At 71.3% G+C, this 56,717-nt stretch carries 65 protein-coding genes; 45 read left to right on the top strand and 20 right to left on the bottom strand.

Translation table 11 applies throughout. The annotated features are described in order from the left end of the window. The first annotated feature begins 85 nt into the window (after positions 1-85). Positions 86-1,276 carry a hypothetical protein gene (locus tag ABZ128_RS03690; protein ID WP_356845838.1) on the top strand — a complete coding sequence of 397 codons (1,191 nt, stop codon included), beginning with the start codon at positions 86-88 and terminating at the stop codon, positions 1,274-1,276. Between the two features lie 166 nt (positions 1,277-1,442). On the opposite strand, the gene ABZ128_RS03685 is transcribed toward ABZ128_RS03690, so the two are convergent. The 18 genes from ABZ128_RS03685 to ABZ128_RS03600 form a co-directional block, all read right to left on the bottom strand. Continuing rightward, positions 1,443-2,495 (bottom strand): SpaA isopeptide-forming pilin-related protein, encoded by a 1,053-nt coding sequence (locus tag ABZ128_RS03685; RefSeq protein ID WP_356845837.1) that lies wholly within the window; start codon positions 2,493-2,495, stop codon positions 1,443-1,445. A 76-nt stretch (positions 2,496-2,571) separates the two neighbouring features. After that, a complete protein-coding gene (locus ABZ128_RS03680; protein WP_356845836.1) occupies positions 2,572-4,260 on the bottom strand; it encodes a SpaA isopeptide-forming pilin-related protein in 1,689 nt (562 codons plus the stop codon). 105 nt (positions 4,261-4,365) lie between these two features. After that, positions 4,366-4,839 (bottom strand): hypothetical protein, encoded by a 474-nt coding sequence (locus ABZ128_RS03675; RefSeq protein ID WP_356845835.1) that lies wholly within the window; start codon positions 4,837-4,839, stop codon positions 4,366-4,368. Between the two features lie 19 nt (positions 4,840-4,858). After that, positions 4,859-5,707 (bottom strand): DUF317 domain-containing protein, encoded by an 849-nt coding sequence (locus ABZ128_RS03670; protein WP_356845834.1) that lies wholly within the window; start codon positions 5,705-5,707, stop codon positions 4,859-4,861. 28 nt (positions 5,708-5,735) lie between these two features. Further along, positions 5,736-6,944: a hypothetical protein gene (locus ABZ128_RS03665; protein WP_356845833.1), complete on the bottom strand. Its 1,209-nt coding sequence runs from the start codon at positions 6,942-6,944 to the stop codon at positions 5,736-5,738. 37 nt (positions 6,945-6,981) lie between these two features. Continuing rightward, on the bottom strand, positions 6,982-8,241 hold the full coding sequence (locus ABZ128_RS03660) for an MFS transporter (RefSeq protein ID WP_356845832.1): 1,260 nt from the start codon (positions 8,239-8,241) through the stop codon (positions 6,982-6,984). Between the two features lie 82 nt (positions 8,242-8,323). Further along, positions 8,324-9,619, bottom strand: a complete 1,296-nt coding sequence (locus ABZ128_RS03655) for an MFS transporter (RefSeq protein ID WP_356845831.1) — start codon at positions 9,617-9,619, stop codon at positions 8,324-8,326. Positions 9,620-9,716: 97 nt separating this feature from the next. Next, entirely contained in the window at positions 9,717-10,574 is an 858-nt protein-coding gene (locus ABZ128_RS03650) for a helix-turn-helix domain-containing protein (RefSeq protein WP_356845830.1), read from the bottom strand. A 48-nt stretch (positions 10,575-10,622) separates the two neighbouring features. Continuing rightward, positions 10,623-11,048: a hypothetical protein gene (locus ABZ128_RS03645; protein WP_356845829.1), complete on the bottom strand. Its 426-nt coding sequence runs from the start codon at positions 11,046-11,048 to the stop codon at positions 10,623-10,625. Then, positions 11,049-11,492, bottom strand: coding sequence for a hypothetical protein (locus tag ABZ128_RS03640; RefSeq protein ID WP_356845828.1), 444 nt, complete (start codon positions 11,490-11,492; stop codon positions 11,049-11,051). It abuts the gene before it with no gap. Continuing rightward, positions 11,489-11,941: a hypothetical protein gene (locus tag ABZ128_RS03635; protein ID WP_356845827.1), complete on the bottom strand. Its 453-nt coding sequence runs from the start codon at positions 11,939-11,941 to the stop codon at positions 11,489-11,491. Before ABZ128_RS03635 ends, ABZ128_RS03640 begins: the two co-directional genes overlap by 4 nt. Before the next feature lie 38 nt (positions 11,942-11,979). Next, a complete protein-coding gene (locus ABZ128_RS03630; protein ID WP_356845826.1) occupies positions 11,980-12,168 on the bottom strand; it encodes an SH3 domain-containing protein in 189 nt (62 codons plus the stop codon). Positions 12,169-12,447: 279 nt separating this feature from the next. Continuing rightward, positions 12,448-13,155, bottom strand: coding sequence for a hypothetical protein (locus tag ABZ128_RS03625; protein ID WP_356845825.1), 708 nt, complete (start codon positions 13,153-13,155; stop codon positions 12,448-12,450). Between the two features lie 49 nt (positions 13,156-13,204). Continuing rightward, on the bottom strand, positions 13,205-13,879 hold the full coding sequence (locus ABZ128_RS03620) for a hypothetical protein (protein WP_356845824.1): 675 nt from the start codon (positions 13,877-13,879) through the stop codon (positions 13,205-13,207). Further along, positions 13,876-14,508: a DUF3631 domain-containing protein gene (locus ABZ128_RS03615; protein WP_356845823.1), complete on the bottom strand. Its 633-nt coding sequence runs from the start codon at positions 14,506-14,508 to the stop codon at positions 13,876-13,878. Before ABZ128_RS03615 ends, ABZ128_RS03620 begins: the two co-directional genes overlap by 4 nt. Then, entirely contained in the window at positions 14,505-15,005 is a 501-nt protein-coding gene (locus tag ABZ128_RS03610) for a hypothetical protein (protein WP_356845822.1), read from the bottom strand. The genes ABZ128_RS03615 and ABZ128_RS03610 overlap by 4 nt, the downstream gene beginning before the upstream one ends. After that, on the bottom strand, positions 15,002-15,631 hold the full coding sequence (locus tag ABZ128_RS03605; RefSeq protein ID WP_356845976.1) for a DUF4913 domain-containing protein: 630 nt from the start codon (positions 15,629-15,631) through the stop codon (positions 15,002-15,004). Before ABZ128_RS03605 ends, ABZ128_RS03610 begins: the two co-directional genes overlap by 4 nt. 168 nt (positions 15,632-15,799) lie before the next feature. Next, positions 15,800-16,555, bottom strand: coding sequence for a site-specific DNA-methyltransferase (locus ABZ128_RS03600; RefSeq protein WP_356845821.1), 756 nt, complete (start codon positions 16,553-16,555; stop codon positions 15,800-15,802). A gap of 833 nt (positions 16,556-17,388) precedes the next feature. On the opposite strand from ABZ128_RS03600, the gene ABZ128_RS03595 reads away from it, so the two are divergent. From ABZ128_RS03595 to ABZ128_RS03415, 37 genes are all read left to right on the top strand, one after another. After that, positions 17,389-18,501, top strand: coding sequence for a C40 family peptidase (locus ABZ128_RS03595; RefSeq protein WP_356845820.1), 1,113 nt, complete (start codon positions 17,389-17,391; stop codon positions 18,499-18,501). A gap of 145 nt (positions 18,502-18,646) precedes the next feature. Then, positions 18,647-18,976 (top strand): DUF6112 family protein, encoded by a 330-nt coding sequence (locus ABZ128_RS03590; RefSeq protein WP_356845975.1) that lies wholly within the window; start codon positions 18,647-18,649, stop codon positions 18,974-18,976. Then, on the top strand, positions 18,976-19,656 hold the full coding sequence (locus ABZ128_RS03585; RefSeq protein ID WP_356845819.1) for a hypothetical protein: 681 nt from the start codon (positions 18,976-18,978) through the stop codon (positions 19,654-19,656). The genes ABZ128_RS03590 and ABZ128_RS03585 overlap by 1 nt, the downstream gene beginning before the upstream one ends. Positions 19,657-19,686: 30 nt before the next feature. Further along, a complete protein-coding gene (locus ABZ128_RS03580) occupies positions 19,687-21,009 on the top strand; it encodes an ATP-binding protein (RefSeq protein ID WP_356845818.1) in 1,323 nt (440 codons plus the stop codon). 80 nt (positions 21,010-21,089) lie between these two features. Then, positions 21,090-22,550: an SCO6880 family protein gene (locus ABZ128_RS03575; RefSeq protein ID WP_356845817.1), complete on the top strand. Its 1,461-nt coding sequence runs from the start codon at positions 21,090-21,092 to the stop codon at positions 22,548-22,550. Between the two features lie 44 nt (positions 22,551-22,594). Then, complete coding sequence (locus ABZ128_RS03570; RefSeq protein ID WP_356845816.1) at positions 22,595-23,056, top strand: DUF6238 family protein; 462 nt, start codon at positions 22,595-22,597, stop codon at positions 23,054-23,056. Between the two features lie 31 nt (positions 23,057-23,087). Next, positions 23,088-24,578 carry an ATP-binding protein gene (locus tag ABZ128_RS03565; protein ID WP_356845815.1) on the top strand — a complete coding sequence of 497 codons (1,491 nt, stop codon included), beginning with the start codon at positions 23,088-23,090 and terminating at the stop codon, positions 24,576-24,578. Between the two features lie 32 nt (positions 24,579-24,610). After that, positions 24,611-24,781, top strand: coding sequence for a hypothetical protein (locus ABZ128_RS03560; RefSeq protein WP_356845814.1), 171 nt, complete (start codon positions 24,611-24,613; stop codon positions 24,779-24,781). Positions 24,782-25,143: 362 nt separating this feature from the next. Continuing rightward, positions 25,144-25,383 (top strand): hypothetical protein, encoded by a 240-nt coding sequence (locus tag ABZ128_RS03555; RefSeq protein ID WP_356845813.1) that lies wholly within the window; start codon positions 25,144-25,146, stop codon positions 25,381-25,383. 11 nt (positions 25,384-25,394) lie between these two features. Then, the gene (locus ABZ128_RS03550) at positions 25,395-26,159 is read left to right on the top strand and encodes a glycosyltransferase (RefSeq protein ID WP_356845812.1); all 765 of its coding nucleotides are present in this window, start codon (positions 25,395-25,397) and stop codon (positions 26,157-26,159) included. 2 nt (positions 26,160-26,161) lie between these two features. Continuing rightward, a complete protein-coding gene (locus ABZ128_RS03545) occupies positions 26,162-27,298 on the top strand; it encodes a hypothetical protein (protein ID WP_356845811.1) in 1,137 nt (378 codons plus the stop codon). Positions 27,299-27,326: 28 nt separating this feature from the next. After that, the gene (locus ABZ128_RS03540) at positions 27,327-27,764 is read left to right on the top strand and encodes a hypothetical protein (RefSeq protein ID WP_356845810.1); all 438 of its coding nucleotides are present in this window, start codon (positions 27,327-27,329) and stop codon (positions 27,762-27,764) included. Positions 27,765-27,801: 37 nt separating this feature from the next. Then, entirely contained in the window at positions 27,802-28,902 is a 1,101-nt protein-coding gene (locus ABZ128_RS03535; RefSeq protein WP_356845809.1) for a hypothetical protein, read from the top strand. A 152-nt stretch (positions 28,903-29,054) separates the two neighbouring features. Continuing rightward, a complete protein-coding gene (locus ABZ128_RS03530) occupies positions 29,055-29,552 on the top strand; it encodes a hypothetical protein (protein ID WP_356845808.1) in 498 nt (165 codons plus the stop codon). A 105-nt stretch (positions 29,553-29,657) separates the two neighbouring features. Beyond that, positions 29,658-30,074 (top strand): hypothetical protein, encoded by a 417-nt coding sequence (locus ABZ128_RS03525; protein ID WP_356845807.1) that lies wholly within the window; start codon positions 29,658-29,660, stop codon positions 30,072-30,074. 102 nt (positions 30,075-30,176) lie between these two features. Further along, complete coding sequence (locus tag ABZ128_RS03520; RefSeq protein ID WP_356845806.1) at positions 30,177-31,046, top strand: relaxase/mobilization nuclease; 870 nt, start codon at positions 30,177-30,179, stop codon at positions 31,044-31,046. Further along, positions 31,043-31,693, top strand: a complete 651-nt coding sequence (locus ABZ128_RS03515; RefSeq protein WP_356845805.1) for a hypothetical protein — start codon at positions 31,043-31,045, stop codon at positions 31,691-31,693. The genes ABZ128_RS03520 and ABZ128_RS03515 overlap by 4 nt, the downstream gene beginning before the upstream one ends. Before the next feature lie 25 nt (positions 31,694-31,718). After that, positions 31,719-32,492, top strand: coding sequence for a hypothetical protein (locus tag ABZ128_RS03510; protein WP_356845804.1), 774 nt, complete (start codon positions 31,719-31,721; stop codon positions 32,490-32,492). After that, the gene (locus ABZ128_RS03505) at positions 32,489-32,704 is read left to right on the top strand and encodes a hypothetical protein (RefSeq protein ID WP_356845803.1); all 216 of its coding nucleotides are present in this window, start codon (positions 32,489-32,491) and stop codon (positions 32,702-32,704) included. Before ABZ128_RS03510 ends, ABZ128_RS03505 begins: the two co-directional genes overlap by 4 nt. A 43-nt stretch (positions 32,705-32,747) precedes the next feature. Next, entirely contained in the window at positions 32,748-33,131 is a 384-nt protein-coding gene (locus ABZ128_RS03500) for a hypothetical protein (RefSeq protein WP_356845802.1), read from the top strand. Beyond that, complete coding sequence (locus tag ABZ128_RS03495) at positions 33,128-33,919, top strand: DUF317 domain-containing protein (RefSeq protein WP_356845801.1); 792 nt, start codon at positions 33,128-33,130, stop codon at positions 33,917-33,919. Before ABZ128_RS03500 ends, ABZ128_RS03495 begins: the two co-directional genes overlap by 4 nt. A 172-nt stretch (positions 33,920-34,091) precedes the next feature. Continuing rightward, entirely contained in the window at positions 34,092-34,457 is a 366-nt protein-coding gene (locus ABZ128_RS03490; protein WP_356845800.1) for a hypothetical protein, read from the top strand. Continuing rightward, positions 34,448-35,272: a DUF317 domain-containing protein gene (locus tag ABZ128_RS03485; RefSeq protein WP_356845799.1), complete on the top strand. Its 825-nt coding sequence runs from the start codon at positions 34,448-34,450 to the stop codon at positions 35,270-35,272. Before ABZ128_RS03490 ends, ABZ128_RS03485 begins: the two co-directional genes overlap by 10 nt. Before the next feature lie 70 nt (positions 35,273-35,342). Continuing rightward, on the top strand, positions 35,343-35,885 hold the full coding sequence (locus tag ABZ128_RS03480) for a hypothetical protein (RefSeq protein ID WP_356845798.1): 543 nt from the start codon (positions 35,343-35,345) through the stop codon (positions 35,883-35,885). A 37-nt stretch (positions 35,886-35,922) separates the two neighbouring features. Next, positions 35,923-37,164: an ATP-grasp domain-containing protein gene (locus ABZ128_RS03475; RefSeq protein WP_356845797.1), complete on the top strand. Its 1,242-nt coding sequence runs from the start codon at positions 35,923-35,925 to the stop codon at positions 37,162-37,164. A 74-nt stretch (positions 37,165-37,238) separates the two neighbouring features. Beyond that, a complete protein-coding gene (locus ABZ128_RS03470; protein WP_356845796.1) occupies positions 37,239-37,940 on the top strand; it encodes a DUF317 domain-containing protein in 702 nt (233 codons plus the stop codon). Positions 37,941-37,988: 48 nt separating this feature from the next. After that, positions 37,989-39,782, top strand: a complete 1,794-nt coding sequence (locus ABZ128_RS03465) for a TraM recognition domain-containing protein (RefSeq protein ID WP_356845795.1) — start codon at positions 37,989-37,991, stop codon at positions 39,780-39,782. After that, a complete protein-coding gene (locus ABZ128_RS03460) occupies positions 39,779-40,354 on the top strand; it encodes an XF1762 family protein (protein ID WP_356845794.1) in 576 nt (191 codons plus the stop codon). The genes ABZ128_RS03465 and ABZ128_RS03460 overlap by 4 nt, the downstream gene beginning before the upstream one ends. After that, on the top strand, positions 40,300-41,178 hold the full coding sequence (locus tag ABZ128_RS03455) for a hypothetical protein (RefSeq protein ID WP_356845793.1): 879 nt from the start codon (positions 40,300-40,302) through the stop codon (positions 41,176-41,178). Before ABZ128_RS03460 ends, ABZ128_RS03455 begins: the two co-directional genes overlap by 55 nt. A gap of 33 nt (positions 41,179-41,211) precedes the next feature. Next, a complete protein-coding gene (locus ABZ128_RS03450; RefSeq protein ID WP_356845792.1) occupies positions 41,212-41,790 on the top strand; it encodes a hypothetical protein in 579 nt (192 codons plus the stop codon). 4 nt (positions 41,791-41,794) lie between these two features. Next, complete coding sequence (locus ABZ128_RS03445; protein WP_356845791.1) at positions 41,795-42,520, top strand: DUF317 domain-containing protein; 726 nt, start codon at positions 41,795-41,797, stop codon at positions 42,518-42,520. A gap of 36 nt (positions 42,521-42,556) precedes the next feature. Further along, positions 42,557-43,132, top strand: coding sequence for a hypothetical protein (locus ABZ128_RS03440; RefSeq protein ID WP_356845790.1), 576 nt, complete (start codon positions 42,557-42,559; stop codon positions 43,130-43,132). A gap of 348 nt (positions 43,133-43,480) precedes the next feature. Further along, positions 43,481-44,350 carry a hypothetical protein gene (locus ABZ128_RS03435; RefSeq protein WP_356845974.1) on the top strand — a complete coding sequence of 290 codons (870 nt, stop codon included), beginning with the start codon at positions 43,481-43,483 and terminating at the stop codon, positions 44,348-44,350. Further along, entirely contained in the window at positions 44,347-45,567 is a 1,221-nt protein-coding gene (locus ABZ128_RS03430; protein ID WP_356845789.1) for a DNA cytosine methyltransferase, read from the top strand. Before ABZ128_RS03435 ends, ABZ128_RS03430 begins: the two co-directional genes overlap by 4 nt. Further along, positions 45,564-46,703: a DnaB-like helicase N-terminal domain-containing protein gene (locus ABZ128_RS03425; protein WP_356845788.1), complete on the top strand. Its 1,140-nt coding sequence runs from the start codon at positions 45,564-45,566 to the stop codon at positions 46,701-46,703. Before ABZ128_RS03430 ends, ABZ128_RS03425 begins: the two co-directional genes overlap by 4 nt. Positions 46,704-46,759: 56 nt before the next feature. Then, entirely contained in the window at positions 46,760-48,043 is a 1,284-nt protein-coding gene (locus tag ABZ128_RS03420; protein ID WP_356845787.1) for a DUF317 domain-containing protein, read from the top strand. Between the two features lie 119 nt (positions 48,044-48,162). Next, the gene (locus tag ABZ128_RS03415) at positions 48,163-48,624 is read left to right on the top strand and encodes a hypothetical protein (RefSeq protein ID WP_356845786.1); all 462 of its coding nucleotides are present in this window, start codon (positions 48,163-48,165) and stop codon (positions 48,622-48,624) included. A 50-nt stretch (positions 48,625-48,674) separates the two neighbouring features. Here the strand turns inward: ABZ128_RS03415 and ABZ128_RS03410 are convergent, their stop codons facing one another. After that, on the bottom strand, positions 48,675-49,832 hold the full coding sequence (locus ABZ128_RS03410; RefSeq protein WP_356845785.1) for an aromatic acid exporter family protein: 1,158 nt from the start codon (positions 49,830-49,832) through the stop codon (positions 48,675-48,677). A gap of 187 nt (positions 49,833-50,019) precedes the next feature. Here ABZ128_RS03410 and ABZ128_RS03405 point away from each other — a divergent pair, with 187 nt between their 5' ends. The 7 genes from ABZ128_RS03405 (at position 50,020) to ABZ128_RS03375 (ending at position 53,920) form a co-directional block, all read left to right on the top strand. Further along, positions 50,020-50,172: a hypothetical protein gene (locus ABZ128_RS03405; protein ID WP_356845784.1), complete on the top strand. Its 153-nt coding sequence runs from the start codon at positions 50,020-50,022 to the stop codon at positions 50,170-50,172. Positions 50,173-50,468: 296 nt separating this feature from the next. Beyond that, positions 50,469-50,945 carry a large conductance mechanosensitive channel protein MscL gene (gene mscL / locus ABZ128_RS03400; RefSeq protein WP_356845973.1) on the top strand — a complete coding sequence of 159 codons (477 nt, stop codon included), beginning with the start codon at positions 50,469-50,471 and terminating at the stop codon, positions 50,943-50,945. Positions 50,946-51,128: 183 nt separating this feature from the next. Beyond that, positions 51,129-51,887, top strand: coding sequence for a hypothetical protein (locus ABZ128_RS03395; RefSeq protein ID WP_356845783.1), 759 nt, complete (start codon positions 51,129-51,131; stop codon positions 51,885-51,887). Between the two features lie 2 nt (positions 51,888-51,889). Continuing rightward, positions 51,890-52,324, top strand: coding sequence for a phage holin family protein (locus ABZ128_RS03390; RefSeq protein ID WP_356845782.1), 435 nt, complete (start codon positions 51,890-51,892; stop codon positions 52,322-52,324). Beyond that, positions 52,300-52,977, top strand: coding sequence for a DUF3618 domain-containing protein (locus ABZ128_RS03385; RefSeq protein WP_356845781.1), 678 nt, complete (start codon positions 52,300-52,302; stop codon positions 52,975-52,977). The genes ABZ128_RS03390 and ABZ128_RS03385 overlap by 25 nt, the downstream gene beginning before the upstream one ends. 153 nt (positions 52,978-53,130) lie before the next feature. Beyond that, positions 53,131-53,409, top strand: coding sequence for a hypothetical protein (locus tag ABZ128_RS03380; protein WP_356845780.1), 279 nt, complete (start codon positions 53,131-53,133; stop codon positions 53,407-53,409). A gap of 100 nt (positions 53,410-53,509) precedes the next feature. After that, complete coding sequence (locus ABZ128_RS03375; protein ID WP_356845779.1) at positions 53,510-53,920, top strand: hypothetical protein; 411 nt, start codon at positions 53,510-53,512, stop codon at positions 53,918-53,920. Between the two features lie 667 nt (positions 53,921-54,587). On the opposite strand, the gene ABZ128_RS03370 is transcribed toward ABZ128_RS03375, so the two are convergent. Continuing rightward, positions 54,588-56,546: an amino acid transporter gene (locus ABZ128_RS03370; protein ID WP_356845778.1), complete on the bottom strand. Its 1,959-nt coding sequence runs from the start codon at positions 56,544-56,546 to the stop codon at positions 54,588-54,590. Between the last annotated feature and the right edge of the window lie 171 nt (positions 56,547-56,717).

Raw genomic sequence — 56,717 nt, 5'->3', positions numbered from 1 at the left:
CTGTCTGCCATCGGCGAACTGTCGTCACCGCTGCGAGAGCAACAGCGCCGTCGGGTCTGTCAGATGGCCGTCTTACGCTTCGTCTATGAGTTCGGTACGCGCCCGGGTGTGGCGCTTCACGGTAGAGAAGGGGGCGTCGGGCGCGGAGGCCGTCGACGCTGTCGAGATCGGCCAAGGCCCACTGCCTGTCTCGTTGGCAGCCCTGGTCAACATCAACGCCCTCGCCTGCGACCTCCGCAAGAACGTTGACCAGCGTGTACGCGACCATGAGATCAGCCTGCTGCTGAGCTACATAGGTGGAAGCACCCACGGTTCGCAACCGCTCGGTGTCGACTGCGCAGCTCTCGATTCCAGCTCCGGCCACATCAAGCGCTTCGTCAGCGAGTGCACCGGCCTCGGGGTGATGACCGCAGCCAGCGAGTCCCTCTTCAACTGGGCTCCCGGAACTGACGACCTCAGCAGCTTCGACGTCCTGCCCGCGAAACTCGCCGGGATCTACGCCAAGACAGGTGTGCGACCGGACCTGCTGTACGACCTGGCCGCCGGTCCGCTCGCCGGGGAGGCACGGGGCCGCCGCCGCAACCACAAGAAGATGTTCCCAGCCGGCAAGGGCACGCCGGAGCAGCGAGCCCGCCTGGAAAGGCTCGCCCAGTGGTCCGTCGACCACGACGACCACGCCTACTTCATGAGCTGGGTCTGGCTCGGAGCAGGCGGCGTCTACGTTGACATCTTCCTGCCTGATGGCTCTCCCGCCGCAGACAGCCTCAAAACGGGGTGGATCGACACGCCGGGCAGCGCGCTCCCTTGGAAGTTCCACATACCGAGGCCCGTTCCGCGTCGTCGGCCGGAAGTCGTGAACCCGGAAGACTTGCGTGTGGCCATGGCCCACACGGTCGAGACCGACCATGCGGTAGCAACCAGTCCCCCCGAAGGGCAGGTCCGGCAGGCGCTCAGCCGGGCCGAGCCGTTGGTCGAGGCAGCGATGGACCGGTCCTTCGGCCGCGAGGAGGAGACGCTCGGCACAGTTTCCGATGTCCCCGTCCGCGGCCGGTGGATCCGCAGCGACGCTGTCGGCCAAGCGCGCCACGAAGTACTGCTCGGCATCTTGGGAGAGCGGGTGCCCGTAGACCACCGAGCCCAGCGCAACCGGTGGTCCTCTCAAACATCCGATCGACTCGACCTGTTTCTGGAAGGCCGCTTGCTCACCGTCGTGCATCCGGTGGGGAGCCCTCGCCCCAGCTGGGACCGGATCCGAACGGAACTCCTCGGTGGCTGACCCGAGGTAGGGATAAGCGTCCGCGAGGGCCGCCCCTACCCGGTTATGCCCCTGCGATCCGCCCCTGCCCAGCGGATTCCGCAACAGCATGAGGCGCCGCTTTGCGGTTCAGGACGCAGCAGGCCCCGGGAACCTGTCGGGTTCCCGGGGCCGGTGGGTGGTGAGGTCAGTTGTCGTCGGTGCGCCGGTGCTGTCCGGTACCGGCTTCTGCTTCGGCGTCGCGGTTCTTGCGTCGACGAGCGGCGTAGACGGCGCCGCCTCCTGCTGCTAGGAGAAGCCCGCCGATCGCCAGGAGCCATCCGTTGGTGCTGTCGGCGCCGGTGTGGGCGAGGGAGCCTTCGGGCGTGGCGTCAGGTGCGGTGGAGGTGGCGGTGCCGATGTCCGGGCTGCTGGAGGAGGATGCGGTCGGGGTGGGCTCCCCGGTGCCGGTTGAGGACGAGGCGGTCGGCGTGGGCGGGGCAGTGGGGTCGCCGGTGGGCTTGGCCGTCGGCTTGCCGGTCGGGTCCTCGGTGGGCTTGGCCGTGGCCGTGTTGGTCAGGGCCGCGGTGGTCTCGGCGCCCGGCTTGGCCGTGATCTCCACCGGGGTGGTATCCAGCCGGTAGCCATCCGGAGCCTTGTTCTCGGTGGCGGTGTAGGTGCTGCCGGTCTTCTTGCCGACGGGGAGCGGGGCCTTGGCGATGCCGTCGGCGCCGGTGGTGAGCGTGAAGGCGCCCTTGTCGTCCTTGGCGTCCTTCGGGGCGATGTTGACGATGGCTCCGGCCAGGCCCTTGCCGGTGGCCTTGTCGGTGACCTTGAGGGTGAGGCCGGCGGACTTGTACGGGTCTGTGATGGCAAGGACCTTGGGCTCGCCGGGCGCCACGACGACGTCCTGGTCGGGGACCGTGCCCAGCAGGGGGCTGCCGGACGCGGTCTCCTTGAGGCGTACGACGCCGGGGGCGAGGTCGGAGAAGGCCAGGGTGCCGTCGGCGCCGGTCTTGCCCTCGGCGAGCGTCTTGCCTGCGGAGTCGAGCAGTTGGAAGGCGGCTCCGGGGGCGGGCTGGCCTTCGGGGTCCGTCTTGACGATGCGCAGTCCGGCCTTGTCCACCGGCACGGGGTCGCCCTGGCCCTTGGGGGCTTCGGCGGACGGGGAGGGGGCTGCGGTGGCGGTGGTGGCCGGGCCTGTCAGGACGGCGGTGGCGGTCAGGGCGAGCGCGGTGAAGAGGAGGGGGTGGTGCTTCATGAGGATGCTCCGGGCGGGATCGGGCGGTGCGGGACGGTGTGGCGCGGGCTCCGAAGTCGGGCCCGGCGGCGCGGGGTCAGCTGGGGGCGTCGCCCGTACGGCGGCGGCGGTTGATCAGGTAGAGCCCGCCGCCTGCCGCGATCAGGGCGGTGGCTCCGCCGGCGAGCCAGGTGGTGGCGTCGGCGCCGGTGTGGGCGAGGGATCCGGGCGGCGTCGTGGGCGGGGTGGTGGCCGGGGGTGTCGCGGGGGGGGTGCTCGGGCTCGGCGGTGTAGTCGAGGTGGGCTTGTCGGCGAGGGTGACAGTGACGTCGGCGCCGGGCCGGGCGGTGAACGCCACCGGAGTGGTGTCGAGTTGGTAGCCGTCGGGGGCCTTGGTCTCGCCGGCCCAGTAGCGGGTGCCCGTCCTGAGCGTGACGTCGAGGGGGATTGTCGTGGTGCCGTCGGTCCCGGTGGTGAGGCTGGTGATCACCTTGCCGGGGGTGTGCTTGCCGGTCTTGTCCGTCTCGTCGGCGCGGATGGCGATGACCGCGCCCGGCAGGGTCTTGCCGGTGTTCTTGTCGGTCTTCTTCACCGACAGGTGGGCCTTCTTGAACGGGTCGACGAGGTCGAGGGGGTTGGCCTGGGCGGTGCGTCCGGCGGTGATGGTGATGGTCTGTTCGGGGATCAGGTCGTGGATGGGGCTGCCGGAGGAGGTCTCGCGCAGCCGGTAGGTGCCGGCGGGGAGCTTGTCGAAGACGAGGTTGCCCTGTTCGTCGGTCTTGCCCGCGGCGATCTGCTTGCCGTCGGAGTCCAGGAGCTGGAACGCGGCGCCGACCAGGCGGGTGCCTTCGGGGTCCTTCTTGCGGATCGTCACGCCGCCGGTGGCCTCGCTGACGGTGATGGCGGCGGAGTCGTTGACGCTGTTGGTGCCCCCCGCGAGCAGCATCCGCTGGGCGGCCGGGTTCTTGGGTGTGAGGACCTGCAGTCCGACGGCGGGCAGTCCCTCGGCCGTCGCGGTGACGCTGGCGGTCCCGGGCTTCTCAGCGGTGAACTCCCAGGCGCCCGTGCCGTTGTCGTCGGTGGTGACCTTGCCGGAGGCAGTGCCGGAGCCTGACTCGGTGAGCGTGACGGCGACCTTCGGGACCGGCGTGCCGGCGGTGGTGGTGACCTTGACCGCGACGGTGACCTTCGTACCCGTGGTGGTGGTCTTCACCGACGGCGTGATCTGGAGGGCGTAGGGGCCGGCGAACTTCTTGGCCTCGGCGACGTAGCCCTGGGCGAGGGTGCGGGCGGTCGGGGAGACGACCGGGTAGGCCAGGCGCTGCTTGCCTCGGTCGCCGTCGAGGGCGTAGGTGCCGCCGGCCAGGTAGTCGTACACCACGGCGTCGACCGCGGCGGCCTGGGCGTTATTGCGGGTCTGCCCGTACTTGCCGATCACGTAGGCGGCCTGTGCCAGGTTCTCCTTGGTGACGGGCTTCCCGGTCACCGACGACGTCCAGGACGGGACCGGCTGCGGGTCGCCGTAGCCTCCGGCGTCGGCAGGGCCCTTGCGCTCGGGGTCGGCGCAGTAGGTCTCGGTGTCTCCGTGGACGGCGGGGCCGAGCGGGCCGTAGGCGCCGATGTGGCTGGAGGCCACGTGCCCGTCGGAGTCCGGGATGGTGTAGCCGGGGCCCAGTACCGCGGGGACGTCCGGGGCGGCCACGGCCTGCGCGGGCAGCAGGGTGCCCGCGGCCAGGGCTGCGACGGCAACGGCCAGGTGAGCGGGGCGGGCGAGGCGAAGGCTCATATGTGGGAAGAGGTCCTGTCGGTGAAGAAGGGAATGAGGCTGCCGACGCTGGTGCGTCGGCGGATGCTGCGGGCCGGCGGCGGCAGCCGGGTGGAAGGGGTCCGCCTACCGAGCACGGGACGGGGAGGTCCGTGCCTGCGGCACCGGAGCCGTGAGAGGCGGACTGGTGCGTACCGGCGGGGCGCCGGGGATCCACAGGCGTACGTACTGGTCGATCGCGGCTCGCAGCCGGGTGACGCCGATGCCGGCCCAGGGCGGGTGCTCGCTGTGGTGCCAGTCATTGAACGTGCCGTACCCGCCTTCGCCGGGCCTGCGGCCCAAGCGCCGGTCTCGGACGTCGAAGGCACCGTGGTCGGCGAAGCGCAGCACGGCGGTGTCGATCGGGCCCTTGTCGAGGTGCACGACCTGCAGGCGCAGCCCGTCGTAGCGCCCGGCGTAGATCGTGGGGGCGAAGTCGATGCGCAGCCGCAGCGGGAGGTCCGGCACGGGGGCGGCGTAGTAGGCGTCGCCGACGACGGCGGCCTCGGGGTACGGCAGCGTGAGGTGGTCGGCGAACAGCTGCTCGGTGAACAGGGCCACAGGCTTCCTCGTTGGTCGGTCAGCGCCGTGCGGCGGGGCGTGCGGGCAGGGCGGCCGAGGGGGTGGTGGCCGTGCTCCAGCGCGGAATGCTGCCGATCGGGACGGGCGGGCGGACTCCGAGGCGGGGGCGCAGGTCGCGGGGGGTGGGCACCGGCGGGCGGGGCGGTACGACGGGGGTGAGCTGGGCGCGGGCGGCGAGCTCGGGGTGGAGGCTCTCGCGCCAGCGGGCCGCGGGAGTCGGATCGGTGAAGGCCGCCGCCGTGGCGGCGATGAGGTGGGAGGGCGTACGGGGGCTGAAGGTGATCTCCGCGCGGGTGCCCCAGCCCGGAGGGCCGGCCCACAGCTGCGTCCCGTCTTCCAGGTCGCGGCGCGAGCGGTTGGTGGAGATTCCCGCGTTGCCGTCGGGGGCGGCCAGCTCCACGTTGCCGAGCTCGGCGCCCGTGCGCTTCCAGCCAGCCGCGACCAGCGGTGCCACGCTGTCGGCCCAGTACGGCGACGGGGCCGTGAGGAAGCGGTCCTGGCCGTCGTCCCAGTCCTGGGCGAGCTCGGTGGTCAGGGCAGCGACGAGCTCGGGCGGGGTGTTCTGGTTGACGATCGCGGTCCACTGGGGTCCGGAGACAGCGTCCGGCGCGGCGCTGATGGTCCACAGGTCGTAGTCGTCTCCGGCCCAGCCGATCCGGATGCGGTGGTCCGGGCTGGTCACGACGAGCTGGTGCGGGCCTTCGTCGAGGTGGTGGTGGGGCCAGTGCGCGACGGGTGTGAAGCCGGTATCGCCGTGGCCGGGTGATCCGGCGAGGTATCGGGGTGTGACGTGAACATCGCCGTCGACGGGAGTGCTGGCGGTGGGTCGGGGGGCGGGTGAAGGCAAGGGCGTCTCCTGGCGGAAGAGATGGCGGTCAGCGGGCAGCGAGGGCAGCAGTGGCGGCGAGGCCCCGGCGGGGAGCGATCGCGGAGGGCAATACGACGTCGGGCCTGCGGATGGCGGCCAGGTCGGCGAGGACCTCGCGCTTGGCCTGGGCGCGCAGGGCCGGGGTGAACACGTCCTCCTCGAGCCTGCCGTCCGCGGTGGCGTACGGGCGGAGCCGGGCCAGGATGCGGGCGGCGGCGGCCGGGTGCTCGGCGACGAGACGGTCGAGGGTTTCGTCCAGAGCCTGGCTTCGCAGGTCGTGGTCGGGAGCGGCGCGGCGCCGTTCGGTGACTGTCCCCGCGTACTGGTGGACCAAGCGGGTGTGTTCGGCCCGGCGCTGCCAGATGGCGACTAGGAACCGGCGCGCGTTGAGGATCTTGAAGGCGTCCTGCTCGGGCAGGCCGGAGAAATCCCTGGGCAGGGCACCCAAGGCGGAGGGGCTGGAGGCGCGAGCCACCGGCACGGTCAGGCTGACCAGTTCTTCCAGTGCCGTGTTCCAGCGCCGCTGCAGCAGCGGGTGGCGCAGCGCGGGATCGCGGTTGTTCTGGTCGCGGGCGTCGTCGGCGACTGTGCTGCGGACGGCCACAACTCCCTTGGCCAGCAGGTGCTCGACGCCCGGCGTGATGGGGGCGGTGAGGTGACCGTCGGCCCAGCCCTCCTCGATGGTGTCGAAGATGTCCTTGGCGAGCGGGCGAGCGGGCAGGCCCGCGGCGACGTGGGCCTGGGCGAGGAGTTGAGCGAAGCGGGCGGGGTAGGCGTGGGCGAGCCAGCCTCTGGCGGTGGTGACCGTGTCGGTGGACGGGGTCACCGCGGCGGCTTCGCGCGTACGGTCTTCGGCTCGGCGCAGGTCGGCGGTTTCCCGGTGGACCTGGTGGCGGGCGGTGCGTACCTGCCGCAGTTGTCGGGTGGTACGGGCGGCGCGGGGGTCTCGGCGGTAGGTCATCCGCTCGACGGCGACCTGCAGGTCGCCCTCGGCGAAGGTGAGCGCGTCGCGCAGGTCGTGGAGGCGGTCGGGAGCGTGGAGGAGGTCGTGCTGGGCGGGGCGGAGGTAGCTGGCGGCGTCGGCTATCGCGGCGGTCACCAGGTTGTCGAAGCGGTCCTGCAGGTAGTCGGAGAAGGCCGTGTCGTCGAGGTCGGCGACTTCGCGCAGGCGCAGGCGGCGGTGCTGGTGCTGGGGAGTGTCGGAGGTCGCGGTCATCGTGGTCCTTTTCGAGGGGGTTGGTGGCCCGGCGCGGTCAGACGGGGAGCGGGCGGCGGGTGGCCGGATGGGTGCGGAGTTTCGCGAAGGACACGGCAAGTCCTGCGGCCTGCAGGACGGCGCAGGCGGTGATGGCGTGGCCGAGCAGGTCGGGCGGGATGAGCGCGACCAGGGCTCCGGCAAGGGGGAACGGAGCGAGGAGCAGCAGGATGATCAGGCTGAGGGTGCTGCCGAACACCTCGGCGGGGACGAGGTGGGCGCGCAGGGTGCGCAGCACCACGGTCATGCCCGCCTCGCCGGCCATCAGCAGTGCCACCAGAACCAGGAAGGTGGTGTAGGTGTCGGCGGCGGCCAGTGCCAGGCAGGCCAGGGAGGCGAGTGCGGCAGCGGTGGCGCCGACCAGCCACAGACCGGCCCGGTCGATCGCGAACCGGGCGAGGGCGACCATGGCCAGGGAGGCGATGGCGGCGGCCGACCAGACGAGGCCGACCTGGCTGCTGGTGCCGCCGAGCTGCTGGATGACCAGGACGGGACCTGCGGCCTGCACGAGGCCGATCGCGGTGTTCGACAGCAGCAGCCCGACGCACAGCCAGCCCAGAGCGGGCAGCGAGCGCAGGGTCCGCCAGCCGATCTGGAGTCCCTGGGCGACAGGGACCGGGGCGTCCTGGGGCCAGACGGGGCGCTGGCGGGGGGCCAGGGCCGCGCCGAGCAGGGAGCACGCGGCGATGGTCAGGAGCATGCCGGTGGCACCGGTGTACTGCAGCAGGACACCGGCCAAGGCCGGGCCGGCCAGCGTGGCGCCCTGGTCGATGCCCAACAGGACGGCTTGGACGCGGTGGGCGTGGCCTCCGGCGTCCCGGCTGGCTGCGCCGCCCGCGGTCTCGGCGGCGATGTAGGAGAACTCCGTGAGTACGCCGGTCAACGCGGCGAGCAGCATGACCGTGGTGATGGCGGGGGTGCCACCGACGGCGGGGAGCACGACCGCGGCGGCCAGGACGACGAGCGCGCGCAGGACCGAGGCGATGCGCAGGATGCGGGTGCTGCCGAACCGGTCCACGGCGGCGCCGGCGAGGGCGAACGCGCCGAGGCGGGGAACCCATTCGAGCATGAAGGCGATGCCGGTCAGGGTGGCCGAGTCGGTGACGGCCAGGACCAGCAGCGGGATGCCGTACGTGCTCATCGCGAAGGCGCCGGCATCGGCGGTGCGCGGGACGTAGACGCCTCGTACGGGTCCGAAGGCGGGGACGCGGACGTGTCGGCCGGTGGGTGGCCGCAGGGCGGCGTGCTTGGGAGGCATCGTGTTTCCGGGGAGGGTGGGACGGATACGTTCAGGGGCCGGACCGTCGGGTGGTGACCGTCGGGCTGGGCGGCAACGGCCGTTAGCGGCTGGGGCCGTGAGCGGGCGCAGGGAATGCGTCGTGCGGGAGTGGGGCGTGCTGCCGGGAGCGGCGCGGGCGCCGGTGGCGGCCCATGCGACGGCCGGGGCCGAGCTTGGGGCGGGCGACGATCAGCACGGTCAGCGCGGTGGCGGCACCGGCCGCGGGCAGGGCGGCGAGGATCTGCGGGCTGTGCGAGAGGGCGCCGGCGAGTGCGGTGCCGGCGGCCTGTCCCGTGCCGACCGAGAGGATCAGCCAGGCGTATGCCTCGGTGGTGCGGGAGGCGGGGGCCAGGGCGTCCACCGTGTGGAAGCCGTTGGTGATGATCAAGGTGAGGAACAGGCCCGGTATCCCGGCGAGGGCGACCGCCGCTCGGGGGCCGGGATAAGTCAGCAGGGGCAGCCAGCCGAGAAGGAACAGGGCGCTGCTGGTGATCAGTTGGGTGGTCGTGGTGCCGGGCCAGGTCCTGCGGGCATAGATCAGGCCGCCCAGGAAGCTGCCGGTGGAGAACGCGGCGGGCAGTACCCCGGATAGCGTGGCCATCTGGTGTGTGGCGGCCATGTCCGCGGCCCAGACGTTCATCGCGCCGAGCGCGAACCCGGTCCCCGCCAGTGCGGTGAACAGCAGGACCAGGCCCGTGCTCATGAGGCGTCCGGTGCCCGAGGGCCCGTCTGCGGCTGGGCGCCAGTACCGCGAGGGGCCGGCGCTCAGGACGATGGACGATCCCGCGAGCCCGAGGGCCGCGGTGGCCCGCAGGGCGGTGTCGGGGTTGTGCGCGGTGGCCAGCAACGAGGCGAGCAGGGGGCCCACGATGTAGAGGAGCCCTTGGGAGCCGGTGTCGAGGGCCTGCACGACGCGGCGCCGCCCCGCATCGGGCAAGACCGTCCGCCACAAGGCACGAAGGCCGGCCTCAAGCGGCGGGGTGATCAGCCCCGCGAACCCCACGACCGCGGTCACGGCCGCCGGCTGTCCGTCTGCCCCGATCCACGGGAGTGCCACCAGGCAGGAGGAGTTGAGCAGGACGGCCGGAACGGAGACGCGGGTCTGCCCGTAGCGGTCCATCAGGCGGCCCTTGACCGGCTGCGAGAGCCCGGAGGCCAGCCCGTAGAGCGCGGCGAGGAGTCCGGCGAAGGCCAGCGACCCGCCGCCCGCGGTGATCCACAAGACCAGCGAGACGGGGACCATGCCGTTGGGCAGGCGCCCGATCAGGGTTCCCCCGAGCAGGCGGGCCACGTACCGGCTGCCCAGTACGGACCCGTACGTGGCAGGTGGAGCGGTTGCGGTCGAGCGAGCGGTCAACGGGCGGGGCTTTCCGTCAGGGCTCAGCGCCAGGGCGCCGGGAGCGAAGGGGATGCCGGCGGCGGGCGGCCGGAAGGTGGCAGGGAGCGGGTGGGGTTCATCGGCTCGGTCCGCTGGTGGCTGCGGAGAACAGCTCGCCAGGCCGCCAGGCGGTGACCGGGGCGGGGGCCAGCGGCTGACGCACGGCGACGGCCTGGCTGCTCTTTCGGGCTTGGTGAGCTGCCCACTGCCCGGAGCGGGCGGCAGCCGGAATGCGGGGTGCGCCCCACACGGGGTGGGTCTCGGCGTCCGGGACCGGGCGGGCGGTGGCCCACGCCGACAGGGCCCGGTAGATCGGGGCGAGAGCCTGGCCCGGGGCGGTCAGCTGCAGGGAGGCGACGTCATCGCGGGAGACGGAAACGATGCCGTCGTCGATGAGCCGCCGGATCGGCGAGTAGATCGCGCTGGGACTGTGGTCGGCCATCGCCTCGGCGGAGAGCGCGGCCATGGTCGTGGTCCCGCGGACCTTGAGGGTCCACAGCAGCACGGTGGCGTGCCGGTGGCCGATCACGGCGAGGGTGTCCTCGGCGTTCTGCGCGGCCGGGATCCGCTCCGGTTCGGCCTTCCCAGTCACGCGGTTGAGAACGAGGTTCTTCTCCAGGTGCGCGTCACCCCAGCCCGCCAGAGCGGTCAAGGACGGCATCAGCTCCCGGCCCCGGGCGGTCAGACCGTAGGTGACGTGCAGCCGGGTCTGGGCGGTGCGTTCGACGAGCCCGGCATCGGACAGCGCCCGCAGCCGGGGGTGAAGCTGGCCGTCACCGAGCCACGGCAGGTGCTCCTTGATCTTGGTGTAGCGCAGCGGGCCGGGCTGGGAGGCCAAGGTCATCAGCACCCACACGCTCCAGCGCGGCGCGATCATCTCCAGCGCCTCGGCAACGCGGGGCAGGTCGTTCGAGGGCAGGCGGGCAGCAGCCAAGGCGGGAACTCCAGACGGACGGGGATGGTCGAGAAGTAGAAAAGGGGGTCAGCGCGAGCGGGCGGGCTCGGTGGGCGCGGCCGGAGGCGGGCCCGGTGCGACGGCCAGGGCCTGGGGCGCAGCGGATGCCGGGGAGGTGACGTCGGGGACGCGGACCAGGCTGTTCAGCACGTCGCCGAGGACCTGGGCGTGGGAGTCGCGGACGGTGACGGCGTGGGCCAGGCGGCGGGTGGCGTCGGCGATGTGGCTGACGTCCACGGATTCGATCGCGCGGTCGGGGTGAGTCAGCCGGTGGAGCTGCTCGGCGTGGAAGGTGACGGCGCGGTCGGCGTACTGCAGGGCATCGAAGCTGTTGAGCAGGGCGTGACGCATGCTGCCGGGCACGGCGTCCACGGCGAGGTCGGCAACGGGGCGGCCGTAGAGGGCTCCGATCCGCTCGCCCGCAGCTCGCGAGGCAGCGTACGGATCGGGCACTCAGCCTCCCCGGACCGCCGCTCCGCCTCCAGCCCCGGCAGGGACCGGCGGGAGACTGCTGCTCAGGGCTGCCGGCCGGACCGGGACCGGTGCGGCGGGCAGGCGGACTGCTGGCGGCGGCATCGCGGCGAGCAGCTTGTCCAGTGCGGTCCGGTAGCTGCTGCGCGCTGCCAGCGCGGCCTCCAGCCACTCGGCGTCGAACCGCAGCGCATCGGAACTCAGCAAGTCCAGCTCCGCGTCGGGGGCCATCGCCGCGTGGACGCGGTCACGGACCCGCACGACCTGCGCCTCGGCCAGGGCGAGGAAGACGCGCAGCTCCAGGGCCCGGACCAGGGCCGGCGAGGCTCCGGGACGCACCGCGCGCTCGTGGAGCTCGTCCAGCAGCCCGCCGAACACGCCCTCCAGACGGGCGTCCTGGGTACTGGGCCTGCGTCCGTCGCTCATCGCGCACCGCCCCGGACCCGCGCGGGCTGGGCCGGAACTGGGGTGGGCAGCGTGGTCGTCACCCGGGGCCCGAAGCGCTGCTCGATGCGGGCCATTTCAGCAGGGGCCTGCAGGAGGAACCGGAGCGTGATGGCCCGGCCGTCGCGGGCGGCGACAGCGTGGTTCACCTGGTGGGCCAGCTCCATCACCGGGTCGTCCAGCTGATCCCCGACTGCTGTCTCCAGCGCCGCAACCAGCGCGTCCTCGGCAACCTCTACCGCCTGCTGGGCCTCGGAGAGTAGCCCGTACCAGTGGATCGCCTGGGTAGCACCGGGATGAGCCTGGGGGGCGGCGTGGACGGCCTGGGCGAGCTCGCTCAGGCCGAGGCCGAACTGAGCCTCGATCCGCGCGGCGAACAGGCCGAGCACGTCGCCGTCGAAGACGTCGGGGATGTCGGGGATGTCGGACACGAAACAGGGCTCCTGGAAGAAGGGAAGATACGGGCGGGTCAGTTCGGGCGAAGGCCGTCGTCACGGCGGAGGTCACCGTCGTCGACCCAGCCGGTGATGCCCGAGGCGGTGGTGACGTGCAGCCAGGCGCCGTCGGTGACCGAGGCCGTGAACGGCTCTTCGCGCCGCAGCACACCCACGGCCGTGGAGTCGCCGTCGGCACGGGCATGGACAGCGACAGCAAGCACCGGCTCGGCCCGCCGAGCCGTGCGCGGCGCGACGTGATGGCGTACCGCGGGGGCGGCGGAACGGGATGGGGCGCCGCCTACGACAGTGGCGGCGATAGACGCGGGTGTGTAGCACACAGGGGATGGCTCCAGACCAGGCAGAACAACAGGAAGTGGCCGCCCTCAGTGGGGCGGTGGTGTTGCAAAGGGTCCGGAGAATCCCCGGTTTCCGAAACCGGGGATCGGCGGCTATATTGCGCGCCGCCGGTCCGCCGAAAGCAGCTTGGTCGAAGGCCGTGTTCAGCGTCCTGGAGGCCGTCGGGACACCGGCGGGACGGGTGTCGCCGGGGCGGTTGGGGCCGGGCTGCGGCGTGCGGTCGGAGCCGGCGGCGGTAGCGCCGGGGCCTCCTCGTCCGACCATGCCTCCCACCACTGGACCGCGGCGGCGTACGTCTCGAAGCCGCCTTCTCGCAGGGTGTGGGTGTTGGAGTCCCAGTCGAACTGCTCCAGCAGGATGCGAAATTCCGGCACCGCCTGGTGGTCAAGGGAGCGCAGCATCACGACCGTCTCGACGGGGTCGCGCATGTCGGCGGTGTAGCTGGCCAGCAGGGCGAAGTGGTCACCGTCGCCGCGGACGCGTGCCTCCAGGGCCCGGGTGCGGTCGTCTGCGGGGTCGTGCACACCCTCCGGTGGGTTGAGCGCGTCGGAGGGACAGCCGCGGGCTATCAGGTACGACTGGGCCATCGCGTATAGCGGGAGTTCCTTGGAGTCGACCTCGAAGGTTCGGGCGCTCAGGTCACGGGAGACGTGAACTGCCCGGAGTTGAGGGCTTCCCGGAATGCCCCAGGTGGCTCCCTCCTCCAGGAGCACGAAGTAGCTGTCGGTGTCCGTGCGGTGCTCGCCGAGCACTCTCAAGGAAGAGATCCCGAGGTGGTGGCGGTGCTGCTCGTGCCCGTCGTCAGCGGGCTCGAGGCCGTCGAGTTCGTAGTCGGGTTCGTGAAGGGACACGTGGGGTGCTTTCTGCAGGCGGGGGCGGAGGCACCCCCCGCGCTTGCGGTCAGTGGCGACGGGCTGATGTCGGCCAGGCTCCGGCAGGGCGGGCGGGCATGGGGTGGCCCATGGCGGGTGAGCGGCGGGCGGCGAGCAGCGCGGTCCGGCCGGTATCGGTCAGGGTGACCGGCTGGCCGACGGTCAGGGCCCGGGACGCGTCCCGGGTGACGAGCCCCTGGGCTTCCAGACGCTGGAACGCTTGCACCTCGACGACGCGGCCCTGAGCGGTGCGGACGTAGACCCGGTGGGTGAGGAGGTGTTCGCGCATCGTGCCGCCGCCGGCAAGCGAGAGGAGCGCGGCAAGGTCGCTAGGCGTCAGCTCCTCGTCGGCATGAGCGGGGGCCGGGCTGGCGGCCTTGGCCTCCTCCAAGGCCACAGCGGCATCCTGCTGCAGCCGGTCCCGGGCGGCCGTTGCCTGGGCCAGGTCGTGCACGGTCCGGCGCAGGCGGTCCAGGAGCGCGGGATCGACGGGGTAGCTGCCTGAGGACAGGCGCTGCAGTGCGTTGCGGTGGTAGGCGACCGCGTCCTCGGCGGTCACCAGGTCCCGATGTGCGGCAGCGAGTGCGGCTCGCTCTGGCGGAAGTAGCCCGCGAAGGTGGTCGTCGTACAGGACGTTCAGGTCGCCAACGACGTGCTCGATGGCGGCGTCCAGGGCGGTTGCCGGGGATTCGCGGGCGATCACGACGGTCGGCAGTTGCAGTGGGCCGGAATGGCGGCCAGGAGGGCCGAGCGGCGGTAGGACTTGCGGCGCCGGCCGTCGCCGTGGGTGATGTCGCGGCTGGCCACTTCATACGGGCGCAGCAGGGTGGCCAGGCGGGTCTGGGTGAGTTCCGCGTACGGCCAGCGGCCCTCGGCGATACCGGGCAGGGTGCGCAGCTGAGCGACGAGGTCGGCGGAGGACAGTGCGTCCGGGCTGCCGTGGAAGGCGAAGGCGTCCAGGCACGCGGCCAGGATGCACGGGGCGGCGAAGGTGGAGACAGCGTTCTCGGCGGGGCGGCCCAGGACGGTCGGCGCCTGCTCGGCGCACGGCGGGCAGCAAATGTCGGCGCCCAGGAGGAGCGCGACCTGCTGGCCAGCCTTGGCTCGCTCGACGAGCAGGCTGCTCAGGTCGTCGAGTTCCCGGTCCGAGGCGTCGTCGGTGGTGGGCAGCGGCCGACTGGCCCAGGCGCTCAGTTCCGCGTCCAGCTCCAGCCGGTGTGCGTGAGCATCCAGCAGGGCCTGGTGGCGAGGGTGCGGGGCCGGGCGGGGCTCCAGGACGGTCGCCATCAGAGCCTGGAGCAGGGAGGCGGACTGGGCGGTGAGGTTGGTCATCGCGAAGGACCCTTCGAGGAAGTCGTGGTGATGCGGGCGGGCGCGGGGAGTCCGGGGACCGGAAACGCTGCGGCCGGAGGCGCCGGCGTGAGCGCAGGGCGCGGCCGGACCTGCGGTGAGAGGGAGCGAGCTGCGTGCGCGCGGGGCCCGGCTGCGGGGCGGGGGCGGCCGACGCGGGCTCGGACGGTGTCGTAGATGTCGTGCTTGGCGCGGGGGCGTACGGCGACGACGTGGATGTCCGTGGGGTGGCTGGACCCGGGCGGGGCCGGGCGGTGGGCGTAGACGATGCGCCACTCGACGCGGGAGCCGAGGTAGAGCTTGCGGTACCCGGACAACTCCCCGGTCAGCTTGCCGCCCCGCACCTCGGCGCGGACCACATCTTGGATGAGGGCGAGCCCCAGGTCCCGCATGTCGCCCGGGGCGGCCAGCAAGTCGTTCAGCGCCTCGGGGTGGAAGGACAGCCCGTACGCCGGCGCAGGCTGCGGTGGGTGTGTCACGTGGCGGCCCCGACCGGTGAGGATCCGGCGTCAGCCTGCGGGGCTTCTGTATCGCGGGCGGCGGACTTCGCGGACGGGCCCGGGCCGCGCAGCAGGCGGTGCTCGGGACGCTCCGGGTCGGTCTGGCAGGCGCTCAGGGGGCCGCCGGGGGCGCGGACGTAGGCCAGGCAGTGGGTGAGGTAGTCCCGGTGCCACACGGCCATGCCGCTGAGGCCGGCCTCGGGGTCCTTGTGCTGCTGGTAGGCCAGCCACAGCGCGTGCAGCCACGCAACGACATCCAGGTGCTCCTGCCACTGGTCGCACCACGGTGCGGCGGTGGTGACCTCGGCGCCGTAGACGTCCATGAGATGGTCGTCCACCCAGTCGGTGAGCGCGGCCAGTTCGTCCTCGAACTCCTCGCCCTCCAGCTCGAGGATCGGCTTGGGGTCCGGCGGCGGGGCGGGGGCGGCGTACGAGGGCATGCCAGGGAATCCCGCGAAGGGCATGCTCGCGGCCATCGGGTCGGCCGGCGGGGCGGAGGCCAGTGTGTCGATCAGGCGAGCCTGCTCGGCCGACTGGTCCAGCAGCTTGCGCACCGAAGCCTCGATCGATTCGAGGTCGCCTTCCGGCAGACGGACCGGCTCCATTTCCCCGCCATGACGGGGCTCAGCAGATTCGGACACGAAAGGGGTTCTCCTTGCAGCCGGGGCCGTGGATTCAGTGGCTCCGATGGTCCGGAGAATCCCCGGTTTCGGAAACCGGGGATCTGCCGCTATATTCCGCCCCGCCGCAATCCGGCCGCTGATGCGGTCCGGTCAGGAGGTCAGGTCGAAATCGTCCTGGGAATGCACCTGCTGGAGCGTCTCGGTGAGCCGGTCGGAGGCGACGGCCGCGTACTGGCTGGTCTTCTCGATGCCGATGAAGCTCCGGCCCTCCAGCAGGGCCGCAACCCCGGTGCTGCCCGATCCGGCACAGAAGTCGAGCACGGTGCCGCCCGGCGGGGCGATCTTCACGAGCTGCCGCATCACCTCGACGGGCTTCTGCGTGATGTGCCGGCGTGCCTTGCCCGAGGGCTGCGAGGCGCTGAACATCCCCGGCAGGTAGACCGGGTTCGCGGAGGCGTCGATCTTGCCCTTCGCTCCCCAGACGATGAACTCGCAGTCCTGGCGGAACTTGCCCTTCTGGGGCCTGGCCTGCGGCTTGTGCCAGGCCATCACGCCCAGCCACAGCCACCCGGCGGCCTGGAGCGCGTCCGTGGTCGCCGGCAGCTGGCGCCAGTCGGTGAACAGCAGCGCCGTCCCGCCGGTCTTCGTGGCCCGGTGGGCCTCGGTCATGATCTGCGTCAGCCAGAGCGTGTAGCTCCTCTGATCCATGTTCTCGCCGGTGAAGTCCGGCAGGGCGTGCTGGGCGTCCGCGGAGACGTACTTCTGGCGGGCGGAGCGGCTCGTGCGCTCTTGCGCCGTCCGGCCGCCGCTGTTGTACGGCGGGTCGGTGATGACCGAGTCAGCGCAGCCGTCGGGCAGTGTCGCGAGCACGGTCAGCGCGTCGCCCTGGTGGAGGGAAAACGACAAAAGGGGACCCCAATTCGATGAGGGATGCGGGTGGAAGGGCTCCGGACCGCGCAGAGGCACACGGCGGTACAAGCCGGTGGCGCGCGGGGAGGCCCAAACTGTAGGTCACAATCCCCGGTTGGGAAGCATCGCGGGCCCAGAAGCCCGGAATCTCGCGGATTTCGGCGGCGATTTCGGTGACCGGGGATTCGGGCTTACTGTCGTCTCACTGCCCGGCGGACACCGCCGATGGCGAACCCCTTCCCCCTTTTTCCCTTTCCCGCAGGAGGCCCCTGTGTTCCGTCCGTGACCCCGCATGCGGCCATCGCCGCCGCCCCGTCGCTCCCCGCCCGCCGCAGACCCTGACACGGAGACCGCCCATGTACCGCCCCTGCTGACCTCGCCCGCATCCCCCGCAACTCCGCAGGACCTGGAGGTCCCCCTGATGTTCCGTCCGTAACGCCTCGCTGCTCTGGTGCGCGAGGCAACGCTCACCCGGCACACCCGATCCCCCGGCTTCCCGCCCCGGCACCCGCTCCAGGAGTTCGCTGATGTTCCGCCCGTAAGACGCCCCCACATCCCCCTTCTTCACCGGACCGCCGCTGCGCGCCGATCCCCGCACCTTCCTGGAGGCACGCCCATGTTCCGCCCGTAACTCCCCTCGTCCCGCCGGGTGTGTGAGGCAACACGCACCCGGGCCGGGGCCCTCCGCCCGCCTCCACCGCTCCGGCCGCACGGCCCTTCCCCTCTCACACCGTGCGGCCGGGGCCGACCCCCGAGGACCTCACCATGACCCGTTCCTCCCCATCCCCGAGCGCCATCCCCGCGGCCCGCCGACCGGAGGCCGCCCGGGAGTGAAAGGCATCGCCGCCGTGATCGGCGCGCTCTGCCTCTCCCCCTTCCTGCTGGCCGGCACCGCTGTGCTCGCCGCAGCCGCGAGCGACTCCCCGGGCCAGGGCACCTCCTGCTTCACCAAGTCGGTCGACACCGAGGCCGTACGGCGCCAAGTCGCCTCTGTTCTCGGCGGATCTGGTCCCGAGAAGGTCCACGTCGATGGCCTTGACCTGCCGGACGAGCAGATACCCCACGCCCGCACCATCGTTGCCACCGGCATCACGCTCGAAGTACCCGAGCGCGGCCAGGTCGTGGCCCTGGCCACCGCCATTCAGGAAAGCCGGCTGCGCAACCTCAACTACGGCGACCGCGATTCGCTGGGCTTGTTCCAGCAGCGGCCCAGCGCGGGGTGGGGCACTGCCGCCCAGGTCCGCGATCCCGTCTACGCCAGCACGAAGTTCTACCAGGGCCTGCTGAAGGTCCCCGGCTGGCAGCAGATGACGATCACGCAGGCCGCGCAGGCCGTCCAGCTGAGCGGCTTTCCCGACGCGTACGCCCAGTGGGAGCCTCTCGCCCGCGCTCTGCAGCAGGCCATCGCCCCGACGCTGAAGGGTGCCCGGCCGCCCGCCGACGGCCAGACCCCGGGCCTCCCGGCGACGGACCCGTGCACTCCGGGCGAGGACGGCGGCGGCTCCGGACCGATCCCCGAAGGGGCCGTGCCCAAGGGGTACTCGATCCCCGCCGACGCCGATCCCCGCGCCAAGACGGCCATCACCTGGGCCATGTCCCAGCTCGGCACCCTCTACCAGTGGGGCGGCTCCTGCACAGCGCCCCACGGCCCGGACCCCATGGGCCGGTGCGACTGCAGCTCGCTGACCCAGCAGGCGTACAAGAAGGCCGGGATCACCCTGACCCGGACCACGTACACCCAGGTCAACGAAGGCAACGCGGTCCCGATGAACCAACTTCGCCCCGGCGACCTGCTGTTCAGCCGCGGCACCCCCGCCGTCCCCGAGCACGTCGGCATCTACGCCGGCCACGGCTACGTCATCGAGGCCCCGCGCACCGGAAAGCCGGTCCGCTTCGCCACCGTTGCGGATTTCGCCGCCCACAGCGCACGCCGCCTCCCGTGACACCGGTCCGCCCGGCCGGCCTTTAAGGCACCGGGCGGACCGGACCACCTTCGCGCCGCAGAGCGCCCCTTCTCCCTCCCCCTTTCTTCTTCCTGTTCCCCGGCAGGGCCCGCCCGTGTCCTGCGCATGCAAGGAGCGCACCACCATCTCCCCCGCCACCCTCACCCCACCCCTGTCCGAACGCTTCACCCTGCTCGCCTACGATCCGGGGGTCTCGCCCAAGGGCGGCGGCCTGCCCGGCCTCGAAGTCCTGCGCACCGTCGTCAACTCGATCAACCTCTTCGGCATCGTCGCGGTGGTCGGCGCGCTCGCCGTCAGCCTCGGCGTGTGGGCCTGGGGCCACCACTCCGGCGGCCACCAGGCCGAAGCCAACGGCAAGAAGGGCGCAGTCGTCAGCGCCGGCGCCGCCCTCGGCCTGGGCGCGGCCAACGGAATCGTCGCGTTCTTCAGTGCCCTCGGCCAGCAGGTCCACTGATGAGGAAACGTTCCCTCGATGCTCTCGGTATCGGCTGGCAGCCGCCCCGGCGCGTCGTGATCGCAGCCGGCGTCCTGGCCGCACTCCTCGCGCTGGCCGGCGCCGCTGCCTGGTGGACAGGCCGCGGCCAGAGCGCCGACGCGTCCGCCCCGCGCACCGGGTCCTCCGCATCACCGGCAAGCACCTCCGCCCCCGTGCCGAAAACGCCTCCGGGCGGTTCCAAGGTCGCAGGCCCTCCGCCGATCGCCGACCCGCTGGCCTTTGCTCGGGCGAGCGCGGTGATGCTGTGGACCTTCGACGCCCGCAACACCAGCCGTGACGACCAGCTCGCCGGCATGCACACCTGGATGACCGGCGAAACCGCGTACGCGGACTGGGACTCCGTCCAGGCCCAGATCCCCGATCCGCTCCTGTGGTCCCGGCTGAAGGACAACGCCCAGCACGCCAGCGCCACCACCTCCGAGGCGCACTTCCCCTCGGCGTTCAAGCAGGCCCTGGCCGAAAACCCGCAGGCGATCACCGAGGCGTACATCTACGCCGTCACCGTCCGCGGCAAGACGCAGCTCGCCTGGAACGGCGGCGGAGGCGGCGCCGAGGATCGCCAGATCACCCTCGCCGTCCAGTGCCGCCCCGGCAAGGACTGCCGCCTGGTCGCCGTGGCCCCGCGCGTCGCCCCGTAGCCGTTCCCCTCTCCCCGAAAGGACGCCCGCGTGGGCTTCTGTGACCTGCCCGTCGCCGGCAACCTCTGCAAGGTCGGCGACGTGATCAACTTCGCCTCCGACCCAGTCGGTGCCATCGGGGACTGGATGGCGAAGAGCGCCGGCGACCTCGCTGCCGCCGCGGCCGACCTCGCCGCAAAGGCCATCAACCGGACCACCGACATCGACCTCGGTGCCGGCTGGTTCCGCGACAACTACGAGACGATCCTGCCCATCGGCCTGCTCTTGCTGGTCGCCACGTTCTGCGCTCAGCTCGTACGGGCGGCCATCAAACGCGACGGCCAGGCCCTGACCCAGGCCGTCACCGGCACCGCCTCCGGCGTGCTGTTCGCGTTCTGCGCCATCGCCTTCACCACGGTCGCCCTCGAAGTCGTCGACGCGCTATCCGACGGGCTCTTCAAGGCATCGGGGACAGACATGTCCACGGCCGTCAGGCGCGTCGTCAAGATCTCCCAGATCGGCGCCATCTCGGGCATGGGCTGGCTCGTCGCCGTCGTCGCCGCCTGCGCGAGCGCGATCGGGATGTTCCTTTTCTGGGGCGTGATGATGGTCCGCAAGGTCGGCATCCTCATCCTGGTGACCCTCGCAGTTTTCGCGGGGGCCGGCGGCGGCTGGGAAGTCGCCCGCCGCTGGCGGCGCGGATGGATCGAAGCCACCGCCACACTCGTCGTGTCGAAGCTGCTGATGACGATCATCTTCGTGCTCGGCATCGCGGCCATGAGCAAGACAGAAGCCAAGGACGGCGTCTCCGCCCTCGCGGACATGGCGGCGGGCATGGTGATCATGCTCCTGGTACTGCTGTGCCCGTACATGGTGTTCAAGTTCGCCCATTGGGCGAGCGAAGGCACGGACGGCGAGTCGATTCACCGAGCCGGTGGCGCGGGCGCCCAGATGGCCCGCCAGCACGCCGAGAACGCCGGACGCAAGGCCGCTTCCGCAGCAGCCACCGCAGGCACTGGCGGCGCAGCGGCCGGTGCCGGGGCCGCAGGCGGCGCCCAGGCAGCAGGCGGCGGAGGCTTCCCCGGCGACATCGCTGCCAATCCCACCGGCGGAATGAGCATGGACAAGGGCGACTCCGGCGGCGAGAGCTCCGGCGGCGGCTTCCGTGACCTCATGGAGCAGTCCGGCACCCCGCAGACCCAGAACAGCACGGGTCAGGGCGGCGGCCAGGACGGCGGTGCGCCGAGCTGGGGCGGCGGGGGCGGACAGCAGGGCGAGTGGAGCAGCAGTGCCCCCTCCGATCCGATGCCCCCGGCCCACGGCACCCCGTCCGCCGGCGAGAGCGCACAGTCCGGCTCACCGACCGGCCTGTAACCCACCAGCCCCGCCCGGGGCAGGGCCCGCCCTCTTCACCGCGCGCCCTGCCCCGGCCCGACCCGACCCGGACCCGAACCTTGTCTTCCGAAGTTCTCCCTCTCACCGTCAAGTTCCCCCACCGGTCCCGGCGCGGCATCCTGCTGGGCCTGAGCCTCCCCCAGCTCGCTCTCGTTTCCTCGGCCCTCGCGCTCCTGCTGGTCACCGTGGTGACCTCCGGCCTGATGGGCGCCGTCGTCCTCGCCCCCCTGTGGATCACCACCGCTGTCCTGGTCGGAGTGCGACGGGAGGGCCGGTCCCTGATCGACTGGGCGCCGCTCGTCGCCCGCTACGCCCAGCGTCGCCGGAGCGGGCAGACGGTGTGGCGGTCCCGGCCGGTCTCCCGGCCCCGGGTCGAAGGGCTGCTCCACCTGCCCGGGACGACCGCGTCGCTGCGGGTGGCCACGTCCGCCTCCGGCGCCGCCGCCGTCCACGATCCCCACCGGCAGACCCTGACCGCCGTCGCCAAGGTCAGCTCCCGCGCCTTCGCCCTGCTCGATCCTGCCACCCAGAACAGCAACGTCTCCGCTTGGGGCCGGGCGCTGGCGGGTATCGCCCGGACCGGGCACGTCGCCACCGTCCAGGTCCTGGAACGCACGGTGCCGGACTCCGGAGACAGCCTCACCCGGCACTGGGCCGAGCACGGCAACCCCCAGGCCCCCGTCGCGGGCCAGATCTACTCCGCGCTCGTCGAATCCGCAGGCCCGGCCGCTGCCCCACACGAGAGTTACCTCGCCATCGCCCTGGACCTCAAGGCCGCCAAGCGTCTGGTCAGCCAGGCTGGCGGCGGACTCGACGGTGCCTTCACCGTCATGGCGCAGACCACCGCCTCCGTCGCCCAGGCCGCTCGCACCGCCGGGCTCACCGTCACCGGCTGGCTGGGGCCGCGGGAGATCGCGGCCGTGCTGCGCACCGCCTACGACCCCGCCTCCACCGCCCGCCTCCAACAGTGGTCCTCCACCGGCCGCGCCGAAGCCGACCCGGCCGCCGCGGGCCCCGTCGCCCAGGTCGAGGAGACCGACCGGGTGATCACCGACTCCGCCCGGCACACCACCTACTGGATCGAGAACTGGCCCCGCACCGAGACCCACGCCGGATTCCTGCACAACATCATGTTCAGCACCGGCGTGCGGCGCACCTTCTCCCTCATCTACGCCCCCCAGGGGATCGACTCCGCGCTGCGCGATGTCCAGCGCCGCAAAGCGGCGATCATCGCGGACGCCTCCGAGCGCCGCCGCCGCGGCCAGGTGGAGTCAGAGGCGGACAACGTCGAGTACGCGGACGTCAAGACGCGCGAGAAGCAGCTGATCTCCGGGCACGCAGACGTCGCCCTGACCGGCCTGCTCACCGTCTCCGCCGACACCGACGCCCACCTGGACGCCGCCTGCGCGCAGATCGAAACGGCTGCCGCCGGCGCCCAGGTCGACCTGCGGCGCCTGATCTACCAGCAGACGGACGCCTTCACCGCCGGCGCTCTCCCACTTGCCCGCAACACCCTCTAACCCGTCCGCCCGCCATCCTGGCGTCCATCCCCCGCGAGAAGCCCTTGTCACCTGACGACCGCCGCGACGCCCTCCCCACGAGCGACGCCTACCCGTACCTGCGGGCGGCCACCGCCGGCCTGCGCCACCACACGCGCGCCCTCACCGCACAGACTCCCAACGGCGAGAGCGGCCCACCCGCCGACCGACCCCACCTCGACAGCCTGCACGCCCACCTCACCACCCTGCACCGCCTGCTGGACCAGCTCGCTGAACGCACCCGGCCCGAGCGCCCGGCCTCCGGGCGGCACCTGGCCACCGCCCACGCCCGCCTCTGGCAGGCAGCCGACTCCGTCCACGCGGCGTTCCACCTGTTGCCCGCTCCGGCCCCCGGAGGCAGCGACTGCCACCCCGAGCGGCTCCCGGAAGGGCCGCCCGTGCTGACCATCTGCCAGCGCCACCTGGCTGCCTCCCACGCCGTACGGCGCAAGACCACGGCCGCCGACCTCGCCGCCCCGGCGTCCTGAACACCCCCGCCCCGGAAACGAGCGAGCACCGTTGTCCCACCGCCGCGCCAGCGCGACCCCCCTGTTCACCCCGAAAAACATCGACCGCGCCCAGCGCCGGGCCCTTCGCAAGCAGACAGCCCGCGCCGAAGCCCGAGCCCGCACCGCCGCCGGCACCGCCGCGGACCAGCACCCCACCGAGGCCGCCTATCCCGACGCCGTCTACCCGCCCGCCGGACGCCCCGGCCCCGCCTCCGCCCGCGGCAGCCGCCTCAAGCTGCCCGCCCACCGCATGACCACCGCAGTGGCCAGCGCCGCCTACCCCTTCCTCGCCGAAGGCGGGCTCGGCGCCGACGGCATCTACATCGGCCGCGACCTGCACGCCGAAGGGTCGTTCACCTTCGATCCGTTCAGCCTCTACGGGAAAGTCGAGGGTTTCACCAACCCCAACCTGCTGCTCGCGGGGGTAATCGGGCAGGGCAAGAGCGCCCTGGCCAAGAGCCTGGCCCTGCGATCCGTCGCATTCGGCTACAGGGTGTACGTGCCGTGCGACCCGAAGGGTGAATGGAGCGCGGTGGCCGCCGCCTTGGGCGGCACGTCCATTGCGCTGGGGCCGGGTCTGCCCGGCAGGCTGAACCCGCTGGACGCGGCACCCCGCCCTGTAGCGGTGCCGGAGGCCGAGTGGGGGGGCGAGGTCCGCAAACGCCGTCTGCTGCTCCTCGGCTCCCTGGCCCGCACGGTCCTGGGCCGGGACCTGCTGCCCATGGAGCACACCGTCCTCGACGTCGCGCTCGGCGCCGCTGCCGCCCGAGCGGCAGCCAGTGGCCGGCCCCCGCTGCTGGGCGACATCGCCCACGCCCTGGCCGACGGGCCCCGCCTCGACCTCGCCGGCGGCCTGCTGGCCGGGCGGCTCGGGGAGGCCGCCCGCGACCTCGCCCACGCTATGCGCCGTCTGGTCTTCGGAGACCTGGCCGGGATGTTCGACGCACCCTCCACCAACGCGTTCAACCCGTACAGCCCGATGCTGTCCATCGACCTCTCCCGCCTCGGCGGCAGCGACGACACCGCCCTGGTCCTGGCCATGACGTGCGCCTCGGCGTGGATGGAAGCCGCGCTCACCGACCCGTACGGCGGCCGACGGTGGGTGATCTATGACGAGGCATGGAGGCTGATGAGGCACCCCGCCCTCCTGATGCGCATGCAGGCCCAGTGGAAGCTCTCCCGCGGCCTGGGCATCGCCAACGCCATGGTCATCCACCGGCTGTCAGACCTGCTGACCGCTGGAGACGCCGGCAGCCAAAGCCGTGCACTGGCCGAGGGGTTGCTCGCCGACTGCAGCACCCGCGTGATCTACCGCCAGGAGACCGACCAGCTGCACGCCGCCGCCGGACTCCTCGGACTGACCAGCGTCGAAACCGCAGCCCTGTCCCACCTCAGCCGTGGCCGCGGACTGTGGAAAGTAGCGGGCCGAAGTTTCGTGGTTCAGCACCAGCTGCACCCCGCCGAGCTGCGGCTTTTCGACACCGACGCCCGCATGCACTGAAGGCAGAAACGTTCAAGCGACCCGGGAAGCCCGTGCCCTCAGCACGCGCCGACCTGTCCCTGTTCGCCTCCGCGCTCGCCGCCCGTCTCCCTGGGCAGAGGACGAGCGCCTACCGCCAGCACCGCACCTACCCGGACCAGTTCGCCGCCATCGACCGCCTCTGGGGCCGCAGTCACGTCGACTACATCGTCAGCGCCCGCTGACACCCCTCAAGAAGGAACCCGCCATCAGCACCCGCAGCTTCATCGCCCGCCCCACCGGTACCGGCTACGAGGGCATCTACTGCCATTACGACGGCTACCCCGACCACCAGCTCCCTCTGCTGCTCGCCGCCGCCCGCTACCGCTTTGGCGGTGACCTCGACGCCCTGCGCCGGCACCTCATCGATGGACCCCACGACTGGAAGCAGCTCGGCACCGACCTCCTGGACAGGGCCCCCGACACCGTCCGGGCGCGGCTCGACCCCCACGGCGACCTCGGCCCGAGCGCACCTTTCGACAACGTCTTCAACGTCGACGGCACCCCCGCGGAGCCGATCCCGGTCACCGACGCCAACGCTGACGCCATGGGCCTGGAATGGGGCTACGTCCTGCACGACCACGGCATCGAGGTCATCGCCCTGACCTGGTACGGCAACGGCCCCATCGTCCCCTGGGACACCGACCCCCTCTCCCGGATCTCCGGAACCCCCTCACTGTGGGACTCGTGCCGGCCCGCGCCCATTCAGGCTCCTGCCACCCCACCGAAGATCACCAAGCCGGTCGCCCCGGCACCCGTACCCGCCCGAGCTCGGGCCATCCGCTGAACGCCCCGCCCATGGACCGCACTCCGGAGAAGTCCCTGTCCGCTCCACAGATCACCGTCGTCATCGCCACCCAGCTGCGCCCCGAGCGCTTGCCCTACCTGCGGGAAATGCACGCCAGCCTCACCCGGCAGACCGTGCCCTGGGAGGCCGTCCTCGTCCTCGACGGCGCCGACCCCGCCCTCGTACCCGCCTCGATCACCGCCGACCCGCGGATCCGGACCCTCGCGCTGCCCCGACCGGTCGGCGCCGCCTGCGCCCGTAACCTCGGCCTGAACGAGGTGCGCACCGAGTTCGTGAACTGGGCCGACGACGATGACGTCTTCCCGGACTGGAGCCTGGGCGTACGCCTGGAGACGTTCACCGACGAGCTGGGGTGGGTCGCCGGGTACAGCGAGGACTGGCTGCCGGACGGCTCCACCCGTCTGTGGGAATGCCCGGCCCCTCCCGGCTACCACGCCGCCGGCGACGTGGTGACCTATTGGCCCCGGCCGCAGGACACCATCCCCGTCGGGCCGACGACCATCCTGGCCCGCACCCGCCTGGTCCGCGCGGCCGGCGGCATGGGCGGCCTCGTCCAGGGCGAGGACTACATGGCGGCCGTCGGCGTCACCGCACTGGCCCCCGGCGTGCTGCTGCCATTGCCCGTCTACCGGTACCGCAAGCACGACGGTCAGATGACGCGCGGCGAGCAGTACGAGGAGCTGGAGCTGGCTGCCCGTCGCCATGCCCACGCGTTCGGACACGGCCTGCGCAACGCCCTCACCAGCGGGGCTTGAGCATGGACGACCGCACGACGCCCCGTTCCAGGGGCCTGGCGCAGATCATCCTGGCCGTCAGCCCGGCCGACGGTGTGGTGGCCGTCCCCGTGGGTGAGCAGTACCGGTGGGCCGATACCGCCCTGCGGCTGACGCCCGGATTCGAGCGGCGCCTCGACGGCACGTACGCCCTGCACAACGTAGACACCGCCAAGCCCAACCTGCTTGCCCTCGCAGAGAATGCGCGCCGACACCGCGTGCACCTCTTCGGTGGCCCCCGCCCGTACCTCGGCGACTACGCCACCGCGCTGGCGGGCGGCCTGCCGGGGGTATGGACGGTGAAGGTCGAGGTCTACTCCCACCCGGTGTGGCAGGGAGACCTCGTCCCCCTCCTATGGGACGCGGGCGAACTCATCGACTCCGTGGAGCACGCCCGCATCCCCTACGCCGCCCAGCTCACCAACGGCGCCGGCACCGAACTCCTCCTGGTCGAACGGCCCGGCAGCGCGCACGAATATCTGCTCGGCGCCTTCGCCAGCGCTACCTTCGACGACAACTACGCCGACCCGCACGCCCCCAGCTCGGTCGTGCTGCCGTCCGACGCGGCCCGCGCCGCCAGCCTGGTCACCGGCACGTTCCTGCCCTCCTACGAGCAGGCCGTCCACGAACGGCTGCTGGCCGCCGTCGAAGCAGCGCACGGCAGGCTCGAGGAACTCCTCGCGGCGTGGACGACCGTCCAGCAGTCCGGCCGCTACAGCGACGGCACACTCCTGGACCCGGCCACGCTCGGACACACGGAGCAGCAGTTCCTCGAAGAGAGCTCCGTGGAGTGGCGCCGACTGCTCCCCCACGCCGCCGAGCTCATCTCCCGTATGCGCCCCTTGGCGGGCGCCAAGGACGCCGCCTCCCTGGACAGGCTCCACCAGCTCCTTTACCCGGACGCGGCGCTCTCCACGTGGCCGACGGCGCCGTCCTCGCCTGCCACCCTGCCGCCAGGCACGGCCGAGACCCTCCGCCGGTGGCGAACCGACGCACCGGCCCTGCTACTGCGAGCACGCGCGGCCCGACCCGTCCGGCCGGCGTCCACGGTCCGGCCTGCACTTCCAGCTGGTGGCAAAGCCGCGCCCTCCCTCCCCGGGCCAGCGCCCCGCGGCCGATGACCTTCCCCGAACCACCAGGACACTCCCCATGCAACCGCACTTCCACTTCGGCCTGCACCCCGAGCACGGGGTGGTCGCCCGCGCCACCTCGGCCATCACCCTCCACCTCGCCGAGTGGTACCTCCGGCACGAGCAGTTCGAGCCCGTCCCCGGCCGACCTGACCTGTACCGGCTCACCCAGCCCAACCAGGACCTGCGGCGCCGGGCCCGGCAGACCGTCCACGATCTCCGCCGACACGGCTTCACCGTGCACGCGGACCTCTCCCTCGACCCGGCCGTCACCGCAGCTCCTCTCCGCCCGGCCCAGGCCAACCGCCTGACCGAGCGGCGCGCTCGCATCGCCCAAGCAGCCTCCGCCCGGTCACCGCAACACCGCACAGGCGCCGGCCCCCAGGTCACCACCCCGGCCATCCCCGCCGCCATCTCGCCATCTTCCCCCTCCTCGGCCGTCGCACGGACACGGTGACCATGACCGACACCCCGATCCGCATCAGCCGCTACCCGTGCCCGCCGCCGTTCGCCACCGTGCCGCCGGTACCAACCCGTACCCCGCTGACCTCTCCACGGAGGCACCACTGACTTCCGCCACTACAACGATCACGCTGCAGCTCAGCCCGGAGGATGGAATCGTTGCCCTCCCCGCCGGCCCCGGCTCCGACTGGGCCCGGGCCGCCCTCGACCTGGCCCGCTTCGAGGAGAGCCACGAAGGCATCCACGTCCTGCCCCTGACTGACCCCACGACGGCACAGACGGCGATCGACACCCTTTTCGGAAACACCAGCCGATTCGGGATCTCCGTGAACATCAGCCGTCAGCCTTTCATCGGCGACACCGCCAGCCGCATCGCGCGGGCCCTGGCCGGGACGTGGGAGATCGAGCTCGGCAACCTCCAGCTGCCTGCGTCCGACGCTCGGAACCGTTTGCACCGAGCATGGTCTGATGCCGACGGCCCACTGCCGGCGACCACACGCAGCTACAGCAGGCAAATGCCGGCCGCGGCGTTCCTCACCCATGAAGACGGTCGCGTACTCGTGGTGACAGAACGCCCATGGGACCACCAGGTCCTCGTCGGCGCCATCGCGCCGCACACCGACTTCCTCGCCCTGGATGTCCGCCAGCCCATCAGCATCGCCGCCAGCACAGTCCCGGCGGCCGTGGACAAGGTCAGCCGGACCCTGCTGCCTTCCTACGACCGGGCCCTGGTCCAGGCCCACCTACAGATGTTCGACGCCACGTTGACCCGGGTCCACGCTGCACGCCACGGCGCAGAACACCCCGAGATGCTGCCTCTGGCGATCTCATTGCGGGCACACGCGCCCTACCTGATCCGCCACCTACATGCCTCCGGGCCCTGGCCCTCATCCGCGCAGTCAGCCGCAGCCCTCGACCGCGCCAGCCAAGCGCTGACCGCCGATCCGCCTGCCGACGACCGTTCCACGGCGGAAATGCTGGACCGGTGGCTCGACCACGGCAGCCGCGTGACCGAGATGGTCCGCTCCCTCGATCCGCACATCGCGGTCCACACCCCGCACCGCACCACCGCCCCGCCGGGTCTGCCTCCCCGGCCGCCGGGCACCTCTACGGGCTCAAGCCCAGCCCGATGACCCTCCCGGGCACCTCGCCCACGGCACCGGCCCGACTTCCACCCCGGGCCGCTGTCCGACCCACACCCCCGTCACCTGCCGGGCGTCCGCCCACGCTGCCGGGCTTGCGGCACCCCGGCCGATCCCGCTTCCCCTGATGCAAGGAGTTCTTCATGGCCGTCCCCACGTCTTTCGAGATCGTCCACAGCTGTGGACACAGCAACACCGTTGACCTGTCCAGCCGTTCGGCCGACCAGCGCGCCGGATACGCCCGCTGGCTCGCCGCCCGGCAGTGCACCGACTGCTGGCGCTCCGAGCACCAGGCGGATGCCGCCAGCACGGCCGAGTGGCTGGCCTCCAAGCGCGCAGACGAACAGACCGCCGCTGCGGACTGGGCAACCCGGTTCGACATGCCTCCCCTCGAAGGCCCCGAAAAGATCCTCGGCTGGGGCGAGCGCACCCGCCACCAGCTGGTGACCCGCGCGTACACCGCGCTGGTCACCGAAGGCACCTGGGACGAAGCCGACTGGGCCCAGCTGGAAGAGCAGGTACGGCTGCTGACGAGGGCAGGGTGGTGGGTCGACCAGCGCGAGGCCGACGGTGCCGATCTGCCCGAGCTGCTGGATGCCGCCGACGACCGTGACCGGCCCACGGAGAACCCGTTCCGGTAGGCCCGCGGCGCGCAATATAGCGGCGAAGTCCCGGTTTCGGAAACCGGGGATTCTCCGGACCCTTTGTCGTCCACCGCCGCCCAGCGCTTTCGTGGAGGACCCTCCGTGCCCGAGACCCGCCCCGTGTACCTGCCGCCCGACCCGCTCACCCCGAAGCGGGACATCACCCACCAGCACTTCCGCCCAGGCGAACACGTCGTAATCCTCAAGGGCGCCGCCGGCGGAGAGCTGTGGGGCGACGCAATGAAGGTCGTGGTCTCCTCCTGGCACACCCCCACCGACGAGGACGGGTGGCGGCTGCTCGACCCCAACGGCGGCGACCGCTCCTACGTCACCGCCCACCCCCGCTACCTGGTGCACCTGTCCAGGCGGTGCCCGGAGTGCCTGATGCACCAGAAGGCGCTGCGGGAGTACCTGGTCAAGCGCCTCGGGGAGGGCGAGGAGGCCGTGGACTGCCGCTGGTACTCCCTGAATGCCCTCAACCAGCTCGTCCACGTCGCCGACGCTCGCCCCGGTCGGTGACCACGACCGTCCCGCCGCTGCGACAAGGCGCCGACCTCCGGCCGGCCCCCGAAGAGCCCGACCCCGAGCGAGACCATGATCATTGAAGTCCACTCGCGTAACGTGACCGCCGGCGAAGCCCTCGCCGAAGCGCTCGGCCGCGAGATCAGCATGGAGGAGGGCCTGACCACCGAGCCCGGCGGCACGGTGGTGGCCCACTGGAACCGGCTGGACCACTACACCGACGACCACCGGATCGGGGAGTCAGCTTCGTGGGCCGACCATCTCGCCGAGCCGTCGCTGGAGCACCCGCTCGTTTCCGGGCCCGACGGCGACCGGCGCGCGATCCTCCACATCACCGCGCGCCTGCATCCGCTGGACCGGGAGCTGAACCACGCCGAGTGGTCTGAGATCGGCCACCGGATCGCCCGTGCCGCAGGTATCGCCCCACCCGGCGACGATGCGGCATGCCGGTGGATCGCTGTCCAGGGCCAGCCCGGCCGCCTGGACGTGATCGCCAACCTGATCCGTGACGACGGCACCTGGAGTGCCCCTCCCCGCCGACTTATGCAGACCCTGGTCACCGAGGCGCGAAACGTCGCGGCCGACCTCCTTCTGCACTCCAGCCCCCAGCAGGGCGCCGGCCCCCAGCAGCACCCGTCGGCCGGTCCAGCGGTCACCCCCTCCCCGCGGGTGCCAACCGCGACCAGTCCGCTCGCGGCAATCCTGCGGCAGCTCGCCGCCGAGCAGTCCGGCCCGATCGCGCCCGTACGTCAGCTCGTGGAAGAGGTCGTCCGACAGGCCGCCGCGCTGCCTGGCGACCAAACCGATGCCGCCGCACGGGACTTGTTCTGGGCAGCGCGCCGCCTGTACGGGCTGCAGGAGCAGCTGGGGGAGATCGCCTCCCGACTCCAGCCTCCCGCACCTCCGGCCGGCCTTGCTCCGGCCCGGCCGGTGCAGGCGCCTGCCGCATCGCGGGTTTCGGCCCGGTGAACGAGTCGGCCACCCCGCGCAAGGCACCGCCCGTCACGGTCGCCCGGGAGACGGAGACCGGTCGGATCATCGCCCGCGGCGGTGACGGCATGGCCCACGGCATCCTGGAACGCACCTTCTTCCTTCGTGAAGTTCACGGCGCGACCTGGCATCGGATGTCGCCGACCGTTCTGTCGGCGGACCAGGCCGCAGTGGCCCAGCTCGCCGTCGCCCGGCTCCAAGCCGCGGGGTACCGGGTCGAGGCCGACGCCGAATGCGCGACGGAGACGACACAGGACCGCTACGTGACGGACGGCCGGTCCATTGCCAACCTCGCTGCCGCCATCCGCGAGGCGGCCAGCCCGGCTGAAGTGTCCGACCGGCTGGAAGAGGTGACCGCCGCGCACGACGGCATCCTCGCCTCCCTGGACGAGCTCCTCCACTCCCTTGCCGCCGTCTACGACGGCCTCGGCGGACCTGCGGACCGGCACGTCGCGGCCCGTATGCGCTACCTGGCCGAGTACCGGCTCGGTCCCATCGCCGCAGACCTCCTCCATACCCGCGCAGAACTCGCCGACCGCACCACTGCCCCAGCCCGGCCGGGAACGGCACTGCCCGCCGCCCTGCCGACCGCACCTGCCTCTACCGCCTCCGGACGGACCCGATGATCCCCGCCCCAAGTTCGAGGAGCCCATGCCCGCCCCCCGCACTCTGCCCGATGACGACAGCCGCGACGTGGAGTCGTTCGCCACCATCCTCTCCGAGGAACTTCCCGGGAACTGGACCGTGCACCACCACCAACACCAGGCATACGAAGACCAGTTCCTGCATGCCGAAGACGTCTGGGACCTCAACGACGTGGCCGCCGCCCTCGCCGAGTACGCCCTGGGAGCAGACGCCCACCTCAGCAGCGACGACGGCGTGCGCCTGTACGTCACCCTCCATCCCCGGCACGAGGAGGAGTTCCTCGTGGCCGCCATGGCCCCGTCCGGCGCCGGCCCGGAGGCGTTCGCCGGGGTCCGCGAACCCGACGGGATCGCGGTGCCTGCCGACCCCGTACGCGCCGCCCGCGCCATCACCGCCGATCTGCTGCCCCGCTACGACGTCGCTCTCGCCCAGGTCCGGCACAACGCGATGAATCCCCCTCAGCCTCGGCCAGCCCCCGATGCTCAGGTGCGGCAGGTGGTGATGACCTGGCTCGAGGACGGTTCCCTCGCGGCCGTCACCACCGTCCGGCCCGCAGCCGAAGCCCTGGTCTCCGAAGGGTTTGTGTGGGACACCGCGTCGAGCGCGTACGTGCTCTCCGGGGACGACACCCGGGCCCAGGCCCACGCCGTCCAGGCGGCCGGCGCCCGCCTCGCCCGCCTCGGCACCGCCACCGTACTGCGCGCCGCCGCCCGCCCTGCCGCGGAGGCCACGCTGCCCACTCCGCCGCCCGGCGCCCGGACCACCGCCCGCACCCGGTGACCCGTACGCCCCGGCCATCGACCGATTTTCCCCGCAACCGGCGCCGCGTCCCACCGCTCGACGCCGCCAGTCGTCCGCGGCTCGCCCGCTTCCTGCTGCGCCGCTACCTGCGCAGCGCCGTCGTCAAAGCCGCAGGCCCCGACCGGCCCCGACCCGAACGGCTACCGCGCGCCGACGCGCCGGCCGCCCTCAACCCCCGCCGCACCCGCTGACCACCGACGTCGCGGTGCGGCACCACAGCCCCCTGGACCGCCCATGACCCCACCCGCCACCGCGCTCACCGAAAGCATCACCCGCCAGCTCGACCAGCTCTCCGCGCACCTGTCCCAGGCCGGGCCGCAGCAGGCCGCACAGATCCTCCAGCAGGTCCTGGACGCCGAGAACGGCGTCCTGGGCAGGCTGTCGGCCCTGGTCGGTTCCGGCACCTACGTCACCAAGCACCACGCCCAGAGCGGCACGTTCCCCGCGGAGATGTGGCTGGCTCTCGGGCGCACCGCAAACCGGCTGCACGACCTCGCCCTCGACCTGGACGAACACCAGGAAGTGTTCGAGGAGATCGCCTCCCGCCGCTCCCTGACCACGTCCTCCCCGGCGGCCACGCAGGCCACCGCCCTGGTGGCACGAGGGAGACACCGGTGAGCAAGAGACAGCAGTGGTACGGCTGGGGTCAGGCCCAGCAGGCACAACAGCACTACCTGGTCGAACCCCGATACCTCGCCGGCGGCGGGGACCTGCGGCACGTGGGCGAGTACATGCGAGCGTCGGGGTGGAAGGACATCACCCGCCAGTCCGGCACGATGCTCTCCTTCGTCTCGCCCGACCAGATGGTGCGCGTCGCCTACCAGCCCCCGGACGGCTGGCAGGTCCACGGCGCCGCCCACGGACATCAGCCGGCCTGGCAGGTCACCCTGACCCCGCAGACCCCGGTGGAGATCGTGGCGGGCCTGACCGACGCTCTGACCAAGCCTCGCTCGGCACACGCGCCGAACGTGTGGGCGCCGCTCACCGAGAAGGCGTGGAGCGTGGAGCTGCAGGACGGCCACTTCGTCGCCCAGAGCCCCGACCGGCACGCCGTCGTGCAATACGTCAAGGCCGACGGAACCGGAAGCCAGGAGCACTGGTGGGTCGGCGCCCGCAACGAACACGGGCCCGTGTGGAACGTGCAGGCCACCGCGAGCACCCCGCTGCACCTGATGCAGTCCCTGACCGCGGCCATGTCCGACCCGGAGCCGGTGATGCGCCCGCTCGGGCACGTCCCGCTCAGCAACCGCATCCGCGTCACCTCCGTGTCCGTCCTGCCCGGCCAGCTCGGTGCCTGGCAGCAGGCCCGTCTCTCCGCCGCACGCGCCGCAGCCTGGAGCCGCAACTGGGTCTCCTCCCGCGCCCGCACCGGCGCCAAGGCATCCGGCTACGCCAGGACCCGATGAATCGCCCGGCTCCCTCCTTGCCGTTCATCATCGCGGTCGACGAGCTGCGCGCCGCCCTGAGCCGGCGCCCCGCTCCGGCCGCCCGACCCGAATCCGCTGCGGCGTACCGTCCTCCCGGCCACGGCCCGACACCCCGGCGCCGCTGAAGCGCCCCCATTTCCTGGAGCTTTCGATGACCGACGGACACACCACCCGCCTGACCGCCGAGGACATCCGTGCCTCCGCACACACCCTGGACCGCCTCACCGCACACCTGCGGACCGGCCCGCACCTGGACGAGGCCCTCCCCTTGATCGCGGCGCTCGTCGACGCGGACACCGGCACCGCAGTCCGCCTCGGCGATGCCCTGCGCGGCATCGCCCGCTACCTCGCACAGGAGACCACCGTCCCCCGCACCGACACCGTCGAGGCGACCCTGGGCGAATACATCGAGGCCGCATCCATCCTGCAGGATTTGCGCCTGCTCGACCTCACCCTCGAACCCCTGCGCACCGCCCCCGTCCGTACCGTCCCCGTCGTGGCAGCCCTGTGGCAGTAAGCCCCGCCCAGCGGGCCTCCTACGCCAACGACCACCACACGAAAATCCCCTTCGAGAAGGCGCCCCGCGCCCTCGCGGGACCCGGCGACCCCCGACACGTCACCCACACCCTGCTCGCCTCCGGCTGGACCCTGACCTCCGCCCCCGGCGACCCCCGGATCACCCTGACCGGCCCCGACGAGGCCCGGCACCAGATGGCGATAGATCCGTTCGCCTCCGGCTCGCCGTGGCGGATCCAGTCCGCCGACTGGACGTGGAACGCCTCCTTCGACCGGATGGTGCCGGCGGAAATCATCGCTGGATTCACCGACGGTCTTCTCCACGGACCGCGCCGGGGCGACATCAGCCCGTGGGAGCACATGCAGAAAGCCGGTTGGGCTGTGGAACGCCAACCGGATGGCACCGGCCAGGCCCTGTCGCCCGCCCCGGAGCTACCGATCCGCGCCGAGCTGCGCCCCATCTTCAACGACTCGGCCGACCACTTCGCCTGGCGCATCATTCAGCCCGACCACATCGGTGCGCCGGTCTGGAAGATGTGGATCAGCGGCCCGGTACCGGACCACCTCATGGCCGGCCTGGCCGAGCAGCTCGTCTCCGACGCCCCCGTCCTGCGCGGCATGTACGACCTCGATCACTACAGCGCCCGGCAGGAGCCAAGCCCGCTCACGCCCCAGCAGGCGGTCGAGGCCCACTTCACCCGCATCGACGCCGCCCAGGCCCGGGCCCGCTCCCAGCGCCGCACCCGCCTCACCACCCGCCTACCGGCCCCAGCCGCCTCCCCGGTAACTCCCGCCTCCCGCGCAACGCGCCCCTGACCCCTCCGAAAGCCCGCCCGTGCCCCACTCCGCTCACCCCGGAATCACCTCCGTCCCCGGTCACCGAAAGATGATCAGCCGCCTGTCCGTGTTCCTCCGCGCGGCGGACGCGGCGCTCGACGCCTGGGACCTGTACTCCGACGAGCACACCGACCTCGACGGCTGGCCGTATGACCCGGATGCCTACGACGACCGCAAGGCCGAGCGGGACCGCGCGGTGTGGACGGCGTTCAAGCCCGTCCGGGAGGAGGCCGGCATCCTGCTCGACGCCGCCGAAGCCGCCCTCGACCGGATCCCCGTCCCCTCTGTCCACAACCGATGGGCATGGCAACTGGCACAACTACGCGACGCACTCGACCAGATAGCAGCCACCAGGACGGAGTACCGAGAACTCCTCGCTGCCCATCCTCACGCGAGTCCCGAAGCCAGAGACGGCGCAGTCGACGCCCGCAACGCCGAGGCGTGGAGCGCCCTCTACCGCTGGCTCGTCCACGGCCGCGCCGTCCTGGAGATCCACACCACGGCCATGCGCACCGCCGCCGGCCCCCGGATTGCCACCGCCGCGCCACCGCCTGCTCCACCCGCCATCGCCAGTCCCACGACCCGCCGCTGAAACCCCCCTCCCTCTTCCCTCCTGCCTTGGAGTCCGCTTGACCCTGCGCCCGCTCGTCTTCGTCGTCGCCCCGGGTGACGACATCTATCGCGGCTACTGCCTTCGCCAGGTCGCCGACGTGTACGACGTCGCCGTCATCACCACCGGCCCCCTCACCTGGGAGCAGCCCCACGTCGTCGACCACGAGATCGTCAAGGACTTCGAGGACGAGGTCGGCCTCTTCGCCGCCGGGGAGGCGGTCGCCGCGCGCCACCCGGTCGCGGGCGTGGTGACCTGGGCGGAAGGGCATCTGACCGCGGTGGCCCGTCTGGCCGAGCACCTCGGTCTCGCCACTACCAGAGTGGAGTCGGTCCGCACCTGCCGGGACAAGGCCGCAAGCCGAGCCGCGTTCGCCGCCCACGGGGTTCCGTCGGCACAGTCCACTGCAACAAACTCACTGGGTGAGGCGCTGGCTGCGGCCAGGGCCATCGGGTACCCGGTCGTCGTCAAGCCCGCCTCCGTCGGCGGCAGCATCGGCGTCATCAAGGCCGAGACGCAGCACGACCTGGCCGCGGCGTACGCCTTCGCCACCCGCGGTGTGCAGCTCCACGGCGGCGACAACACCGTCGTCCTCGTGGAGGAGTACCTGTCCGGCGAGGAAGTCAGCGTCGAGTGCGTCACCTTCCAGGGTGTGACCACCGCGGTGGCGGTGACCCGGAAGGAGCTCGGGCCGGAGCCGCTGTTCGAGGAGATCGGCCACACCCTCACCGCCGGCGACCCGCTGCTGGCCACCGTCGCGCCCATCGCTGCCGCGGCGGTGGAGGCGACCGGCACGGTGAACGGCATCCAGCACGTGGAGCTGCGGCTCACCCCGTCCGGGCCTCGCGTGATCGAGGTCAACGGCCGGATCGGTGGAGACTGGATCGGCTGGGCGGTCTGGCGGGCCACCGGCCTGTCGCTGTCGCGGATCGCCGCCGACCTTGCCGCCGGCCGGGCCCCCGACGTGGCCCCCACCCGGCAGCAGGCTGTCGCCATCAAGGTCCTCCACGCCCCCGCCTCCGGCACCCTGGCCCAGCGGGCCATCCCCGGCGGCTTCGCCGAGACCGCCGGGTGGGTGCACGGTCCGGCCTGGCTGATGGAGGAAGGCGACAAGATCCTCCTGCCGCCCGAGGGCGACCTCGACTCCGCACGGGTCGGCCTGTCCGCCACCCACGCCGACACCCTCGAACTCGCCGTCGCCCGCCGCACCGTCACGGCCAACCACATCGCCCTCACCGTCACCGCCGACGGACAGCAGTGAGCGAGCCCGGCAAGCCGCCGGTACTAGCCCAGGTCGCGCCGCGCTACCTAGCCGGCGGCGGGGATCCCCGTTGGGTGACCGCCCCGCTGCAGCAGGCGTTCCGCTGGCGGGCAGCGCACCTCCCGCTCAGCCCGGTCGTACGGCTGACCCGCCGCGACCACCAGACCGAGCTGCTGCTCAACCCGAGCCCGGACGATCACTGGTGGACCCTGCGCCACACCGGGGCCGACAACGACGGGAAAGCGTGGACCATGCGCTTCGACGCTCGTACTCCCGCCGAGATCGTCGCCACCGCCACCGATGCCCTCACCGCCAACCCCGCCGCGAACAGCCCGGCGGACCCGCTCCAAGTCCTGGAACAGGCCGGATGGCACCGCTCCGTCCTGGAACACCGCGTCGACTCACCCGACGAGTTCGTCACCGTCTCACGCCACCCCCTGGGCGCCGTGCATATCAAGGTCACCGCCTTCGACAGTCCCTGGGCCTCCGAGCCGAGCGACCGGCCGGTCTGGCGGGCGTACTTCTCCGACCACACCCCGCCCCATCTGGTCGCCGCGGTCCTCGCCGGCCTCGCCTCCCCGGAACCGCTGCTGCGCGACGAGAAGGAGATGGCCGCCTTCCTGCGCTACAGCGTCGGCATCGCCCGCGAACGCGTTCCCGCCCAGCAGGCCGAGGACGCCCTGTGGGCCCGAATCAACCGCCTCACCGCCCACCGCACCGGGCAGCCCCTGCCTCCCCAGCCGCCTGGCCGGCCGCTGCCGCGCCGCACCCGCTGAGCCTCTCCCTCCTTCCCGCCCCCGCCCCTTCACGGAACAGCGCCGCCCTTGTCCCAGCCCAACCCCTCCTCATCCGACGGCTACGACATAGCCTTCAAGGTCCTCCTGGGCCTGTTCGCCGTCGCCATCCCCCTCGCCCACCTCGCCTGGCTCAGCGGGAACCTCACCGCCCTGGCCACCGGCAACACCTGGGCCGCCTACCGGCCTGCCGACGCCCTCATACGCCCCGACCAGCTCTGGCCCGGTCTGGGAGAAACGTCCCTGCTCCTGGGTGCCCGGATACTTCCCGTACTCGCCCTGATCGTCCTAGCCGCCGTCGGCGGCGTGTGGTGGAGCCGCCACAAGGGCACCTTCGGCGGGAAGAACAAGCGCCGGGTGAAGGGCACCGCGAAGGCCCGGGACATCGAGCCGCTCCTGGCCAACGCGATCACCGCCAAGGCCCGCAGTCTGCGCCCCAGCCTGAAGGACGCCGACCGCATCGCGGCCTCCGACACCGGAGTCCTCCTCGGCAACCTTCAAGGAAGCCGCACCGAAGTCCGCATGGGGTACGAGGACGTCGCGGTGGCGATCATGGCACCGCGCTCCGGGAAGACCACCTCGCTGGCGATCCCCTCCATCCTGGCCGCGCCCGGCGCCGTACTCCTGACCAGCAACAAGGCCGCCGGTGACGCCTATACGACCTGCTTCGACGCCCGCAGCCGGGTGGGGCGGGTGTGGTCTATGGATCCCCAGCAGATCGCCCACGCACCCCGGACCATGTGGTGGAACCCCCTTGCGGACGCCAAGTCCCTGGAGGGCGCGAACCGGCTCGCCGGCCACTTCCTCGCCGCGTCCGTGGACGCCTCCCAGCAGGGCGACTTCTGGTCCAAGGCCGGCAGCAACATCCTGAGCCAGCTCTTCCTGGCCGCGGCCCTCGACGACCGCCCGATCACTGACGTGATGCAGTGGCTGGCGTTCCCCGCCGACCGGCGACCGCTCGATATCCTGCGTGACCACGGATTCACCTCCGTCGCAGCCCAGTTGAAGGGCACGGTCGAAGGCCCGCCGGAGACCCGGGACGGCATCTATGAGACCGCACGGCAGTACGCGTCTGCCCTGCTCAGCGCCGACATCGCTGCCTGGGTGACCCCGCAGAAGGACGTACCGGAGTTCCGCCCGGCCGAGTTCGTGGCCTCCACCGACACGCTGTTCCTGCTCTCCAAGGACGGCGGCGGCGGCGCCTCCGCGCTCATCGCAGCGTGCGCCGACTCGGTGATGCGGGCCGCGACCGCCCGGGCCGAACGTAGCGGTGGACGCCTCGACCCGCCCATGCTCGCGATCCTTGACGAAGCCGCAAACGTGTGCAAGATCAGCGACCTCCCGGACCTGTACTCGCACCTGGGCTCGCGCGGGATCATCCCGATAACGATCTTGCAGTCCTACCGGCAGGGCCAGAAGGTGTGGGGCGACGCGGGCATGGACGCCATGTGGTCGGCGGCGACGATCAAGGTCATCGGTTCCGGTATCGACGACCCGGATTTCGCGGACAAGCTGTCCAGGCTGATCGGCGACCACGACGTAGAGACGAAGTCCACCTCAATCTCCGAGTCGGGCAAGTCCACCTCGATCAGCATGCGGCAGGAGCGGATCCTGCCTGCGGACCGGATCCGTGCCCTGCCCAAGGGCACTGCCCTGCTCTTCGCGACCGGCCTGCGCGCCGCCATGCTCGACCTGCGCCCCTGGTACCTCGAACCGGGCGCCGGCGAGCTGGCCGCCGCATCCAAAGCCGCCTCTGACGCCATCACCGCCCGGGCCATCGCCAAGATCGCACCGGCCCAGTCCGACTTCGGGACCGCCGCATGAGCGGGCCGCGGCTGCATCTGGTGCCGGTCCGGTCCCGCGACGCGAAAGCCTTCGTCGCCGCCTGGCACCGCCACCACCCGCCGCCCGCCGGCCAGGTGTTCGCCGTAGGCGCCGCCGACGAGGAAGGCACTCTCCGTGCGGTCGCGACCGTCGGCCGCCCAGTCGCCCGGCACCTCGACGACGGCCACACCCTGGAAGTCACGCGCACCTGCACCGACGGCGCACACAACGCCAACTCGATGCTCTACGGCGCCGCCTGGCGGGCGGCGAAGGCCCTCGGATACCGAAGGCTGATCACCTACACCCAGGACGGCGAGTCCGGTGCCTCCCTGCGCGGAGCCGGATGGCAGGTGATCGGCCGCCGCCCGCCCCGGCCCGGCTGGCACACACCCTCCCGGCCCCGGACACCGCGCGGCACCGAGCACATCGCCCGCGCTCTGTGGCAAGCCCCTGATGCCTCACCGGCCGCAGCATCATCCGCACCCGCCGACCACCCCACCGAAGGACCCCACCCGCATTGCGGCAGATCAACATCGCCGTCCACTACCGCACCACCAGGAGGCACCCGCTGAACAATGAACTCCCTCTTGAAAACGAGTTGTTCACCTTCACCCAGCGCCTGCTCGCCAACGCGTACCGGCTCGATGACCTCCAGCAGCGACGCGGCGCGGGGCCGGACCGATTGCAGGAGACGGTCCGGTTCGGGGGCGCGCTGCGGCAGACGTCACTGGTCGCCGGCCAGCTGCTCGCCACGGTCGCGCTGAGCCACGCGACGACCACGGTCGACGGCCGGGAGGCCATCTCCGTCCTGCGCAATCTCGCCGAGGCGACCTCGCTCGCCGCGGTACGCACCGCAGACACGATCTCCGCACTCGCCCACGGCGACACCGCCTCAGCGAACCTCTTCCTGGAACAGGCTGCCACCCACCTGACCGGAACCCCCTCGGCAGTACAGCGCGTCGGCAACGCCCTGCTGCGCCACGAGGGCTACCTCCACGCCCAGGACCGCGCGGCCCGGCAAGAGCTCGGCCCAGGCGAGGACGCCGTCAAGATCAGCGAAGCCCAGCGGAAGGCGCTCGCCTCCCTGGCCCGGGGTGACGGTGTCCTACGGGAAACCGGCCCGGGCCTGAGGGAAGTCGTGGCCCCCCTCGTCGCGTACGTGTCCGTACGGACCGCCACGGTCGACGCACTGGCCTCTCGGGACCTGCTCACCCTCACTCCGCTTCCGAAGCAGCCGGGCCACTACGGCCTTCGTGTCACACCCGCCGGCGTTCACGCCCTCCTCGCCGCGGGTCTCCAACCGCGGCGCAGCGCGCCAAGACCGCCCGTGATCACGAGGCCGGCAGCGCCAGCGGCCTCCGCCCCGGCCCCGTCTGCCGCCCTCAGGCGCCGCTGATACCCCCGTTTCGCCCCACCAGGAAGGCCCGCCTTGGCCCACCCCACGCCCCTCGACTACGCCAAAACGCTCCGGGCCGCGGCCCGCGCCCTCGAACAGCACCATGCCCGTATCCGAGACACCAAGCTCGAACCCGGCCTCGGCGCCCAGCTGCAGCTCGGCCCCCTCCTGCGCTCCACATTCAGCCTCGCCGAAACGCTGATGGACGAGCTGACCGCCATGAGCACCAGCACCGCGTTCACCAACAACACGGGATCGCGGCAGTCCCTCAACACGCTGGCCTCGGCACTCGCCTCAGTCACGGACGCCGCCGCGGAACTCGGCTTCGCCATCGGCGAGAACGCCCACCCCGGCAAGACCCAGGGCAACGTCCCGAACCCGGCCGACAACACCGTATGGAAGGCCGTCTGCGACCAAGCCCTACCCCGCATGGAAGAGCACCTGCACGACGCTGCCCACCAGATCGAACTGGCCTCGATCTCCTGCCACTACATCGCCGGAGGCATCGAACTCCACAGCGCCCCGGCACAGCGCCAGACCGGCCAGGCCCCTGCCTCCGCGGCTGCCTCCCCGTCCCCCGCATCCACTTCCAGCACCGCCCGCACGAGGTGACGCCGTGAAGCAGCCCGACGAGCAGGACCGCGTCCTGGTCTCCCCGCGTCACCTGGCGGGCAGGGGCGACCGCATCGCCGACGTCCTCGGACCGCTTATCCACCTGTTCGATTGGACGCACAACCATCGCCCCGCCAGCGGGCGGGTCACCGTGGACTGCCCCGACGGCTCCACGTTCGTCGACTTCACCCCGAGTGGCTTCGACGAGCCGTGGTGGACGATCAGCCACCACGAGCCGTACTGGAAGATCACCGCCGGTCGGCAGACACCCCTGGAAGCACTTGCCGCCGTCACCCAGTCCTTGCCCCAGCTCCTCGGAGACACCCGACACTCCGAGCAAATCCCGCTGGAGACCCGCTCCATAGCCGAGATCACCTCGATCAACGGCTGGACGGCGGACGGGCCATCGGTCACCTCCGCGGACGGCCACTGCACCCTGCACCACCGGCCGGACACTGAGCAGCCCTGGCTCGTGGAGTCCTCGGTGCACGACGGTTTCGACACCCACTGGTTCGCCTCGTTCGAGGGGGACGTGCCCGACATCCTCGTGCGGCAGTTCCTCACGCACCTGGCCAGCACCGATCCGGTGGAACGCACCTTCGCCGACGTTCCCTACCTCGCCCGGTACTCAGCCCGGATCACCCCCATGCACGGCTCAGCCCTCGGCCCGCACATCGTGCACGCCCTCGCCGCCCTGCCCTCCCAGCCCAGCCCGCAGCGCAGCCGCTGACGCTCTCGGTCGCCCAGGGCCGAGGCCCGCGCTCGCTTGCTCCCCACCCCTGCAGGAGATCCCACGTCCCCGAACGAGAAGACCGGCACACCCACTCCGGCCGACATCGCCCGCGCCCTCGCGTCCCGTATCTCCACCAACCCGCCGGCCCCGCCCCACGTCGTGACCGTCAGCTTCGGCCTGCTGCGCGGCGCGGAAGCCCGCTACGGAAGCCGCTCCTCCGGCGGATCCGTGCTCGGCCTCGCCAACTTCCTCCACGCCCAACTGTATGGACTTCCGCTCGAACGCCCGCCAATTCCCGGCGCGCTGGACGAGCTGCTCCAGGCCGCCGGGCACGACGCCGACCAGAACCTCGTGCTCGACCAGGTCGCCACCCAGCTGGAGGCCGCTGCCGCACTCATCGAGCGGGCCCGCCACCAGGCCCGCTGGCAACAGCTGCCGGACACGGTGACTGCCCGGCTTGTCACCAGTCAGGCGCTCGCCCAGCACTTGTCCAGCGAACTGCACCAGCTGGCCCCGGCCTTCGAGCCGGCGGCCGCATCCCCGGCACCGTTGCCGGCCCTCCCCCTCCCAGCCCCGGCTGCCGCAGTGCCGGGCCGGTCACGGATCTGAGCCACGCACCTCGCCTCGAACCGTGACACCCGGGTGCCGCAACCTCGCCCGGACTCTGCTGCTCCCGAAGCCCCGGCACCCTGCAGAGCCTCCCCGCCCCTGCGTCCGCAGCCGCAGCCGCCATGCCCCTGGTGACCACCACGACGGGCCCGGAAGCCGCTGATCGGGACCATCCGCCTGCCCGCCCATGAACGACGCCCTGCCCCAGGGCGGCACCACCTGCAAGGACCCACCATCACCGCCACGACCTCCACCACACCCCACCGGCCGGCCCCCGCCGCTCAGGACACCGCGATCCGTCCGGCCCTGCGCGCACTTTCGCTCGGGGCTGGCGTCCAAAGCTCAGCCCTGCTCTGCCTGTCCGCGGATGGCACACTCCCCAAGATCGACATCGCGGTCTTCGCCGACACCGGCTGGGAGCCGAAGAAGGTGTACGAGCACCTCGACCGCCTCGAACGGGAAATCGCCGCTCCGGCCGGAATACCCATCCTCCGCGTGTCGTCAGGGAACATCCGCAACGACGCCCTGGACCCGAATCACCGATTCGCGTCCATGCCCCTTTACATCCTGAATCAGGACGGAAAACAAGGCATGACCCGGCGGCAATGCACCGGGGAATATAAAATAAGGCCGATCAAGAAGAAAGTCCGTGAAATACTCGGATATCCCTATCCGTCGAGGGTTCCGAAGGGCGTTTTCGTCGAGCAGTGGGTAGGCATCAGCACGGACGAATTCCATCGGGCCAGGGACTCCGGCGTCCAGTACATGCACAACGCACACCCGCTGATCGACATCGGCTGGTCACGCGCGGACTGCGTCCGCTACCTGGAGCGCCTCGGGTTGGCTGACACTCCCAAGTCGAGCTGCCTCGGATGTCCATTTCATGGAAATGCGCAATGGCGGAATATCAGAGACACATCCCCCAGCGAGTGGGCCGATGTGGTCGAATTCGATGCAGCCATCCGTCAGGGCAATGCCCGCGCGAACGCCACCGGACACCCGCTGCTCGGCCACGCTTATCTGCACCGCTCCCGGGTGCCGCTCTCCGACGCGCCGATCGACCATGTCACCGCCGCGGAATGGGCTGCCCTCCAGCAGGAGACCGGCGCACCCGATACCGAGGACCTCGAAGCCGGGGTCGTGGACGGCTGCTCGCCGTGGGCCTGCCGGGGCGAACAGCCCGAGCCGGTCCGCGACGACTTCGGGCTGGCCGTATGAACGACCTCATCGTGGACCTTTTCGCCGGCCCGGGCGGCTGGGGACACGCCCTGCACGTCCTGGGCGTACGCGACGTCGGGCTGGAGTGGGACGAATGGGCCTGCAGGACCCGCGCGGCAGCCAGGCAGACCACCATCCGCACCGACGTCGCGCTCTACCCCGTTCGGCCCTTCGTGGGCCGGACTCGCGGGCTGATAGCGAGCCCGCCCTGCCAGGCGTGGAGCATGGCCGGCAAGCGGCTCGGCCTGATCGACCAGCCGCTCGTCCACCAGGCCGTGGCGGACCTGGCCGCCGGACGGGACACCCGCGAACAGCTGCTCACCGCCTGCCAGGACCAGCGGTCGCTGCTGGCCGCCGAGCCGATGCGCTACCTCCACGCCCTGCACCAGGCGGGCGAGCCGGAATGGGTCCTGATGGAGGAGGTCCCCGATGTCGCGCCCCTGTGGAAGCAGTACGCCGCCGTGCTCCGCTCCTGGGGGTTCTCGACCTGGAGTGGCATCCTCAACGCCGCCGACTACGGCGTGCCGCAGACCAGGCGGCGGGCGATCCTGATCGCCTCCCGTATCCGTACAGCAGCCCCTCCCGAGCCGACCCACGCCAAGTTCAGCGAGCCGGAGACCTTCTTCGGGCCCGGCCGCCGGACGTGGGTGTCCATGGCCGAGGCCCTCGGCTGGGGACGCACCGACGGGCCCGTCCCCACCGTGTGCGCCGGCGGCGGTCCCGGGGGCGGACCGGAGCCTTTCCCCTCAGGCTCCCGCAAGACCCTCACCGACGCACGCGACCGCGGCGCGTGGAAGAACCCCCCGCTCCGCGACCGGAACCCCAAAGCCGAGCTTCCGTGCAACTGCACGGAGGAATCTCCGCGGACACCGCGGTGCGGGGGCGGACGGGACTGGGTCCTGCGCAGCAACAGCCAGGCCAACGCGGCCATCCGGTCTGTGACCGAACCGGCCGCCACCCTGTTCTTCGGCAACCGCGCCAACGAATGCGTCTGGACCACCACAGGCCCCACGGAGACGGCGCCGCCGGCGATCCGTATTACCGCCGAGGAGGCCGGGATCCTGCAGTCCTTCCCGCCTGCATACCCCTGGCAGGGCAACAAAGGGCAGCGCTTCTCCCAGATCGGGAACGCCGTTCCCCCGTTGCTCGCTGCCCACTTGATCGCACCGCACGTCGAACGCGTCCTCAGCCGAGACGACTTCGTCCTGGCGGCATGATGTCCGACGCCACCCGTACCGAAGCCGACGAGGATGTCCTGCAGTACCCGGCGCCGCCGCCGGTGGTCCACTATGCCGAACAGGCCCTGCTGGGTGCCCTGCTCCTGGCGCCCGAGCGGCTCAAGACCATCGGGCCGCTCGAGCCCGAGCACTTCGCGAACACCGCGCACAGCGCCCTGTTCGCGGCGATGCGCACGGTGTCCCCGCCCGCGCCCGAGGTCCACCGCACCAGCCCCGTGTGGCCGAACCAGCTCCTCGACATGGCCCAGCCCCAGGCCCGAGCCCTGACGGCCTCCTACCTGCACACCCTCATCAGCGTCTGCCCCACCGACGCCCACGCTCCTGCTTACGCGCAGATGGTCCGTTCCGGGCACGCCCGCCGCGTTCTGCGCCGGCATGCCGGTCTCCTCGCCCAGGCCGCCCGCACGCCGGGGCCCGATCCGGCCCGCACGGTCCTCACCCGGGCCGACCAGCTCGCCGTCTACCTCGACGAATTGGCAATCGCCTTCCCTTCCCACCCCGGCTCAATACCCCGGACCCCGGCTGCGCCCACAGCAGCGGCCCAGACATCAGTCGAGGCGGGGGACGAGGAGCGGATGCTGCTGGCCGCGGCCACCGCCCACCCCGAGGCCCTGACTCGGATGCGGTGGCTGCACGAGACCGACCTCACCACTCCGATACACGCCGCCCTCTTCGCCTGCCTCGCCGGCCTGGCCCGCCGTGGTGCACCCGTGGACCCGATAACCGTGCTGTGGGACGCACAGCAGCGGGGTCTCCTCCACGACGGGTTCGGTCCTGCCGAGGTCCTCGACGCGGTCTCCCACCCCGCGGGGGCACCCGAGCACTGGGGGCAGAAGATCCTCCAGCGCGCGCTCCTGCGCCAAGCCGAGGATGTCGCCGCCCGGATCGAAGCTCTCACCGCGGACGAAGCCACCACGGTCCATCAGCTGGCCACCGGCAGCCGGCGGGCGCTCGCCGTACTGTCCTCCGTCCGGGCCCGCTGGCACCAGGCCGTTGGAAACCCAGGCTCAGGAGCACGCGCCGCTGCTCCCGGGACCGTCCAGACCTCACCGCTCTACCAACCGGCCGCACGGGCCGGCCCAGCCGTGCGCCACCCTGCACGACCCGCCCGGTAAGGCCCTCTCGCACTCCCCGACCTCCTACCACCTCCCACTCCACACGAAGGCCCCGCATGCCGTACGCCCCCGCCGACGCCCACGTCACCTTCACCCTTCACCCCGACCACCATCCCGGCGTTCTCGCCACGCCCTCCGGCCCCACGGGCGACGCCGCCCGCTCACACCTGCACGACCTCGGCTTCCGCAGCACCGGACCGGACACGATGGTGCTTGCCCGGATAGACCGAGAGGAGCCTTACTACGCCGCCCAGGCAGCCAACGAGCTGGCCGCATACGGCTTCACTGTGGACATCGCTCCGGCGCTCCAGGAGGAGATCGACACCGAGTGGACGTGGGCCGACTACCCCATGCCGTGGTGCTCCCGTGAAGAGATCCGGCAGGTCAGCGCCGATGCCCAGCGCATCCACGACGACATCGCAACCGGTCGGCTGACCATCCACCTCCATGCGAACGACGGCCACACCACCGTCGCGGTGGGAACGTACGCCACCGGCGTACGGCGCCATGTTCACCTGCACGGCGAAGACCACCTCCGGCAGGTATCCCTGACGTTCGAGGACGAAGCGGAGGCCCTCGCGGACTTTCACAACCAGTACAACGTGGCTGTGCGCCGGGGCCCCGCCCCGCCAACCGAACTCGAACAGAGCGTCCACCAGGCCCTCTGCGGCAGGGCGACACCGATGGCACCCACAGCCCTGGCGACCCCGCCGATGACTGCCGGTCCCGGGGAGCACGAGGAGTTCCTCGACCACCTCTTCGACTCCAAGCCGCAGTGGTCCAAATACCGTACCTGGAGCGACGAGACGACCATCGCCTCACACGAGAGCCTCACCGTACGGGCAGAATTCGACCACGAGGCCCGTCACCGGACCGACACAGCCTGGACGATCGCCGAGTACGACGGACCCGTCGGCGAGAGGCTCTGGCGAGCCACCATCACCGCCGGGACCCCCGTCCCATTCATCCGGGCGATCACCGACCACCTCGACGACCCGCTCTCGGCGGAACCAGCCGAGCCGCACGTTCCTCTGCACGAGGCCGGATGGGCAGCCGCGAGCCACCCTGCCCGTACGACCTGGCAGGCCCCGGACCGCAGTCTCACCTTCGAGCACCAACCGCATGCGGTTGGCGACCGATGGACCGTCTTCGGCGGTGACGACGCGAACAGGCCCGCTTGGTCAATCCGACTTTCGCCGGGGGTGCCTCAGGCCCTCCTCGCCCAACTGACCTCCATCGCGGTCCACTCCACCTCGCCGCATTCTTCTACCTCGCGGCGCTCGCCTCCCCTCCCCCGGCTCCCGGTTCCTCTTCCCCAACGACATGGCCGCGCCCGCTGAACCTCGTTGCTGGCTGCTGCCTCCCCTAAGTCGCTCTCGAATGCTGACCCTCGGGCAGAGGTCCCCAATTGCCGTCCGACTGATGCGTTCCGCCGCTCAGCGTGGGGTACCCAAGGGCCATGACTTGGTTAGCGCCACTGTTCGCCCTCCTGGGGGTTCTGCTGGGCGACGGCGCATCAGCCATGAACGACCAACGGCGCTGGCAACGCGAGGAACGAGCCCGGACGAGGGAGCAGCGCGTTGCCCTCTACACGGAGTACCTCTCGGCGCTGGAGAACACCGGACAGGCACTCCTCACCGTGCTTAGCACCACGTCGGCGCACGAACGCCCAGCCGCCGTGCAGACGGCCTTCACCGCACATGAGCTGGGGGCGGTGCGGCACCGGATCAACGTCCTTGCACCCGCCCCGGTTTCGGATGCCACGGACGCTGTCCTCCGCGCGTTGCGGGACAGCCGGCGCTACGTGGAGACCGCAGACCCTCGGGACGAATTGGCCGTCGGGAGCTTGAAAGCAGAGATCGGCGAGCTCCGAGAGCGCCTCAAGGCGGTCATGCGGCACGACATCGCCACCACGAGGTAGACAGATTCGGAGTCGGCCGCAGTCGCACACCAGTTACGTCACACAAGCGTTCAGCCTGTCGGGCTCAGCTCTTCGTGACCTTCGCGGAGTTCCGCCATAAGACGCGCGGCGTCGGTGAGGAGCGTGCCCTGCAAGGTCACGACAGCCGGCTCGGATTCTGGGGTGGTGGTCAGAGTCTGTTGTTGGGCACGGTCGAGCTCAGCGGCTGCGTCATCGAGCGCCGCATCGAGCTTGTCTGGTTCGGTGCGCCCAGTCTGGCCGATGTGCTCCATGGCGGCGGCCATGGTGCGGAGCAAGGAAGCGTAGCTGGAGCGGAAGGGGGCGGGTACGGCTTCCAATTGCCCACTGTCGACAGCGTGACCGAGGGCGCGGGTGACCGAGCCGAGGTGGCCCAGACACCTTTGGGCCGCTGTGACGGCTTTGCGGGCCCGGGGAAGGGCTTGTTCGGCGCCGTCAAAACTCCGGCGGGGATTGAGGCGGCTGTTCTCCGTCTCCGTGTCAATAGAACGCTCGATGCGGTCCGCCTCCGCGACCCACTGCCGCAGCTCCCGCCGCCACTGCTTCACCTGATCGGCGTCCGGGCTACGCGCCCCGAAGGCGTCGGCCAGGTCATCGATGCGGCGCTGGATGCCGGTGTAGAGCTCAGCGACCGCTTCCTGCCGGTGACGGACATGCCGCGCCGGGGCGAGCAGGACATGGGTGAAGAGGCCGCACAGCGCGCCGATGGCGACGGAGACGGCCAGATAGCCGATGTAGTCGATCCTGCCATGCCCGGAGGAGAAGGCGAAGATGCCGACGATCGCAATCTGAGTCCCGTGCTCGCCGAGACGCCTGACGCGCCCGAGCGCCAGGGCAACGAGAGTAAGCAGTCCGAAGCTCCAGCTGTGAAGCCCTGCGGTGGCTGCCAGCGCGGCCGCGAGTACAGCTCCGGCCGTCATCGCCAGCAGGTATTGGACACAGTCGCGCACGGAGCGGTACAGCGTCGTCTGGAGTACAACCAGAGCGGTGAACGGAGCGAAGGTGACCACCGCTGGCGTGAGGAAGTGGTGGGCCAGCATCCATGCCGCCATCGCCGCGACCCCGCTCTTCGCGATCAACAGCAGGTCATCACGTTCGTTTCCCGCAGACCGCCCTGCACGCCGCAGATACCTGAGTGTCTCCAGAGCCTGCGCCCCCACGTCTCTCAACGTCGCGCGCCACTGGGGCACATGAACCACCTCCGAGGAGCCGCATGCCCCGTCGGCAGGATGTATATCTGGCGAGCGGTACGGCGCCGCGTCGCCGGGGGCCGGCTTATTCAAACAAAAGCGGAGCTGGACCGAGGGGATGCGTCACGCTTCGGGTACGTGTGATCCACGGTCCTCCGGATCCCTTGCGGCTTCGAGGCAGCTTTGCGTGATCGCTGCCGTGGTCCTGGTCGGCGCCATCGGCCGTGTCGGCAGCGTGCCCGTAAGCCGGGAGGCGCGCCAGCCAGCAGCGCTCCTGCGGGGAGCCCTCCTCGCGCCGTCGAGCTCGCTCCACTGGTCTCGGTTCCTCCTCGTCTACTGAGCCATGGCCCTCCGCCCGATGTAATACGACGTAACAGATAAGTCGTGCTGCCCGAGAACGCCTCCGTCACCGGGCGCGAGAGTTGGGTCGAAGCGACCACCCCCACACAGAATCGATACGCCGCACCGGCCTGCCCGGGTAGAGGTGAGGCGGTGCGCGCTCCAGTCGTGAACGGCTCCGGCAGAAGCAGTCTCCTCGGGTGTCGGGTGAGACGGCGTGGGGCGGGAAGGCGCGGCTTCGTGCGCACCGACCGCTTTCCGCCTCGACGGGAGCAGAGACCAGGAGGAGTACGCGTGATGTTGGTGAAGGGCTTGAAGGGCTTCCGAGGATTCATCCTGCGGGGGAACGTGGTCGATCTGGCGGTCGGCATCGTGATCGGCGCCGCGTTCACCGCCGTCGTCAACGGTTTCGTGAAGGCATTCCTCACCCCGCTCGTGGGCCTGGCCGCAGGGGTGAGGGGCAATTTCACCACCCGGACGTTCAAGATCGCCGGAACCGAGTTCCCGTACGGCGCCTTCATCGACGCGGCCATCAGCTTCGCGCTGATCGCCTCCGCGCTCTACTTCCTCGTCGTCCTGCCGGTCAACAGGCTGCACGAGCGGTTCGCCCCGCACCAGGATGTGCAGGCGGACAAGAAGGACTGTCCGGCGTGCCTGAGCCCCGTTCCCGTGCTCGCACGGCGTTGCGCGCACTGCACGGAGGAGCTGTCGCCTGCACCCGAGGCGCCGCAGTACCCGCACGAGGCGGTCGGCCATCCGCGTACGCGTACGTGAGCGTGCGGGCGCCGTTCCGCGCATTGGCCGGGAGCCTTTCGTACGGGCCGCGACTGGAGAGCGCCCACGTCGAGGACCCCATTTGTTTCCCGGGCACAGCTGCCGTCCTTAAGGGGTGGCTGCTCGAAAGGTGGGCAGGCGCGTCTCCGGAACGGTTATCCGATCGATTGACCAGGAGGAGCCTTGAGTGACTTCCAGGATTCGAGCCGCCATGACGAGGGCGAGGCGACGGCGGTAGCGCACACCGTTCAGGACAAGGCGGGCGAGAGCGCTGCGCTGGTCGGCGGCAAGGCCGCCGAGGTGGGTGGTACGGCCAAGGAGCAGGCGGCCAACGTGGTCGGTGAGGCCACCACGCAGGCCCGGGATCTCGTGGGGGAGCTGCGCACGCAGCTGACCGGGCAGGCCGAGACCCAGACACAGCGGCTGGCGGAGAACGTGCGTCGGCTTTCGCAAGAGCTGCGTGAGCTGGGTGAGAACGGCAAGCCGGATTCCACCATGGCGGGCGTGGCCCGTCAGATAGCCGACAGCGGCCACCAGGTGGCCGCCCACATGGAGAAGCGCGGTCCCGACGGGCTGGTCAGCGACCTGCAGAACTTCGCCCGCCGCCGCCCCGGGGTCTTCCTGGCGGGTGCCGCTCTGGCCGGTTTCGTGGTCGCTCGCGCCGGCAAGGGCGTCAGCGCGGCCGCTTCGTCCGATACCGGCTCTGATGTTTCCGGTGACCGCGGCAGCACGGCTGCGGCAGACCCGCGTGCTGCCATGGGCACGGCGGGTGCGCCACCGCTTGCCAGTCCCGACCGGAGCGGCCTTCCGGCAGGTCATGAGGACCCCCTCGGCCCCTATGACCAGTCCCGGACCCCGCCCGTGGCACCGGCCCCGCCGGTCTACCCGCCCGCGAGGCCAACCGCGCACGGTGGCTCACCCCGGCCCGGGGAAGGGATCTGAGCATGGCCCTCTCCTCTCACGAAGGACCTGCGGTGCCCGTCGCGCCACCGCCGGCGGCTTCCGACCCGTCGATCGGAGATCTCATCGGCGAGATCGGCCAGGATCTGTCTCAGCTGGTCCGGGATGAGATCGAGCTGGCGAAGGCCGAGATCAAGCAGGAGTCCGCCAAGGCCGGCAAGGCGGTCGGCATGCTGGGGGGTGCCGGTTACGCCGGGCATGTGGTGCTGCTGTTCGCCAGCCTCACCGTCGTCTTCGCCCTCGCCAACGTGATGGACCCTGCCTGGGCCGCTCTGATCGTCACAGCCCTGTGGGCGGTGGTCGGGGCGGTGCTGTACGTGACGGGTCGCAAGCGCCTGCGGGCCGTCAACCTCAAGCCGGAACAGACCGTGGAGACCTTGAAGGAGGACGCCCGATGGGCACGACACCCGACGAGCTGAGGACCGACGTGGAGTACCGGCGCGAGCACCTGGCGCGCAACGTAGACCTCCTGGCGGACAGGATGACCCCCCGCAAGGTGGCCCGGCGCAAGGTCGACTCGATGCGCCACCGGGCCAGCGGAGTGAAGGAGCGCGTGATGGGCTCGGCACAGGACGCCGCGCAGGGCACCTCGGGACGCCTGCACCAGGCGGCGGACAGCGTGACCGACACGGCCAAGGATGTCGGCGGCACCGTGCAGGAGACCGTCCAGCAGGCCCCCACGCAGATCAAGCGGCAGACCCAGGGCAGCCCGCTGGCCGCCGGACTGATCGCTTTCGGCGCCGGCATGCTCGCAGCCGCCCTCCTGCCGACCACGGAGGCCGAGGAGCGTGCGGGGGCGCAGCTGCGGGAACACTCCGATGAGCTCCTCGAGCCCGTCAAGCAGACGGCCATGCAGGCCGCCCAGGAGGTCCGCGAGGAACTCAAGGAGCCGGCCGCCCAAGCCGTTGAATCGGTGAAAAGCACGGCTCAGGAAGCCGTCGCCACCACCACCGATCATGCGCAGAGCGCCGGCCAGGAGACCGCCGACGAACTGCGCCAGGTCAGCCGCGACACCGCCGACGAAGTACGCCATACTCCCGCGCCTGGCACACAGCGGCCGCCCGGGCAGTGACATCCAGGCGGGCATGGCCGTGGCTCCGGGGATCTGCCTGCCCCGGAGCCACGCGCACGGTGCGAGCGGAAGGGACGGGACCCCGGCCGCGATGTACAGAGCAACCCCGAGGTAACCGTAGGGGTAGAAAGATTTCGTCTTGAGGAGACTGCCATGGGCCACCGCGACGCGCACGCCCTCCTCGCCGCCGCCGTCGTCGGCGGCATTCTGCTCACCCGCTGGTGGGTGACTTCCCCACTCCGCGCACGGCGCCTGCACGGCGCCAGCAGCGCACGAAGCCCCTGGCGCCGCACCCCACCCGCCGGCGCGCTGCCCCAGCGGACCGTCGGTGAAGGCGTACGGGAGCGACCTGCCGCCCAGGCCGTCTCGGCCGAGCAATCCGTGGTGCACCGAGCGGAGGAACACGTTCGCCAGCTGTGGGAACGCCTGTAGCCGTCCTACCGCGCTGACGAGCAGTGAGATCTGCGCCCTGGTGTTGCCTATCCGGCCGGCGCGGAGAGAGACTGCTTGCGAGCCGAGAGTAGGTGTGCCCGTGGCAGCAGCCGAACCGGAGCACGTCGCCTGGTTGTCCGAGAGGCAGCTGGCCCGAGCCTGGCCGACCATCCGGCCGACCTGTCTGGACGCCACCGCAAAGGCCAACGGAGTCCGCAACAACCATCGTGTATCGACCTCCACTTGGGGCCCGCTCACATGGCGCATGTACCACCCCGCGGACGTCGCCCGGGTGGCCGGGGCGATCGCCGACGGCACCGCGAAGCTCCAGCCGCACTGGCGGAACGACACCCCCGAAGCCAAGCTGCTCGATCAGCGCCTTCGCAAGGAGAACCTGCCCGGTGCCATCGGGTGCGCCCTGCTCGTCGCCATCCCGTTGGCGATCATCGTCATTCTCCTGATCATCTCCTGGAACGGCTCCGGATCGTCTTCGCCCTCCTACTGGCACTGACCCACAAAGAGTCCGCTCGCGAGATCCGCTTCGCCGCCCTCCTCGAACAGCTCCGAGTGCGCCTGGGCGAACAGTAGATATCGCAGTTGGCTTTGATGCCCGGGCGCTCCCGCCTGCGTCAGCTCGCACCTGACCTTGGCCGGGACGCCCGCCCCAGCGAACCGGGCGGGATCTGCATGCCCTGCGGCACCACCGCGCCGGTCGCTTCAGCGAACCAGCGCCCAACCGCCCGCCGTTGAGCCCAGGGCGCGCACCCCGACCAGCACGCCCTCCTCGATCGTGCAGCCGTGCAGCACCGCCGCTCCAGGCCAGCCACCTCGCCACTCTCGCGATCAGCCGGTTCGACCTCTGCGGATCTCGGGCAAGCCGCTCAGCGCGCTGCTGCACACTCGGCTGTTCACTGCCACCAAGCCCGAGCCCGATGCCCCGGCTCTCCGGTCCGCCGGCCACCGCCTGACGGAGCCTCGATCCTGGCGGCAGATCCAGGCCACCAACGAGGTGCACACGCGGTAGGACCGCCGCCGATAGCGGCCAGCTGCCTCACCTACTGGCGGACGCACTTAGCCGCGGCACGCGGCGGTGGGGTTCGAAACGGTGGGCTGGTCAGGACGCGCATCTCCTCCCTTTCGGAAGATCACCGTTGTCACCGATTGGAGTCGGCGATCTGTCAGCCGCCCACGTGGATGCCGGGGCGACGTTCGGGGTCGGGTTCGTGACTGCGGATGATCTCGCGGGTGACGGGAGCGGTATCGCCCCGGCCGAGGAGGAAGTAGCGGAACATGTGCACCAATGGGCTCCCTTCGGCCCAGGCGAAGTAACAGTGCGGCCTGACGCCGGTGGCGTTGCGCAGGGCGAGGAGGATGGCCGCGATCGCGTTGGGGGCGGCCGGCGCTTCCGCTCGAAGGATCCGGTATCCGTCGACTTCGACCCCGCGGACAGTGAGGGTGTCGCTGAAGTCGGAGGGGTCGACCACATCGATCTCCAGGAACAGCACGTCGGCCTGGCCGGGTACGGGGTTGGTGCCGCGCTGCTCCTGTTCCTTGCCCGAGTACTCGGCTTCGTCGCCGGCCTGACGGCGGTTGGTGATGATGTTGATGGATCCGTCGTGCGCGAGGGTGTCGGTGAGGAAGCGGCGGGCGGCAGGGTCGAAGACGATGCGGTCGGCGCGCAGCTCGGTGGTGCGCGAGACGCGCGAGACGAGGGAGACGGCGATGATGCCGAGGATGAACATGCCGGAGATGGCGATGCCGTCGGGCTTGTCGATGATGTTGGTGACCAGCGCGTAGAGCAGGATCGCGGTCAGGACGGCGAAGCCGGTCGCGGCGGCGCGCCGGCGGCGGCGTACGACGGAGACGGTTACGGCGAACGCGCCGGAGACCATCATGGCCAGGATGCCGGTGGCGTAGGCGCCGGCCTGCCTGTCGACGTCGGCATTGAAGGCGATGGTGATGACGATGCACAGGGCGGTGTAGACGATGACGACCGGGCGCACGGCGCGTCCCCATTCGGGGGCCATGCCGTAGCCGGGCAGGTAGCGAGGCACGATGTTGATCAGTCCGGCCATGGCGGAGGCACCGGCGAACCACAGGATGAGGATGGTGCTGATGTCGTAGGCGGTGCCGAACGCTTCCCCGACGTGCTCGTGAGCGAGCCAGGCCAGTGCGCGGCCGTTGGCAGCGCCGCCGGGCTCGAACTGCTCGTGGGGGATGAGGACGGTGGTCACGAAGCTGGCGGCGAGCAGATAGACGCTCATGATGAGCGCGGCGACGGTGAGGAGCCTGCGGGTGTTGCGGATGCGGGAGCGCAGGCGCTGTTCGGCGTCCGTGCCGTCGGCGGCCACCAGGGGCATCATGCTCACCCCGGTCTCAAAGCCCGACAGGCCCAGGACGAGAAGCGGGAAGGCGAGCACTGCGGGGCCTGCGAGGTCACCGAAGCCGCCGCCACCTTCTGCGAGGGCGTCCGTCCAGGCGGACACGGCGGCCGGGGTGCTGAACACGTCGATCAGGGCGACGATGATCGTGACGGCGTTGAACGCCAGAAACACGGCCACCAAAGGGATGGCCACCTTGACGGCTTCGCTGAACCCAAGGAGGAACACCCCGCCGAGGATCAGCAGCAAGGCCACCGTGAGGGCGACCTCATGGCCGTGCAGAGCGGCGGGGAAGAAGGGGTTCTCCACCACATGGACCGAGGCGTCCGCGGTGGAGAGGGTGATGGTGATGATCCACGAGGTGGCGACGAAACCAAGCAGGATCAGCACAAAAAGTTTACCCCGCCAAAACGGCAGCAGGTCTTCCAGCATCGCCACTGACCCGGCCCCGTGTGGGCTCTCCTTCGCCACGCGCCGGTACATCGGCAGCATGCCCACCAGGGTCAGCGCCACGATCAGCAGGGTCGCCAGAGGGGAGACGGCTCCGGCCGCCAGCGCGGCGATCGCCGGCACGTAGGCCAGGCTGGAGAAGTAGTCCACGCCGGTCAGGCACATCACCTTCCACCAGGCATGCGGCTCGGCATGCGCCTCACCCGCCGCAGGCCCCACCGGCTGTACTTGGTGCCGCAACATCCAGCGCGCCAGGCCGCCGCTGGGCTGGGCACGCGGAGCGGGACTCTCCACTGTCTCGGGCACGGCCAGAGCGTTCACGTCGTCCATATCCTCACAAGCCTCTTTCGCTGTCCGTCCACTCGCCCGCAGCAAGCGTCGCACCCCATGATCAAGGAGCACACCACTTCCGGGACGCGCCGCTATGGCGCAAGCGGCCGACGGCCCGTGCCGGACGTCGGCGCCTGCGGCGTCGCT

The organism is Streptomyces sp. NPDC006326 (assembly GCF_040612915.1).
Taxonomy (GTDB): domain Bacteria; phylum Actinomycetota; class Actinomycetes; order Streptomycetales; family Streptomycetaceae; genus Streptomyces.
Note: the sequence above shows the minus strand (reverse complement) of the source record. Positions and strands in the feature narration are given on the sequence as shown.

Bases quoted from the DNA above. Each gene is read 5' to 3' on its own strand.
- mscL (WP_356845973.1), top strand. From the start codon at position 50,469: ATGTTGGTGAAGGGCTTGAAGGGCTTCCGAGGATTCATCCTGCGGGGG.
- ABZ128_RS03510 (WP_356845804.1), top strand. From the start codon at position 31,719: ATGCCCGCCCCCCGCACTCTGCCCGATGACGACAGCCGCGACGTGGAG.
- ABZ128_RS03540 (WP_356845810.1), top strand. From the start codon at position 27,327: ATGCAACCGCACTTCCACTTCGGCCTGCACCCCGAGCACGGGGTGGTC.
- ABZ128_RS03605 (WP_356845976.1), bottom strand. From the start codon at position 15,631: ATGGAGCCGGTCCGTCTGCCGGAAGGCGACCTCGAATCGATCGAGGCT.
- ABZ128_RS03420 (WP_356845787.1), top strand. From the start codon at position 46,760: ATGCCGTACGCCCCCGCCGACGCCCACGTCACCTTCACCCTTCACCCC.
- ABZ128_RS03555 (WP_356845813.1), top strand. From the start codon at position 25,144: ATGGGCCTGGAATGGGGCTACGTCCTGCACGACCACGGCATCGAGGTC.
- ABZ128_RS03690 (WP_356845838.1), top strand. From the start codon at position 86: ATGAGTTCGGTACGCGCCCGGGTGTGGCGCTTCACGGTAGAGAAGGGG.
- ABZ128_RS03530 (WP_356845808.1), top strand. From the start codon at position 29,055: ATGGCCGTCCCCACGTCTTTCGAGATCGTCCACAGCTGTGGACACAGC.
- ABZ128_RS03685 (WP_356845837.1), bottom strand. From the start codon at position 2,495: ATGAAGCACCACCCCCTCCTCTTCACCGCGCTCGCCCTGACCGCCACC.
- ABZ128_RS03380 (WP_356845780.1), top strand. From the start codon at position 53,131: ATGGGCCACCGCGACGCGCACGCCCTCCTCGCCGCCGCCGTCGTCGGC.
- ABZ128_RS03490 (WP_356845800.1), top strand. From the start codon at position 34,092: ATGACCGACGGACACACCACCCGCCTGACCGCCGAGGACATCCGTGCC.
- ABZ128_RS03460 (WP_356845794.1), top strand. From the start codon at position 39,779: ATGAGCGGGCCGCGGCTGCATCTGGTGCCGGTCCGGTCCCGCGACGCG.
- ABZ128_RS03545 (WP_356845811.1), top strand. From the start codon at position 26,162: ATGGACGACCGCACGACGCCCCGTTCCAGGGGCCTGGCGCAGATCATC.
- ABZ128_RS03665 (WP_356845833.1), bottom strand. From the start codon at position 6,944: ATGACCGCGACCTCCGACACTCCCCAGCACCAGCACCGCCGCCTGCGC.
- ABZ128_RS03615 (WP_356845823.1), bottom strand. From the start codon at position 14,508: ATGACCAACCTCACCGCCCAGTCCGCCTCCCTGCTCCAGGCTCTGATG.
- ABZ128_RS03385 (WP_356845781.1), top strand. From the start codon at position 52,300: ATGGGCACGACACCCGACGAGCTGAGGACCGACGTGGAGTACCGGCGC.
- ABZ128_RS03430 (WP_356845789.1), top strand. From the start codon at position 44,347: ATGAACGACCTCATCGTGGACCTTTTCGCCGGCCCGGGCGGCTGGGGA.
- ABZ128_RS03500 (WP_356845802.1), top strand. From the start codon at position 32,748: ATGACCCCACCCGCCACCGCGCTCACCGAAAGCATCACCCGCCAGCTC.
- ABZ128_RS03480 (WP_356845798.1), top strand. From the start codon at position 35,343: ATGATCAGCCGCCTGTCCGTGTTCCTCCGCGCGGCGGACGCGGCGCTC.
- ABZ128_RS03585 (WP_356845819.1), top strand. From the start codon at position 18,976: ATGAGGAAACGTTCCCTCGATGCTCTCGGTATCGGCTGGCAGCCGCCC.
- ABZ128_RS03680 (WP_356845836.1), bottom strand. From the start codon at position 4,260: ATGAGCCTTCGCCTCGCCCGCCCCGCTCACCTGGCCGTTGCCGTCGCA.
- ABZ128_RS03425 (WP_356845788.1), top strand. From the start codon at position 45,564: ATGATGTCCGACGCCACCCGTACCGAAGCCGACGAGGATGTCCTGCAG.
- ABZ128_RS03660 (WP_356845832.1), bottom strand. From the start codon at position 8,241: ATGCCTCCCAAGCACGCCGCCCTGCGGCCACCCACCGGCCGACACGTC.
- ABZ128_RS03390 (WP_356845782.1), top strand. From the start codon at position 51,890: ATGGCCCTCTCCTCTCACGAAGGACCTGCGGTGCCCGTCGCGCCACCG.
- ABZ128_RS03640 (WP_356845828.1), bottom strand. From the start codon at position 11,492: ATGAGCGACGGACGCAGGCCCAGTACCCAGGACGCCCGTCTGGAGGGC.
- ABZ128_RS03550 (WP_356845812.1), top strand. From the start codon at position 25,395: ATGGACCGCACTCCGGAGAAGTCCCTGTCCGCTCCACAGATCACCGTC.
- ABZ128_RS03415 (WP_356845786.1), top strand. From the start codon at position 48,163: ATGACTTGGTTAGCGCCACTGTTCGCCCTCCTGGGGGTTCTGCTGGGC.